Origin of the sequence: Alkalimarinus coralli, assembly GCF_023650515.1 — a bacterium.
In the GTDB taxonomy this organism is placed as follows: Bacteria; Pseudomonadota; Gammaproteobacteria; order Pseudomonadales; family Oleiphilaceae; genus Alkalimarinus; species Alkalimarinus coralli.
Genome location: NZ_CP096016.1, coordinates 1,831,646 through 1,889,316, shown reverse-complemented (window position 1 = coordinate 1,889,316; position 57,671 = coordinate 1,831,646). Strand labels below are relative to the sequence as shown.

Sequence of the window (57,671 nt, the reverse complement as noted above, 5' to 3'; positions counted from 1 at the left end):
AACGCTTTGCCTGTGCCGGGTATAAACTGCCATATACCCGACGCCCTGCCATGGGAGTACGCGAATGGATCAAAGGCACTTTCTACGACGGGGAGAAGAGCAAGCTCCAGCGGCATTCCTCTTTTTTCGGTTTCTTGTACGATGTAGTGCAGATATCGTGAAGAGCGCGCCGTTGTTCTATCTATGTAACGTTGGTGTTTCTTATACCAGTTTAACTGCATTTCAATGCGAGGGTTATTCAGGTCAAGGTCTAACTTGAACCCACTACGCATTCTTAACCAAAGATCCTGACTTCCTGATGCTGTATCCAGCGGGCTGTTTATTTCGGCCTCAACCAGTCGGTCTGCAAACCTGGTTGTTACTGGTGCACAGTCAACGTCGTAACATCCGCTGATGAGTAGCTCTTTAGTGTTGCGGTTGGCGTGAGTGCTTTGTTGGCTGGCTTCTTCACTCCCTTCTTCGGCAGCAATGACTATCTCTTCAGATTGAACGGCTGAGTCTTGCGACTCAAACAGAGAAAATATTGAGGAGAATGGCTTATCTGTGGACTCAGCTTGTGGCTCGTTGTGAGTATTACTCTCATTGTCCCCATTAGTAGGGGAAGTGGAGCATGCAGATATTGAACAGAACAGTAAGATAAAAAGTGAAATTCGAATCATTAAAACGCACAATCTGAGAAAAAGTCGGTACTTTAAGTCGTGCAAAAGCACTGCGTAGGCGAGAGAACTGCTAGTTGAATCGATAGCTCCCGACGATGGCAAAGTCTATTGACCTGTTCGTAATGGGTCAATAGCTTACACTGAGTAATTAATTATTTTTAATTTAACATACTCCTGACTCAGTGACAGGGTTTGTGAATTGATTGATCAATATTGCTAAAGAGGCCTTTGCAGGCTGTATTTGTAACAACGATCGTCGTGAAAAGTCTCTCAAAATGAGTCCTTCCATGATCGAAGTGCTGTGAATACTTCAAGTTCTGACAACATTTCTAAATTTGAGTGCCGCGATACAGATTCTTTAATCTCCGCTTTGTCACATCTAAGGAACGGGTTAATTTCAAGCTCTGTTTGAATGGATGTTGGCAAGGTAGGTAAGCCATTTACTCGCTTCTTCTGGCAGCTTTGGGCGTAGTCTTTGATTTTCTGGTTATGAGGCGCTACGGCTTCACTAAATGCCAAATTGGCTAGTGTATATTCGTGGGTGCAGTATACCTTTGTATCAGTTGGGTGTTTTGCAAGTGCTTTCAGTGACGTTAGCATTTGTTTGGGGGAGCCTTCAAATAGGCGCCCGCAGCCGCTTGAAAATAACGTGTCTCCACAGAACAGCCAAGGGCTTTTGTGTTGAGGGTCAGACGGCGAAAAGAAACTGATATGGTCAAGTGTATGCCCTGGCACTTCACTGACTCTAAATTGAGTGTTAAATATTGATATTTCATCACCCTGTGTGAGTGGGTTATTAATCTGCGAGATTTTGCTGTTCGCAGGCCCATACACATCTATAGCGGACGTTGCTGTTTTTGCCGCTTCTTTCAGCAGCGGGTCAATTCCATCAGTATGGTCATAGTGGTGATGAGTAACCAATATGCTATGAAGTGTCAGGTGATTGTCCTGCATGTATTTAACTACGGGCTTCGCATCGCCTGGGTCGACCACTACGCACTGCCTTGTTGCGGGGTTTTCAATACACCAGATGTAGTTGTCTGAGAATGCTTTGATGGGGTGTACTGTTAACATAAGTTTGTCCGTTTTAAAATTTGTGAAGAGGATTGCTTCCCACTCAAATAAGCTCAATCTTAATGGTTAAAGAATGGATTTTAAACCGTATAGGTTTATAGTAGCTCTACTATAATAAATAAGCTTATTAACTCTGCTCGTTTGAGATTACATTTGGTAATGGCGGAAGGGAGGTTATATGGGACGCAAACGGGGTGACTCTCAATGTGACTATGTTCATATACAGCAAACATTTGAACAATGGTTCCAGACGCCGCTCGGCCGGGTTCTTTTATCTGACCAGAGACGCAATATCGAACGCCTGATTGGACGAATGTTTGGGTATCAGCAGTTAGAAATGCTGGTTAGCCACCGGTTACCAATGGGTAATAGCAGTAGCCTTGGCCACACTATCATGGCTGTACCTCAATGGCAGCCAGATATGCCAGAAAATGTGCTGGTGACCGAAAGCCATGAGCTTGGTTTATGTCACGATAGTATTGATTTGGCTATTTTGCACCACACCTTGGATTTTGCTTCTTCACCTCATCAAGCATTGAGAGAAGTCTCAAGAGTTGTACGAGGAAGTGGACATATTCTTATCGTTGGCTTTAACCCGTTAAGTATGTGGGGAGTGCGGAAGCTGCTGTCGAGAAAAAAGAAAGCGCCTTGGAATGGGCGGTTTATTTCGGGTTATCGAATAGAAGACTGGTTAAATTTGCTTGATTTTGAAATATGCAGCACTCACTACCACTTCTTAAGGCCGCCGATTGAAAGCTACCGTTTTTTAGAGCGTTTTTCGTACATAGACCAGCTTGATAAAGGTGGGGTGCCTTTGGGCGCTTATTATATGGTTCTTGCGAAGAAACAGGTAGGTTGTTCGATTGCCAGACGTCCTGACTGGAAAAAAGCGAAAGTGATAGGGTTACCCGTTGCCAACCGAATGAAACCATAAATTGAGCCTGCTTCAAGCGAGGTTGCCAGTTATCGTTAAATGATTTAGTGTGCCTGTCCAATTTTGAGCGCATTAAGGTTGTTAACGTCAAATGGGGTTACAGCGCGACAAAGTGATAATTTATACCGACGGTGCATGTAAAGGGAACCCTGGGCCTGGAGGTTGGGGGGCTGCCTTGAAGTCGGGACAACACAAAAAACATATCTATGGTGGAGAACCCAATACGACGAACAACCGAATGGAGTTAATGGCGGCAATAAAGTCGCTTCAGTTACTTAACCGTCCATGTGACGTTGATATTTATACTGATTCTCAATATGTGCGTAAAGGAATCACCACATGGATACACGGGTGGAAAAAGAATGATTGGCGTACTTCGTCGAAAACGCCGGTTAAGAATGATGATTTATGGAAAGCGCTTGACGCAGAAGTGCAGCGCCATAAGCTGAATTGGCACTGGGTTAAAGGGCATAGCGGACACCCTGGGAACGAAATGGCAGATGCACTGGCGAACAAGGGTGTTAATGCCGTGCTCAAAAGCAATTAGGCATCAAACGCAGGCGTTGGGCAAAGGTCACGATAAGAACAGTTGAGGAAAGTTTGTCGCATGAGACAGGTAGTTCTAGATACAGAAACAACCGGCCTGGAGCCATCACAGGGTCACCGGATAATAGAAATCGGTTGTGTTGAGGTGATCGACCGGAAATTAACCGGGAATCACTATCACCAATATATTAACCCTCAACGAGAAGTTGAAAGTAGTGCAATTGAAGTCCATGGTATTACCAATGAATTCTTGGCCGATAAGCCAATCTTCAAAGATATAGCCGCAGAGTTCCTGGCGTTTATCAATGGGGCAGAGCTGGTGATACATAATGCGGCGTTTGATATTGGGTTTATCAACCATGAATTCTTGATGCTGCAAGATAGCCCTGGAAAAGTAGAACAGTATTGTGGGGTTCTCGATACACTTGCGTTAGCGAGGAAGAAGCACCCGGGGCAGCGCAATAGCTTGGATGCACTCTGCAAGCGCTATGGTATCGATAACAGCATGCGTGACCTGCACGGCGCATTGCTGGATTCTGAAATCCTGGCCGATGTTTATCTAATCATGACTGGGGGGCAGACGATGCTCTCACTGGGTGGAGATAATGCCTCTGAGGAAATTACAGGCGTACAGCGTTTGCCTTCAGACCGCCCAAGCCTGCAGATTTTGAGGGCATCTGCACAAGAGCTGGCGGATCACGAAAGTCGCCTGGATGCTATAGAAAAACAGTCTGGAAGCGCTATATGGAGGGCTCAGTAGCGTTTTCTTTCGATATATGCTTTTGGATCATATCTTTTCAGAGCGATTTGCAAGGGCCTGATTGCCTATTTCTCCCCCGTGCTCCTTTTCTTAATGTCTCAGATTTTAACACTATGTTTTGATGGGGGAAGGGTTCAGTCTGAAAGCCATCAATGTACTTAACCTTATCATGCTATCAGTGAACTGAAACCAGCTACGCTTGCCTGTTGGGTTAAGTGTTTCGTTTTAGTCTATCCTTAACAAAATAAACGGGGTGTTTCCCGCAGACATAAACGAAATAGGTAGGCTAAAAAGCAATTTATACAAAGTTACTAAAAGTAATGCTTTGATACAGTCAATTTCTTGTATCACATGAAAAATGTGTTATAAGTTAAAGTTAAATAAAAAATTATTAGTGATCCTCTAAGTTGTAAGGTACACGATTTACGAGGTTTACAGGCGCGGCAATAAAGCCAAAAGTGGGTGTCCAATTAAAATTAGGAATTGGTAGTGTATGACTGCAGCTTCAGTAGGGGCGAAGGCTAATTCGTTTGAACTCGTTCAGTCAGAGATCGAAACAACCGTTAAACAGGCCGAGAAAAACCTGGAGCGATTCCAGGAAAACAGAGAAAGCGGCGAAGATTTACAGAACTGTATAGACTTCCTTAACCAGCTTCGCGGCATATTCGTGCTTGTTGAAATTCAAGGCGGGGTTTTGTTGTGCCATGAAGCCGTCTCTCTTGCTAATGAAGTACCTGTGGGGGCAACTGACGACAAAAACAACTTGCTCACTTCACTCAATAACGCATTGTTTATTTTAAGGCGCTATATTGAATACTACCAGCAGCGGCGCGAAGACCATCCTGAATTACTCTTACCAATCATTAACGAGCTAAGAGTCGCAATTAAGAATAAGCCATTTCCAGATTCGCACTTTTTTGATGTAGATATGCAGCGCAAGGTAGACCATTGCGTTAATCTTGATATCGCTGACGCTTCTGAGATCACCGACTTTGATCTTCGGGCGAGACGCCTGAGGCATATGTATCAAGTAGCGTTGCTGGGTATTATTCGTGAACAAAATTTATCAGTTAGTACTAAGCTTCTGACTCGATCTGCACTAGGGTTATCCAAGTTATGTGGTAACTCTCCTTTGTCTGGTTTGTGGTGTTTGCTGGCAATCGCCGGGCAGGCAATTAATGATCGGCAAATGGAGGCGACCCAGTCTCGTAAGCGCCTATTGATGAGAATTGAACGCTACACGAAAGAGCTCGTGTATGTCGGAAAGGTGGTTACGTCAAAAACGGCACCAGATTCAATCATTAAAGAGTTGCTATACATCCTGTCACTCAGTGGTTCTAACAACCAGGAGGTGAGGGATATTTTACAGGCATACGATGTAAAACCACTGGCACTGGATGAGCAAAAGTTGGTCTCTCATCGAAAGAGACTGTTTGGCCCTGGTGTTGATGTATTGCGCTCATTGTCCGGTGCCCTGATTGAAGAAATATCTCAGCTTAAAGATAAGTTGGATATTATTGAACGGGGGATCGATCCCGACGTCACCGACTTTAGCGTTATATCTTCAGGTTTAGAGAAGCTTGCTAGCACCCTTGTAATGCTGGACTTAACCCAGTTAGCTGAACTGGCTACAAGTCAAAATGAAGCGCTTAAAACCTGGTCTGAAGGTGGAAAAACACCAACTGAAGAAGAGTTAATTGCCGTTGCGAATGCAGTATTGACTATTGAGCAGGCTATTAAGCGATTTGAAGAAACAGGGATAACGCCAGAGCTCGATAACAGTATTAAAGTTGAGCAGGGCGTTGAAAACAGCCCATACCTTTCTGAGGCGATGATTGTTGTAACAGATGAAGCCCAGTCGGGGATTACACTTACCAAAAGGGCGATTACAGCATTTGTTGAGTCCAACTGGGATAAGATGCACTTAGCCAATGTGAAAACAACGTTGAATGCCGTTCGCGGAAGTATGTTCATGGTGGGCGAAGAGCGGTTGGCTGCTGCGTTAGCTGCAAGCGCTGAGTGTATAGATAATGAGTTGCTCGAAAAGGATAGTCGACCAGAAGAGTCGGTATTAGACACGCTTGCTGATACTCTGACCTCACTCGAATACTATATTGAAACCATTAGTGGCAGAGAGTCTGTTAATACGGACTTATTATCCCTTGCTGAAGAAAGTCTGAAGTCCATCAACTATCCAGTTTCGTGAATGCGTAAAATAGGATAACGGTTATTCATCGTTACATTAATTGATTAGTGCAGTTATTCCTATGTTATACATCATTCTCAGTCTGTTGCTTGCCCTTATCGCCGTACTACTAACGGCTGTTGCTCTAAAGACCCTGCTGGGTCGTCGATGGATTATGGCGTGGTTGAGAGGAACCGCTTCACTGTTGGCGATTGCCTTTTCACTTGTACTTATTGCCATCGCATGGGACTTCTTATCCTATGGCGTTATTTCAGACGATCAAACGATTGCTACGGTGGCAGTTAAAGAGGTCGCCGATAAGGAATACCAAATTACTGTTGCGTTACCTGAAGGTGAGGAGGGCGAGTATTCAGTTAAAGGTGATCAGTGGCAGCTTGATGTACGAATGATTACCTGGAGTGGCCCGCTGGCAATGTTAGGCCTTGAGCCCGGATATCGCTTAGACCGGTTAAGTGGGCGATATATTTCGTTGGAGGATGAGCGTGCCGAAGCGAGAACAGTTTATGATATTAGCGGTGCAACATCTGTCGCAGATGTGTGGTCAGCGGTTAATAATAACGCTTGGTTACCTTGGGTTAAGGCTAAATATGGCAGTGCAACCTATCTGCCGATGAAGGATGGTGCGTTGTATGCGGTATTGCTGAACAATCAGGGGCCGTATGCAAAACCGTTGAATGAACCGGCCGAGTCAGCTGTTAATAATTGGCAATAGTTCTATATTCCGTAAACCATTGAGGGAGCGATTTGCTGCGTCGCGGAGGAAGTCGGTATTGTGTCTTAACGTAGCGGCAATAAAAAAGGCAGAGATATTCTGCCTTTTTTACTCTAATCTGCTAGAAGCTTAGCTGATGTCGAAAAGCTCACCTAGCTTGGTTGCCAGCATCATGTCACCTTCTGCACGAAGTTGACCTGCCATGAATGCTTGCATACCGTCAGTTTCGCCACTTACGATTCCCTGAAGTGTCTCACTGTTCATGATCAGCGTTACAGATGGATCGTTATGCTCACCAGGAATCAGCTCACATGTGCCGTCGTTGATAACCAAGTGGTAAGAATCGGCATCTTCGATTTCAAATTGGTATACTAGGTCTACCCCTGCTGCTGCATCGGCGTTAAAGTTGTCTTTTAATGTCTCGAAGATTTTTGCTACAGGCATTTGTATATCCTTCTGCGTGTTTAGATTAACTCACACTTTCTAATTTAGACTTTAGATATCATGTGATGTTACTGTATCTTTCTTAATTTATGAGTCGATAATTAATCGAGCAAAGTGAGGTTATGTGTAATTGATCAGTATGTCAATAGCCAATCGAACGCTTGTTTGAAAATAAATGAACGCCAAATCAATAAAGCTTGGTGGCGTGATAGTTTGTTTAAGAAGGCTTGTATTTGTTTTAAAAGCCCTCATATTCGAGCGTTGACTTAATGAATTTATAGCAAAGATCGTCCGGGAGCAGAAAATTGCCGAATGCTCTGTTGTTTTTGAGATTTACACTTAATATATCTAAAACTTATTAGTAAAGGGGAAGTTGCTTGGAATTTTTGGCGGAGTATGGCGTTTTTCTAGCTAAGGCAATAACGGTAGTGATTGCTGTTGTGTTGGCGGTTGCGGGTATTGTAGCAGTATCGGCGAAGGGTAAGCACGCTACTGAGGGCGTTATTGAAGTTAATAAGGTGAACAAGCGAATTTCGAACATGAAGGATGCGCTTGAGGGCGAAATATTAGACAAGGATGAAATAAAAGAAAAAGAGAAGGCCGCTAAGAAGGATAAAAAAAACCAGAGTAAAAGTTCCGCCAAAGGGGATAGTAAGCCAGCCAAGAGAATGTATGTCATCGACTTCGATGGCGATATTAAAGCGTCTGAAAATGAGACGCTCAGAAATTCGATTACTGCGGTGCTATCTGTTGCCGACCCCAAAAATGATGAGGTGGTGGTAAGGCTGGAGAGTGGCGGTGGTATGGTTCACTCTTACGGATTGGCGTCTGCTCAGTTGGATCGCATCAAAAATGCGAATATCCCTCTGACTGTTTGTGTCGATAAGGTGGCTGCCAGCGGTGGTTATATGATGGCGTGCGTAGCGGATAAAATCCTGGCGTCTCCTTTTGCGGTGCTTGGTTCAATAGGCGTGGTGGCCCAGCTGCCGAACTTTAATAAACTATTAAAGAAAAACAGTATTGATATAGAGCTTTTGACCGCGGGTGAGCATAAGCGAACGTTGACTATGTTTGGTGAAAACACTGATCAGGGTAGGGAAAAGTTTAAACACGACTTGGAAGATACTCATGAGCTGTTTAAGTCATTTGTCAGAGAGCACCGGCCGGTTGTGAATATTTCCGAGGTGGCCAACGGTGATGTTTGGTTTGGTAAGCGTGCGCTGGATGTAAATCTTGTTGATGAACTTAAAACATCTGATGAGTATATTTCTCAGGCCTGCGAATCGCTGGATGTATTTGAAGTAAAATATAAAGAGAAGAAATCCCTTCAGGAAAAGCTGGGGTTATCAATTGCTGCTGGTGTTGAACAGGCTATACAAAAGCTAATCAGTACTGCACAGCAGAGTCGCTTTATTTCGTAATATAATAGAGGTTTTAGATGCGGCTATCTGAAACCTCATTTCTCCTTCTGCTTTAGTCTCTTCTTAATTTATCGCTTACGGCAATTGGGCTTGGGAAGCGGAAAATAACCACATAAGAATTCAATATAAACGTAATTATCGCAGTTGCCTGTATCACATGGGATGCATTCGTTCCGATGATGGCGGTAGACGTTGCTAAAAAGGCAATAAGCAAAGAAAACTCGCTTATTTGCCCTAACCTGAATCCCACTTCCCAAGACTGGTCAGCAGGCTCCTTAATAAAGCCCAGTAAATAACGAAAAGCGATGGGTTTCACAATAAGCATGCAGATGGCGAGTATTGTGGACGCTAATATGACCTCTGAAAGAAGTCCCAAATTAAAACTAGCCCCTAGCGAAAAGAAAAACAATATAAGAAAAAAATCTCTAAGCGGTTTTAGGTGCACCGCTATGTATTGAGATATAGGGCTGGTAGCAATACTGATACCGCCGATAAACGCGCCGATTTCAAGTGACAAACCACAAAGTTCAGCTAGTTGTGCAATACCAAGGCACCAGCCGATGGCAAGAAGAAATATGTACTCATGAAATCGGTCAAAATGCTGAAGAAGCTTAACGATAATATATTTGACGGCTAGAAATGCTACCAGTACCAAGATTGGAAGCATAATTAGTGTTTGCAGGAATTGCTGCCAGGTGGACTCTGACTCTTTTCCGCCCAACATTAGTAGAACGATGATCGCAATTAAATCCTGAAGCAATAAAAGCCCTACAACAAGTTCACCGGTATGACGGTGATGAAGCACGGTTGTAGGCAATAATTTTATGCCAATGATTGTGCTTGAAAACATCATGGCTACGCCAATGACGATACTCTCTGTTTGGGAATAACCAAACAACTTTGCGATGATGTAGCCACAGGCTGCAAATATTATTGAGCTTCCAATCGCGACAACAGTGGCTTTCCTAAGCATGCGGGCAAGGTTGCTTGGCTGCATATCCAGCCCTAAAAGAAATAATAGAAAGATAATGCCTATCTCTGCTATTTCTGAGAGCAAGTGTGCATCAGTTACCAAGTGAAGCCCATAAGGCCCCAGGATGGCCCCCAGTGCAATATAGGCAACGAGCAAGGGTTGCCTGGTGTAAAGAACGACTGATGCCAGAACGGCGGCACCCGAAAATATCAGAAAGAAAGATGTGACTATAGACTGGCTATCCATAAAACTAATACATCCATTTACGACGGGTTTGTTGAAAACAAACAGAATGAGAAGTAGTTTTCCAGTTAATGGTACACCATTATTCTAGTATAGAATATGCAACTTGAGCTTTAGTAGCGCTAATGTGGTTGAATTTGTTTGAGTGAACTAACTTGTCTGATCATAAAATGCCCTTATTTGTTAGCCAATGTTCTTGGTGGTGTGGGGCGGAGGGAAAAGCGTTATCGAAACAGCAGGTTAAAAGGCTGAACTATAGCGTTGTCTTTTAACCTGCTGCTTAGGTAGGAGATTATCTTCTGCGGAACAATGGGGTGGGGTTGTCGCACCCGGCTTGGTAGCTATTGGAAAAGTCGCTTAGACCGCTAAGTGCTATCTCAATGTCCCTGTCAGCTCTTACTGCGAAAGCGTTAAATCCACAGCGCTTCATATAAAACAACTGATCTTGTAATACGTCGCCAATCGCTCTAAGCTCGCCCTGGTAGTTATACCGTTCACGCAGTAGTCGAGCGTAAGAGTAACCTCTACCGTCTGCAAACTTAGGGAAATTAATGGCTACTACTGGTAGTGCATCTACATCACATTCGAGTGGAGCAGGCTCTTCGTGGCTATCAAGCCATACGCCTACATTTTTTCGAGCAAGAAGAGCATCTCTATTTTCTAGCCAGTAATCCAGTGGAACGATGACTGACTGCTCAGGGAGAGTGCCTTGAAAGTCGCTTTCAACGATAATCCAGTTATCTTCGATAACCTGGTTGTCCTTAATGAGCTTTGGCATAAACACGCTCCTTAAATGGGGTCATTCCAATTCGGCGATATGTATCAAGGAACAACTCTTCGTCTGTTCTGTTTTCGACATATACGTTGATAATTTTCTCGACAATATCTGCCATTTCTTCCTGTGCAAAAGATGGCCCGAGAATCTTTCCAATTGACGCATCTTTTCCAGAGCAGCCTCCGAGGGATACCTGGTAGAACTCCTGGCCCTTTTTGTCGACGCCTAATATACCAATATTTCCAACATGGTGATGACCACAGGCATTCATGCAGCCAGAAATATTGAGCTCAAGCTCGCCAAGGTCATACAGGTAATCCAGGTCGTCAAAACGCTTTTGAATCTGTTCTGCTATGGGAATTGATTTGGCATTTGCGAGCGCACAGAAGTCTCCCCCTGGGCAGCAAATAATATCAGTCAACATGTTCAGGTTAGGGGTTGCAAAGCCGGCTGCTTGAGCCTTTTTCCATAGTTCAAACAAGTCGGACTGCTTAACATCCGCTAAAACAATATTTTGATCATGAGCGACTCGAACTTCGCCAAAGCTGTATTGATCTGCCATATCAGCAATTATCTCAAGCTTTTTGTCACTGACATCACCTGGCGGTATCCCTGTCTTCTTAAGCGTTAGTGTCACAATTGAGTAGCCGTCAACTTTGTGCTCGTTGGTGTTGCGTTTAACCCAGTTGGAAAATGCCTTATTGGAGGCCAGTTGCTCCTCAAATGAACCAAGCGAAACACTGTCTTCGTAATTTGGCGCAACAAAAAACTGTTTTACACGACCAATTTCGTCAGTTGTTAATTTAGCTTCACTGTCTTTAATGTGTTGCCACTCGTCTGCAACTTTCTTGGCAAACACCTCTGGTGTCAGCGCTTTTACCAATATCTTGATTCGAGCCTTGTACTTGTTGTCGCGTCGACCGTGTTGGTTGTATACGCGTACAATTGCCTCGAGATAGGTTAATAGGTCTTGCTCTTCCAGAAACTCGTTAATAACCGAGCCTATGAGCGGTGTACGGCCCAGGCCACCGCCAACAAATACTCTGAAACCGATTTCACCCTTTTCATTTTTAACAATCTCCAGCCCAATATCATGAACTTTAATCGCCGCGCGATCTTCTGATGGGCTTGCGTTGACTGCAATTTTGAATTTACGGGGGAGATAAGCAAACTCAGGGTGGAATGTTGACCATTGGCGAATAATTTCGCAGTACGGGCGAGGGTCGGTCACTTCATCTCGAATCACGCCAGAGAATTGGTCTGTAGTGGTGTTACGTATGCAGTTACCACTTGTCTGGATGGCATGCATTTCTACCGAGGACAACGCTTCCAGCATGTCTGGAACATCTTTTATTTCAGGCCAGTTAAACTGGACATTCTGGCGAGTGGTAAAGTGAACGTAGCCTTTGTCGTAGGTTCTTGATAAGTCAGCCAAGGTTCTAAGTTGAGCTGAAGATAGCATTCCATAGGGGATTGCCACTCGCAACATAGGCGCAAGGCGCTGCACATATAGCCCGTTCTGTAGTCGTAGAGCAAGATACTCGTCTTCAGAGAGGTCTCCAGAGAAAAAACGTTCAGTTTGTCCTCTGAACTGCTTTACTCGCTCAAGAACGATATTGCGATCGTAGTCGTCGTACTTGTACATTGTGATGATATAGCCTATTCAGTTACTGAGCAGAAATCCTTGTTGGCCATTTTGAGTTTAAAATGGCCAATTTTAAGAGGGTAAAGATACCAGTTTACCCTTATTCTTAAAATGATTATTTATTAATATATTAAGAATGAAAAAGAATAAAAGGTGGCCTGCCGATCAGGTTGAAAATCCCTGATGGCAGGTTTATAAGCGTTTATGCGAAGTGTGTTTATTAGTCAGCCTCATAGCCCAGGTTGGGTGATAACCAACGCTCAGTTTCTTTGAGTGACATGTTTTTGCGCTCGGCATATGAAGCAACTTGATCTCTGTTGACTCTACCGACTGCAAAATACTTGGATTCCGGGTGAGAGTAGTAGAACCCGCTGACAGATGCTGCAGGCATCATTGCAAAGTGCTCGGTAAGTTCAACGCCACTGTTGTTTGTTGCATCCAGAATTTTAAATAGTGAGCCTTTTTCTGTGTGCTCAGGGCAAGCAGGATAGCCTGGAGCAGGGCGTATGCCTTTGTAGCGTTCTTTAATCAGCTCTTGATTATCCAGTGATTCCTGTTGAGCGTAACCCCAGAACTCTTTTCTTACCCGTTCATGCATTCTTTCTGCAAAAGCTTCTGCAAGCCGGTCTGCGAGTGCTTTGACCATTATGCTGTTGTAGTCGTCCTGCTTATCCTCGTATTGTTTTGCGAGCTCTTCTGCGCCAAGGCCTGCAGTCACTACAAAACCGCCGATGTAATCTTTTTTGCCGCTTTCCTTTGGGGCTATAAAGTCGGCAAGTGAGTAGTTCGGTTTATCCGTCGCTTTGTCCGTTTGCTGTCTTAGGTGGTGCAGGGTTTGAAAGCACTTTGTTCGGGACTCATCTTCATATAGCTCAATTGAGTCAGAGTTGACGGTATTTGCGGGCCAAAAGCCGATCACTGCTCTAGCTGCAATAAGCTTCTCCTGAACCATCTTTTTAAGCATTGTCTGTGCGTCATTAAAGAGGCTAGTTGCTGCTTCACCTACTTTTTTATCGTTTAGTATTTTTGGGTACTTACCGGCCAAATCCCACGAAATAAAGAATGGTGTCCAGTCGATGTAGTCGATGAGCTCTTCAATAGGGTAGTCGACAAAGGTTTTCAGGCCGGTAAACGTAGGTACAGGTGGCTGATAGCTCTCCCAGTCAGTCCGGAAGCCGCGATTAATGGATTCCTTGTATGTTAATAACGGTGTTTTGGCCGCTCGGTTTTTCCTACGCTCTCGAACGCCTTCATACTCTTCTCGGATGCCGTTTACAAAGTCAGGCTTCATCGTGTCGCTTAGCAGGGATGTAGATACGGCAACACTTCGAGATGCATCAGAAACATAGATGGCGATGTCATTTTTGAATTGAGGTTCGATTTTAACCGCTGCATGCGCCTTTGATGTGGTTGCTCCACCAATCATCAGAGGTATCTCAAAACCTTCCCGCTGCATCTCTTTGGCTACATGCACCATTTCATCGAGTGATGGCGTTATTAGTCCGCTTAGGCCAATGATATCTACGTTTTCTTCTTTGGCGCGTTTAAGTATGGTTTCACAGGGCACCATTACGCCAAGGTCTATGACTTCAAAATTGTTGCATTGAAGTACCACGCCGACGATATTTTTTCCGATGTCATGAACATCGCCTTTGACTGTCGCCATCAGGATCTTACCTTTGGCTTGTGTCTTTTCACCTTTCTCTGCTTCTATGAATGGTAGTAGGTGGGCGACCGCTTGTTTCATTACGCGTGCGCTTTTAACGACTTGAGGAAGGAACATCTTACCTTCGCCAAATAAGTCGCCTACCACGTTCATTCCGTCCATGAGGGGGCCTTCGATAACGTCTATAGGCTTGGATGCCTCTAGTCTTGCAGCCTCGGTGTCTTCAACGATAAACGTCGTGATGCCTTTAACTAATGCATGTTCCAGTCGCTTGCTAACGGGGAGCTCTCGCCACGCGAGGTCTTCCTGTTGTTTTTGTGCTCCATCACCTCTGAAGTTATCGGCAATCTCCAGAAGTCGATCTGTGGAGTCATCCCGGCGGTTTAAAATAACATCTTCAACGCGCTCTTTTAATTCAGGGTCAATATCATCGTAAATAACAAGTTGGCCGGGGTTGACGATCCCCATATTCATGCCTGCTTTTATCGCGTGATATAGAAATACAGAGTGTATGGCTTCTCTAACTGCGTTGTTGCCTCTAAAAGAAAACGAAACGTTGCTGACGCCACCAGAGATACTGGCGTAAGGAAGGTTTTGCTTAATCCAGCGAGTTGCCTCGATGAAGTCAACTGCATAGTTGGAATGCTCTTCAATGCCCGTTGCTACCGCAAATATATTTGGGTCGAAGATGATATCCTGTGGAGGAAAACCAATGCCCGTCAATACTTCGTAGGATCGCTTGCAAATTTCAATTTTCCGCTCGAGAGTGTCAGCCTGACCCTCCTCATCAAATGCCATGACAACAGCGGCAGCGCCATACCTCATGCATGATTTTGCTTTTTCAATAAACTCTTCTTCACCCTCTTTTAAGCTTATAGAGTTTACGACTGATTTGCCCTGGATGCAGCGCAAGCCTTCTTCGATTACATCCCACTTTGACGAGTCAACCATTATTGGCACTCTTGAAATGTCTGGCTCTGAAGCGATGAGCTTAAGAAACTTATTCATTGCCTCTTTGGATTCGAGCATGCCCTCATCCATATTGATATCGATCACCTGAGCGCCATTTTCAACCTGCTGTCTTGCGACATCCAGCGCCTCTTCAAAATGTTCCTCTTTGATAAGTCGCAGGAACTTGGCAGAGCCCGTTACGTTGGTACGTTCACCGACATTGATAAAAAGGGAGTTCTCGTCAAAAGTGAATGCTTCGAGGCCTGATAGTTTAAGTGCGGGTTTAGCTTCAGGAATCTTATGAGGGCTGAAAGGTGCGACGGCGTCGGCAATAGCCTTAATGTGCTCAGGAGAGGAGCCGCAGCACCCGCCAATGAAGTTCACAAAACCATCTTCAGCAAAGGACTTAACGATTTCAGCCATTTCTTCGGGCGTTTGGTCGTACTCACCAAATTCGTTAGGTAGTCCTGCGTTGGGGTAGGCACTTATCAAGACGTTGGACTTGTTGGATAACTCTTCAACATATGGCCGAAGTGCATCAGCACCCAGTGCACAGTTAAGCCCCACACTGAGGGGGTTGGCATGAGAAACAGAGAGCCAGAATGCCTCCGCAGTCTGCCCTGACAATGTTCTACCGGAGGCATCTGTAATGGTGCCAGATATCATGATGGGCAGTGTTGTTCCGCTATCAATAAAGTATTGTTGCGTTGCGTAAATAGCTGCTTTTGAGTTAAGTGTGTCGAATATTGTCTCGATTATGATGATATCAACGCCACCCTCGCTAAGTGCTTTAACTGCAAGGTAGTAGTTGTCAACGAGTTCCTGAAAGGTAACGTTACGATAACCCGGGTTATTAACATCGGGGGAAATTGACGCCGTTCTGGATGTAGGGCCTACCGCTCCTGCAACAAAACGTGGTTTATTCGGGGTTTCCAACGTTTTTAAGTCTGCGACTTCCCGCGCTAGTTTGGCAGATTCAAAGTTAAGCTCGTAAACAAGCTCTTCCATGTTGTAATCGGCTTGGGACACCACTGTTGAATTAAACGTATTGGTACCCAGGATATCGGCACCCGCTTCCAGGTATTGATTGTGAATTTCTTTAATAATATCTGGTTGGGTGATACTCAGAAGATCGTTGTTACCCTTAACATCACAAGGGTGCTCTGCAAAGCGTTCACCACGGTAGTCCTGTTCTGATAGCTTATAGCCCTGGATCATGGTTCCCATTGCGCCATCTAGAATTAGAATACGGTCTTTCAGGGTTTCGTATAGCTGTTCAATTCTGTTTTGGCGATCAGTCATGGCTTAGGCTAACCTTCTGTGTTCATTATGTTGTAGTGGGTGTTAATGAATCTCGCGGCATTCAATAGCATTGCAGGCATTCAAAGAAACGGCGGCTACTATAGCAAATAGAATAGGGCTAGTCTTTATTGATGTGGCTGCGCACAGCTCATTTTATGCGATATATCACTAAAGGCAGGAGCACAGAAATAAAACCAACTAAAATACTAGGTCTTCTACAATGCAGAAATATACCGTAAAATAGTGGTAAATCAATTTTCGCAATATTAGTGGTGAATTAATGGTCACGGTTACAGAGTCTGCTCAAGATTATCTAAAAACGCTTCTTGATAAGCAGGATACTAGTGATATGGGTGTTAGAATGTTTGTAACTCAGCCAGGAACGAAAATGGCTGAAACCTGCTTGGCCTATTGTAAGCCTGATGAGATTGTTGTTGATGATGAAAAGATACAGCTCAAGAGTTTCGTGTTGTATCTGGAGCAAAAAAGTTTACCGTTTCTTGAGGATGCATTGGTCGACTACGCTGCTGATAAAATGGGAGGGCAGCTTACGATAAAGGCACCGAATGCAAAAGTGCCAAAAGTAAGTGATGACTCGCCGCTTGATGAAAGGGTTACGTACTATCTGGTGACAGAGATAAATCCTGGTTTGGCCGCGCACGGCGGGGATGTCTCGTTGGTGGAGATTGTTGAAGGTAATGTTGCTGTTCTAAAATTTGGTGGAGGCTGTCAGGGCTGCAGTGCTGTTAGCATCACGCTAAAAGAAGGTGTAGAAAAAACCTTAAAAGAGCGAATACCTGAGCTTGGTGGTGTGAGGGATGTTACCGATCATACAGTTACTGATAACGCCTATTTTCAGTAGTTTTCATTCTTTTTGATGCGAGTGCTCAATTAATTGCGCGTCGCCTTCCAAACGTTAAAAATAATGGGTTGATAGTAGGCTAGTAGGTCCATTATTTTGTGATCTATTGTACAAAAATAACCCTTATCATTCTGATTTTGTACAATAGAACAGTTATTGCGTTTAATTTCGTTTACAATCGGTAGCAAATTAATTCTGAATGTAGGCTAAATGGAACTGCAACTCTCACAACTCTTCGAAGATGCTGGCTGGATGACGTACGCCAGTCTTCCTTTTATGGCAGCGTTGATCGGTTGGGCAACCAATTGGTTAGCAATCAAAATGACTTTTTATCCACTCCACTTTCAAGGTGTGTCTCCTATATTAGGGTGGCAGGGGGTTATTCCTCGGAAAGCTGAAAAGATGGCGTCTGTTGTTGTTGAGCGAACTATCAACCGCTTCGGGAATATGGATGACGTATTCCGAAAACTGGAACCCGAAAAGATCACTAAGCATATTATCTCGCAAATAGAGCCGCGTATAGAGGAGTATATTGATGAGATTATGTATGAGCGCCAGGCGGTGCTTTGGGACAACCTTCCATATACGGTTAAAAGAAAAGTCTACCAGTGGGCACACAATCAGATACCCCGGCGTATAGAAGGGCTGGTCGCTGAGTTTGGCTCAGAGTTAAGTTCTCTTATTGATGTCAAAGAGTTGTTCGTTGAGGAGTTGAAGAAAAATCCGGGCTTAATGGTCCGCATATTTCAAGAAGTTGGGGGCAGGGAGTTCAGTTTTATTGTTAAGAGTGGCCTGCTTTTTGGATTGCTTTTTGGTTTAGTGCAAATTCCAATCTGGCTTCAGAATAGTGAGTTTTGGATGCTGCCTTTATTTGGCTTTGTTGTCGGTTTTGCAACGAATTGGTTAGCACTTAATGTTATTTTCAGGCCTTTGTACCCGCGCTCTTTTTTTGGGTTTAACGTGCAGGGTTTGTTCTTAAAGCGCCAAGATGAAGTGTCTGATGTCTGGAGCCGGTTGTTGGCGGAAGAGCTAATAACGGTAGAACGCGCAGCGCATACCATGGTGTTTGGTCGTCATGCTGATAGAACGAGAGCGATCATACAAAAACATATCAGGCCGATGCTGGATCAGGCCGGAATTCTGAAAGTCGTTGCCCAGCTGACTGTGGGGGCATCTGGCTATGTTGAACTTAAGCGCGCCTTGAATGATAAGGCAGTACAAGTATCGGTAGAGCCATTTCATGATGAATCCTTTAATAAAAGCCGTTCCGGTGTTGTTGCTGCCGTGATGTCGGATCGCATGAGAGCATTATCGCCAGCAGAGTTTCAGGATGTGCTTAGGCCAGCGTTTCAGGAAGAGGAGTTTCAGTTAATGCTCATAGGTGGGGTTTTGGGTGCTTTAACAGGGGTTGTGCAGTGGATGCTAATGTTTTCCTGAGGCGTTTGTCGTAATGGGGTATGAACAGGATGGGGTATGAGCAGCAAACTTCCCGAGTGCCTGCTCATACCCATGGTGCGTCTTAAATAAAGCGCTCTTTGTTTCGTTTTGCCCATTGTTGATTTGCTTGCAAAAAGGCTTCATGCTGGTCTTTTGCTCGCCCAGTGACTTTTAGAGCTATGGCCATTGTTCCAATGATGGCGCCCTCAGCATACTCATCTTGTTGATCGCCTCTCCATACGTTCTTCATGTAGTCAACTGACATCTGTTCTGCTTTGACGTGTCGTTTCTCAAACATTTTTGGCCAGACTTCTCTGCTTAGACCTTGGTCGCCGGACGATAGTAGTTCCAAAGCGTTGTCTGGGTTTCTTTCAATTTCTCCGCCTTCCCCCTTGATTACGGCTATGTTCTTGTAGCCCAGGAGTTGACCTGCTTCCTGGTGCATAGTGCTATAAGCGGGGTGAAAAATGCCTTGCAAGACGGTGTTGGCGTTTAGTGGGTTTATCAAGCGAGATAGAGAATGAACAGGAGAGCGAAGGCCCAATATTGGTCTCATGTTAATCATTTCGTTCATTCTTGGTAGCAGCGTGGCTAACGGCATATAGTAGAAGTTTGACTCACTGATTGTCTTGGCTGCTGAAGTCCAGTTTCCAGATACCGGTAGCCCAAGGTCAGTTAGTACGTCTTCGGTATACATGCGGTCTGCCGTATGGCCGCTGGCTCCGTGCATAAATACCTTCATGCCATGCTCCGCAAGGCAGAGGGCGGAAAACAGGTACCAAGAAGGGTGGCGGCGCTTACCAGCGTATGATGACCAGTCAAGATCGACTGAAAGATCGTCTGGTGCATCAATTTTAGTTTTTGCAGCTTTTACAAACCCGCTCAACTCTTCAGGCGATTCTTCTTTCACCCTTAACAGCATTAGAAATGCCCCAAGCTGTAAATCTTCGACTTTGTTATCGAGAATCATGGACATTGCAGAGAATGCTTCTTGCTCTGTTAGTGAGCGGCTTCCTTTCTTTCCTTTTCCCAGTATGCGAACGTATTCTGCAAAGGGATGTTCTTCATAAGGCTTAGCTTTATTTGTGGTCATAGGCTCTTTAGTAGTCTGGCGTATCTGTTGAATGGGGAATTTAGTGCGACGTTGCTCTCTTTATGTTGCACAACTATAAACAATTAGTTGGTTTCGGTAACCCGGCAATTTTACTTGCTAATTTTGCCGGGCTGCCGGGGAATAACTTTAATAAATGAATGCTGTTTCCTTTGCTGTCGCCCAGAGTCTCTTTCGCTGTTTTGACTAAAATGCGCATAGCAGGGGCGATATCATATTTCAAATAGAAGTCTCTTAGCAGGTATATTATTTCCCAATGTTCGGGCGTCAAGTCTATGCCCTCCTGCTGAGACAGTATTGTAGCTATCTCTGGTGTCCAGTCGTTAAGGTTCTTTAAAAAGCCTTCTTTATCAACGTCAATATCTATAGTCATTGTGCGTGCGATGCAGGTCTATGGTTAAAAGAGTGTGAGCAATGTTCGCTAGTACCAGCTTGTAGATTTGTCATGAGATGCTGTGAGTTCGACAAAGCCGTCATATGATACCAATTGAACCCCCTTGTGTGCTAATGCCAAGATTCCTCTTGCCTCCAGGTCTTCTTTCAGAGCATATATGGCTGTGGTTTCTGATTGCAGTGATGTGCTCAAGAGTAAGGGAATGGTGGAGGGTAGTGCATAATAGACGGCATCCTCAATTAATAGAACCGAATCCTGTTCTGAGATAAAGCGCGCGCATTGGGATGCAGGGAATGGGGTCTTTGGGGATTTGTTAAGAATGTGCAGCGTTTTCATAATGAGGGTCAAAAGTTGAGTGTTGAGCTTGAGTTAGCCAATAGGTCAGCTATTTGGCGGGTTGACACAACGGTTACAGGTAGGCAAAGGTTTTCTGGTTTCAGGTTGTATAGATCCAGACTGTTTTGATCGGCATAAACGTTTTCAATGCCATAGATCGGAAGAGCGGAAGCCGTTTTTGATATGTTTTTTTGCTTAATGGCTTCTGGGTGTTGGTCTTTTATCAATTGAAGTACGGCGTCGCCAGTAAATAGAACTTGAACATTTTGCTCAAATGCGGCGGCCGCGAGGCAGTAATCGATGGCCTCCCGAGCTAGGGTTCCGCCATAAGGGCTTTGCGAGAGAGTAACGAGTATCTGTTTTGCCTGGTTTTTTGAATTCATATAATTAGTCTACAAAAGGGCATGGCTTGCTAGCCCTAAGCTCCGAAAGTAATGATTCGGTCAGAGCGTTCAGTAGCTTCAACAAGTTGTCCCAAGCCTGACAGCTCGAAAGCCGGATGTAAGTTTGAGCAAGTCTTCTCGTGACGCTCTGCCTCAGACTGATCTAACACACCTCTCTTAATGCCGGCAGCAATGCAGACGACTAAATCTATATTGTGCTGTTTTTTCAGGGCTGCCCATTCATCAGGGAGTCTTGCCTCATCTTGAGCTGGGGTGGTTAGATCATTGGCGCACTGCACTCCGCCGTGATAAAAAAATACTCGAAAAATATCGTGCCCCCCTTTCAATAGCGAGCGGGCGAAATTAAGTGCAGTCGTAGCGCTAGCTGTTGAGTGTGGGTCTCCAAGAACTACTAATGAATATTCCATTTTTCGCCGCGTTGGTTTTATATGACAGGCTGATTAGGTGAAGTATAGCGAGGATGGGAGATAAATTATAGATGAAAGGCTCCGGCAACAGAGTGTTCCCGGAGCCTGCTGGTTAGATGCTGATTAGTCGTCGCCACTCAGCGAGGATAGAATACTTAGTAGGCTGACGAAGATATTGTAAATTGACACATAAAGGCCGATCGTTGCCATTACATAGTTCCTTTCGCCACCATGAATAATATTACCAGTCTCATAGAGGATTGCAGCAGAAGAAAACAACACAAAGCCACAGGATATTGCTAAATGCAGCCCCGAGATGTCGGTAAACAGCGAAAGCACCATTGCACCAATCAATACGACAAAGCCAGCCATTAAGAAACCGCTTAAAAAGCTAAAGTCTTTTTTGGTAACCAGGGCGTAGGCTGATAAGCCGAAAAATACCATTGCTGTAAGGCCAAGCGCATCAGTAACAATGCCCATTGCGCCGGCACCTGCGAACATTCCAATTAGGGGGCCTAACGTATAACCCATAAAGCCCGTTAGAGCGAATGTTGATACGATGCCCCAAGGGCTATTACGAAGTTTTGCAGTAAGGAAAAATAACCCATAAAAACCTGCAAGTATGATTAGGAAGTGTGGGCGAGGCATATTCATTGAAAAGAATGCGACCACAGCCGAGAAAGCTATGGTAAGCCCGAGCAGCATATAGGTGTTTTTCAAAACCGACGCTGCACTGCTATCCAGTGATGTGCCTGTTTGCGTTTGAGTGATCCCTTGAGGCTGGCCGCCAGGGAAACGATTATCCTGCATAAACTGCTCCATTAATTGGTCAAATTAACACACGGCAACAATGCTTGCCTTTATAGTTGTTATCATAATGTCGAAAGAGGGAAATACAAGCTTTGTTACTTAAAATTAATAGTGATTCTCATTACAGCAACTCAACGGGTATGCTGCATTAATATGTGGCGTGCTTGTGTTATTTTATTCCTTGTTAATTCAATGGAAATAACCGTTGACACTTTTTATAAATCAGGTAATATGCACCCCGCTGTCGAACAAGGCGGCCCCAAACGAGTGGTAAAAGCGCTGGTAGGGGTATAGCGGAGGGGTGGCAGAGTGGTTGAATGCACCGGTCTTGAAAACCGGCGTGGGTTCATAGCCCACCGAGAGTTCGAATCTCTCCTCCTCCGCCACTTTCGACAAGCGTCTATATACCTAATATCCATCCAGTCTAAATTTTCTCAACTATTATTCTCAAATAAAGTATTTCCTCAAATCGAGTGTTTTCTCAAATAAACCCCGTAAATTAACATCGCACTGAGCACTTAGAATTACCCGGCATGTTCTGTTTGCATGACGTTCAGCTGTTATTGTCTTGTAGTAATAACGTTCTTGGGTGGTTGCAAGGCCTGCAAGCTATATTCGTGGCTAAAAACTTCTCAAAGTTCGATGTTTTAGAATGTGACAAATTTTGTCTATATGTTATCTTTAAATATAACACACTCATTATAGGGAGAGGGTTGTGTCTGAAGTATCAAACGAAAAGTACAAGATAAGACCCGCGCACGATATTCTTTATGTTTCTTTGATTGGCTCTTGGTCGCCAGATGATACTTTGCGATTTTTGTCCGATTATAAGCGCCAGGTGAGCAAATACTTTGCCCAGGAGTGGGCTTGTGTTATGCAGTTGTCTGATCTGGAAATGCTAATTGAAGAAGATTTCCAAATTGAAACATTTAAGGCCTTGAATACGTGGAGCTTTATAAAAGGTATGGGGGCGATGGCCATTATTGTTGGTCATGACAATCGTGATCATTTACTTTTCCAATTTGAAGAGATTCTTAAAGGTAAGCTACCATTCCAAACGAGTGTTTTCAGAACCAACGAGGAAGCAGACTCCTGGCTGAGGCTGAGGGGCTTTAAGGCAAAGCTATTAACTGAAAAGTTTGGCGTTTTGCAGTTTGGGTCATAGAATTGAGTCTGACGGCTATTTGCTTCTATTCTAATGGTTACAGGTAATCCATTTATTCGCTCTAATGCTTCGGAATGGCACATTTTGTTTCGCAAGACATCGTATTTTATTATTTGAGGTGATGCTTGATTAAAGTGCTCGTGGTAGACGATCACGACTTGGTGAGGGCTGGTATTTCTCGCATGTTGTCTGATGAGTCTGGTATAGAGGTTGTTGGCGAGGCTTGCTCAGGAGAGGATGCAGTCGGGGTTATTAGAACTGTTCACCCTGATATTATTCTCATGGATCTAAAAATGCCCGGCATTGGGGGGCTTGAGGCTACCCGAAAAATCAAGCGCCTCGATGATGAAATCAAAGTGATTGTTGTTACTGCCTGTGCAGATGACCCTTACCCGGCAAGGGTAATGCAGTCTGGTGCTTCTGCCTATATTACCAAAGGCGCTGATATTGAAGAGATGATTCGGGCGATACGTGTTGTTAATTCAGGTCAGCGCTATATTAGTCCTGAAATAGCTCAGAAACTTGCCTTAAAACCCTTTGAAGAAACCGAAGAGGGGACTGTCTTTGATAAGCTTTCTGAGCGGGAGATGCAGATAGCAACGATGATTGTCAGTTGCATCAAGGTTCAGGATATTTCAGACAAGCTTTGCTTAAGCCCAAAAACCGTAAACAGTTATCGCTACAGGATCTTCGAAAAACTGGGCATAACCAGTGATGTTGAGTTGACTCTGCTTGCTGTTCGTCACGGTATACTTGATACAGAAAATATAGATTAGTGTCTTTCGATTCAGCACCCTTCCTCAAACAGCTTACGACTCGCCCCGGTGTATACAGAATGTACGACGCCGGTGGCGATATCTTATATGTTGGAAAAGCGCGTAACTTAAAAAATCGCCTTTCCAGTTATTTTCGCTCGACCGGGCTGCACGTTAAAACGAAAGCGTTGGTTAGCAAAATAGAGAATATAGAGATAACAGTCACGGATAGTGAAACAGAGGCATTGCTACTTGAGCAGAACCTCATTAAAGAGCTGAAACCGCCGTACAATATTCTATTGCGAGATGACAAATCCTACCCTTATATTTACCTTTCCAAGCACAAAGATTATCCATCATTAACGTTTAAACGAGCGAGAACAAAAAAAGAACAAGGTAAGTATTTTGGGCCGTACCCTAGCTCTGGTGCGGTTCGAGAAAGTCTGAATATTCTTCAGAAGATATTCAAGATCAGGCAGTGTGATGAAAGCTTTTTCAGAAATAGGGCGCGTCCTTGTTTACAGTACCAGATAAAGCGTTGCAGTGCGCCTTGCGTAAAGATGATATCCCCCGAAGATTACCAAAAGGATATGAAGCGTGCGGCTATGTTTTTGGAGGGCAAAAATCCTCAGGTTATCAGTGAGCTTGTTGATGCAATGAGTGAAGCGTCCCGGAATCTGGAGTTTGAAAAAGCAGCAGAAATCCGAGACCAAATTGACTTTCTGAGGCATGTTCAGGAGCAACAGTCTATTGAGTCCAGTGCCGGCAATATTGATGTGATTGGGTTAGCCATTAAAGCTGGGGCGGCTTGCCTGTCATTTATGTTTGTAAGAGGGGGGCGGGTGCTGGGGCACAAGAACTATTTCCCAAAGCTTGCATTGGAGCAAGGGGAGGCGTCGCTTCTTGGTAGTTTTTTGGCGCAGTTTTATCTAAGCAGTGCTCGCTCTAATGACTACCCACGTGAAATCATAGTGCCTTGTATCCCGGATGATGCTGACTTACTGTCGGAGGCGTTAAATGCTTCATTTGGTGTAAGTGTAAAAATTAATCATAATGTCAGGACGGATCGGGCAAAATGGAAGCAGTTAGCCCAGTCAAATGCCGAGATGAGCATCGCCAGCTTCTTATCGAAAAAAGAGAACGTTTTTCAGCGCGTTGAATCGCTAAGGGTAGGGCTTGAGTTGGAAGAAGTGCCCAAGCGGATTGAGTGCTTCGATATTAGTCATAGCTCCGGTGAGAAAACAGTCGCTTCATGTGTTGTATTTAATGATCAGGGGCCTTTTAAAGCAGATTATAGGACTTACAATATAGACGGAATTACTCCTGGCGATGACTATGCTGCAATGAAGCAAGCCTTAACAAGGCGCTATAAAAAGCTTAAGGCGGGAGAAGGAAAGTGGCCCGATATCGTTTTAATAGATGGGGGCAAAGGGCAGTTAGGTGTTGCCGTTAATGTTTTTGAGGAACTCCAATTGACCGGCATCCAGCTAGTTGGTGTGGCCAAAGGTGTAACCCGAAAAGCAGGCTTTGAAACGCTTATTTTGCCTGGAGAGGATGGCGATAAACTGCTTAACTTGCAGTCGGATTCTCCTGCATTACACCTTATTCAGCATATACGCGATGAGGCACACCGGTTTGCAATAACGGGTCACCGGCAGCGAAGGGATAAAGCGAGAAAAACATCAACATTAGAAAATATTGACGGAATAGGGCCAAAAAGGCGCCGAGAGTTGCTAAAATACTTCGGCGGACTACAAGAGGTAAAAAAGGCAAGTGCCGAAGAGATTGCCAAAGTGCCCGGAATATCGAAAACCATAGCAGTCATAATATATGACCACCTCCATTTAGATTGACGAGACGACGCTTTTTATTTATGACTTTGCCTAATATCTTAACTATATCCAGAATCATATTAATTCCGGTTTTTGTTCTTGCTTTTTACGTACCGAGTGAATCTCATCGAATCATTGCGACGGGCGTTTTCTTTCTGGCAGGTTTTACTGACTGGCTAGATGGCTACATTGCCAGAAAGATGAACCAGTCTACTCGCTTTGGCGCATTTCTCGACCCCGTGGCTGATAAGTTAATGGTTGCTGTTGCATTAACGATGATTGTTGAAGACTTTGACTCAATGTGGATTACCATTCCTGCCATTATCATTATCGGGCGTGAAATTGTTATCTCGGCATTGCGCGAATGGATGGCTGAAATGGGGAAGCGGGCCAGTGTCGCGGTATCTTACATTGGTAAGGTTAAAACCGGTGCGCAGATGTGGGCGATATTGCTAATGCTTTTTTCTCCACCGGGCGAAATGGTGGCAAATATAGGTGTTGGTCTATTGTATTTGGCTTCAGTGCTCACTATATGGTCAATGTTTATTTATTTAAAGGCGGCATGGCCTGATTTGACTGAAGAAATGTACAATTAATAGTCAATCACTTACTGTGCGATATTATCTTCATTTTGACGCTTGACACTAAACGTTATTCAAGTAATATATGCGCCACTTAAGCGGGAATAGCTCAGTTGGTAGAGCACAACCTTGCCAAGGTTGGGGTCGCGAGTTCGAATCTCGTTTCCCGCTCCAAATTTTAGAAACCCCGGCAATGCTGGGGTTTTTAGTTATACTACAATCTAGTTTCGCGTAGTAGATCAAAAGCAGCATAAAGGCGCGATAGCAAAGCGGTTATGCACTGGATTGCAAATCCACGTAGGCCGGTTCGACTCCGGCTCGCGCCTCCACATTTTAGAAGCCGAAGCTCATTCGGTTTACATAGCAAAAGCTAAAGCCTGGGTGGTGGAATTGGTAGACACCCGAGACTTAAAATCTCGTGTCCGTAAGGGCGTGCCGGTTCGACCCCGGCTCCAGGCACCATTTATCAAAATAATCTTCATATAACAAACCTCATATACCCTAAAGTGTAAGCATTTTTTCATTGCCTACTTGACTAAATTCGTTCTGATTTGTGCCACTTTTTCTTTTCTGCTGGGCTGCCTATCAATTGCTTTGATGTGTATCTGGCTAAGAAGCTATACTTTCTGTATCCAGGTTATTTTTGTCGTTAGACGAACAGGAGGCCTTAATTGAACGCAATGCAGGACTCTTTTGAAAATAGAGGTTTTCTACCGGCGTCAGATCCATTAACACACTTTAGTCCGGAAAGTGAATTTAGTGTTCTGGATGACATTGGGCGTGATTTACCCAGTAGGCTATTAGAGTCAGATTTTCGCCGATATGCCCAGTCGTTAACTATCCCTCAATGGCCTGATAATCTATCCCCCATAGAGCACCTCCCCGAACTTAGACTTTATTTTGTAAGAACATCGTTTCTTGCATCGGCTTATATTAATCAAGTTGGTCAACCCGCTATTTTTAGTTTACCTGCGAATATTGCTGTGCCTTTAACAAAGGTAGCGGAAGTCTTAGCGATACCGCCCATTTTAAATTATGCAGGGTACGCTCTTTACAATTGGAAACGTTTTGATCAAACCCGAGATATTGTCTTGGGAAATATCGATACCATCCAAAATTTTGTCCATTTATATGATGAGCACTGGTTTATTTTGGTTCATGTAGAGATAGAGTCGCAAGCGGCTGCCTTGTTGGCAGCAGTTGAACGTTTTGTTCAAGAGATTAGAGTGTCCGGAAAGCTGCCGGTTGAGGTGATAAATACTCAATTGAAAAAAATTGCTGACTGTTTGGTAGAGCAGTTGCGGGTATTGAAGCGCATTCCCGAAAGAATGTCTCCAGAGCTGTATTTTAAAACCTTTCGACCTTATATAAGGTTTTTTGAAAATGTCGAATATGAGGGAGTCGGGCGTCAGGCGATGAGTTATCGTGGAGAGACGGGGGCGCAGAGTTCAATTATGCCAGTGCTGGTACAGTTATTAAAAATTGACCATAAGCCGTCAGCACTAGTAGATCACTTACGTGAAATCCGCCAATACATGCCTCAAAGCCACAGGGATTTTATAACGAGCACTTCACTTTTACCTGACTTGAAGCCACTTGCGGCACCTGAACTGTTTGATCAGGTCTTAGAGCTGATGGCCCAGTTTAGGGAGGTGCATTTTGAATGGGCATCCGAATACATTAATAAGCACGTGAAAGATCCTAGGGGGACCGGAGGAACGCCATATATGCATTGGCTAAGGCAATTGATAGATGAAACCCGCGACCATAAAAATTTTAAGAAACGTTGAGCTTTCCCCTCTGGCTATATATTTTGAGACAACGGAAATCATATATGGCAAATTATCATCATATTATTTTGTATATAGCGCTAATCTTCTTAGGGGGAAGCCTGTTGGTTCCTGGGTTGATGTCTATCCTTTCTCCTATATGGGAAGGAACCCCCTTAACGATAGGGGTAGATGTTAGAAACCAAATGCGGGCTTTAAATGGGATGGTGACGGCGGTGGGGGCAATATCATTCTGGTGTTGTTTTAACCTCCAAGACAAGCGTCAACTGGTGCGGGCGTTAGGATTGATATTACTATTTGCCGGGTTGGCGAAAGTATATTCAATGCTTGTGGATGGCGTGCCTGGACTTTACTCAAGTATCTATTTAATTGCAGAATTTAGCTTGGCTTTTCTGTTTTTAGTATGGCCACCGAAAGGAGAGGCGCATACAGGCAGGCTTTAGAATCGTTACTCTGGCCCTAGCTATACAAGGCTATTAAAAGCTGATTGAAATATGCGCGTAAGAGAGCCAAATATGCTACAAATCTTTTTGGTTATTACAGCAGCACGCTATTTGCTTTTTCGACCTGATATACTCGACAAACTATAACCCATTCTACAAATTAGTTTAGACCAATTATGCTAAGCCTCTTTAAGTTTAAACCATTGATAGATACTTCCAGTGCTGACTGGATATTTGATGCCTATGAATGGGCTTTAACTCATTTTGATAGTGGTGAGTTTTTTACTCGCAGCAAGCTTGTACAGCCTACTAATCAGTATTTCGCTGGCAGCGTTGCCAGTATCCATGAAATGGCTGAAACGGTATTTAAACACACCGTTAACTATGCAGGCGTGGCTCATTGGCCTTTTCTGTTACAGTCGCCGGATGTTTATCAATACAAGCCGTCTGCACAACTATTTCAAGATGGCTGTGCTGATGTTCCGAGGAATTCGTCATCTCAAATAGCGCCAGTTATTGCGAACGCTGAACCTCTTTTTATAACCTATAACCCTCAGCAGACCCTTAAGCCAGAAGACCTTTCAGCCAGCTTTGCTCATCTTATTGCTCAGTATCTTGTTATACAGTCTCAGCAGTTTCCACCCGGAGGCGCTGACTACTTTGCTGAGGGTACCGAGGTATTGGCCATTTTTATGGGCTTCGGGGTGATGTTTGCCAATTCTGCTTATACTTTTCGTGGTGGGTGCGGAAGCTGTTACAACGGACAGTCTAATCGACAGGCGACCTTATCCGAGAGTGAAGTAATATTCTCAATGGCGCTCTATTGCAGACTGAAAAATATTTCAGGCACTATTGCTACCGGTCATTTGAAAAAGCACTTAAGAAGCAGTTATAAACGAGCACTAAGGCAGATTGATAGCCACCCGGAAAGGCTGGATGGGTTGCTAAAACTAAGGCATAAAGCGCGTGACTAAACATTTAAAATACCTGTCTGGATATCCTGAAACGATCGTGCTTCAGGCTGAGCGGCTGATTGATGAGGATAGGCTAGGGGCGTTTTTGCTGAAGAGATATCCGGAGTCTCACCACATTCGTACTGATAAAGCGCTCTATAGCTATGTGCTGGATATAAAAAATGACTACTTAAAAAAATCTCAGCCGTTAAGCAAGGTTGTTTACGATGACAAAATTAATGTGATTAATCATGCATTAGGCCTACATACTTTTGTGTCAAGAGTACAGGGGAGTAAGCTCAAGGCTAAGAATGAAATTAGAGTTGCATCCGTATTTAAGAACACACCAGAACCGTTTTTGAGAATGATCGCCGTTCATGAGTTGGCGCACTTAAAAGAGAAAGAGCACAACAAGGCTTTTTATAAGCTATGCAGGCATATGGAGCCGAGCTATCACCAGCTTGAGTTAGATATGAGGCTATATCTGACTCATATGGATCTTATCGGTCGGCTCTATTAGTGGGTGATTTTTTTAGCGCCACTGATAAGCGGCACCAATCCCTATCCCGAGACCGCTGCTGTTGTAAAAAGAGATATTAGAGTCTGTCTCTCCCCAAAAGCCAATGGCTAATAAGCTCCAGTTTTCCCAATTAAAGGGTTTTTGGTATTTGTATAAAGCAAAGAGTGAGTGTCGGTTGTTCTTTTCGCGCTTATCGAATATGGGGTTGTCTACGTCTGCCTCTAGTCGACCGTACAGGGCCGTCCCTGTTAAGAGGTGGCGAGCTTGCTGATATACGACTTGAAGCCTAACAGCGTACTCATCTGAACTATTGGCGTCACCCTTCGCTTCGGCGCGGGTATATAGCAGGCCTGGCTTTAGCATTAGGTTTGAGGTTATTGGCACTAGACGATCTACACTCAGACGCTGAAAGAAAACGTCTCTATGCAATAGTTGACGATCAGCATCAGTAAGGAAACTCAGGCTATTGCCGCTTAATTCATCCTCAATGTCGCTATCGGCGAATGCGTATTGCACATCAAACAGGCTTCCAGCAATGTTGCTCAGCTCTATGCGGCCGCCTTGTGCAACTTCTTCTGTCTCTTCTCGTTGCTGCCCGGTTACGTAAGGATCTTTCCACGTATCACCAATAATGGGAAGTTCGGGGAAATAGGCAACGGTAAGTTGTGAGTGGTCTTCGAACTGATGTGTTACACCTAACTCAATTTGTACTTCACCTTTAGCAACATTTTCTCTGCTATTACCCAGGAAAAACTGCGTTTTCAGGCTGTCCAGCGTATAGTCCAGTCGAGCAAGAGGGATAACGGTTGCCTGCTCTATTTCTTGACCGGAGTTGTTTAAGTCATCGGTTACTCTATTTTCACTATCAACGTTAAATTGGGACTGCGATTTTGAGTAGCCCGCTGCGATGGCAATGTCAGCTCCCCAGCCCGGTTGTGTTGCTAATGGACGAGCTGATAGTGTGTTGTGAGTTAACAGTAATCCTGTCGTGACTAAACCACAAAATAGACGTAAATGGCGGGTCGGCCTTGTCGATTGAGAAAGCTGCATGAAATTACCTATTGGCAGGTTAAGAATGTGTTGTACTTAAGTTGATAATAAAGACAGCAATATGAAAAAGCCAACCCAACATTAGATATTTGTGAAGAGACCTTTTCACTAATCTTCACTCGCTACCGGTGCGCCACGCGCACCAGTACCAGCAAGTAAATTATTGATAGGGGCTCTCCACGCCTCTATTAGTTTACATCTCCTAAGTAAACAAAGCCTGCGCTGTGATAGTGGAGGGCGCACACTGAACGATCTATAGAAGGAATTGCTAACGCTTAAAGCAATAGGCTTGAAACGGATAACAGCATAGAACTTATCTCAGCGAGTAACCTGACTTGAGTGTGTTTTATTCTCGTGGCCTTGTGTTGAGGGCGTTCAAAATTCTGTGCTGGCTGCAACCTCTTTAAGTTCAGCACGATTTGGCTTTATGCCTTGATTAAACCTCCATGCGTAAACTTCTTTTGGTATCATAAAGTTTGGCAGCTGCTGTCTCAGCAACCCTTGAAGCCGTCCCGTATTGAGTTGACGGTCGCTGTCAATAAACGCAACGGGAACGAACCCAAACTCTGGGTCTTTTTTGGCCACAACAATACACTGGTTGATACCCTCCAGTTGGTTGATAAAACATTCAATTTCTTCGGGCTGAATATTTTCACCACCGCTGATAAACTGACAGTCTTTTCGCCCCACTATCTTGAGCCTGCTATCGCTAAGTTCTGCTATGTCCTTTGTTGAAAACCACCCTTGATCATTCAACGGCAGTCTCAGCATTCCTTTGTCATAATATCCTTGAAATAGCGTAGGACCCCGAACAAGTATTTCACCATGGTTACTTAACGATAGTTCGCGGTACGGAAGAGTCGTGCCAAATCCATTTGGATCGTGGGTAAACACCTGAGAGGCCATTTCGGTTAGGCCATAGGTATGCCAGCAATTAATGTGCACTCTTTTGGCTTGATCTAACAGCGTATGATCAACGGGGCCACCACCTACCAACACATGTTTAAGCGTGGATGCCCCTGAATTTTGGTTGAGAAAGCGTTTTAGCTGAGTATTGACCATTGATGCATGTGTGATGCGGAATCTTGCGATATTGCTTGGTAGATCGTTGCCATCAGGTAGAACCATGGTAGCACCAGCCATTAAACAGCGGAAAATAATCGCTATACCACTGATATGGAATATGGGCAGCGATATCAAATTGCGGTCACCGGGCTTGAGCGGAACCAATGTATTGGCACCCAGGGCACTAAAATAATGCTGTTGGTAGCCAAATACGGCGGATCTAGGTGTGCCACTTGACCCTGACGTCAGTATGATGTTGCAGGGAGCGTCTGACGAATAGTATATCCTGTTGCCATCTTGTGCCGATGACCTAAACTCCAAATGGCACTTAATTGATGACTGCGTGATATGGTTGCCCTGATCACAATGTTCGCTATCAAGACAGATTAACCACTCTGAATCTAACTGAGTTCTAACCCTGCGTTTTAGAGCCTGAGGAAACTTATAATTGACAGGGCAGGCGACAGCACCAATACGTATAAGGGATAGTATAGATATAACTAATTCAATGCTTGAGGGAATTGCAATGATAACTCGACAGCTTTTGCGAATACCTTTCTGGATAAAAAACGCTGATAGCCTCTGTACTCGAGCTTCAAGCTCACAATATGTAAGCTGCTGATCCTGTGTGATAATCGCTACTTTATTTTTATATCGAATCGATGCCTGATCAAGCAGGCAGGGAAGCATCAGTAAGGGCTCCCGGTTCTCCGTAGCTCGCTTTTGTTTTGCTGTCACAGGCTTAGTATTCATAGTCAGCTACCTTAACCATTGCGGACTCAGGTGCGAGTGGCAGGTTAATTAACGTGGTAGGGAGGGATAAGGGCTCGATAAGATCATACTGATAGTTGCGATAGGTGTCCAAACCCGGTGGTGATTGAGGTGTGTAGCGCAGCGCGAGAGCGTACAGAAAGTTCAGTGTGAGACTGCTCTCGTAGGATGCGCTAATAACAGACTGGATGCCAAGGCGGTCTGCATCATTAATCAAATTGATAGACCTCTGTAGCCCAATTAGTGTTGGTTTTATCACCAGCGCGCCTAACCCCCGAATACGCTTAACCGGGAATGTCGACTGTTGTAGTTGTTCATCAAATGCAAAAGGTACGCTGATTTTTTTATGCCAATCGCTGTAGTCGTTGCTATTTGCCAGCGGCTCTTCAATAAAGGATATCTGTTTTAAGGGGATTTTCGAGAGAAAGTACTCGGCTTGATCGAGCGACCAGGACTGGTTGGCATCTAAGCGAATATCTTTGGTGCCGTTGAGCTCTTTTATAATTTGGTTGACGCTTACGATATCTTGTTCGAGGCTATGTCTACCGACTTTAATTTTGACGATAGGGTTCAACTCATAGCGCTTGGCGTCATAGGGCGCTTCATCAATCAGCCCCACTATTGATAGCGTACCTGGTTGTTGCGGAAGCGGACTGAATAGCTTTGTCAGCCCCATTTCTAAACCAAACTTAACAGAGGGGTATAATCGGTTGCTTAATCGATCTGTTAAGTGCGACTGTCGCGCGTTATTCGCAAGACCAATAAAACCTTCCGCAAGCAGACCCAGAAGTTGCGCCTGTGCTCCCATTAGTGATTCGTGACTAAAGCCGGGAAGAGGGCTCACTTCGCTCCATGCACTACCACCGTCATGGTGCCACTGGAGGATGAGCCCTGAACGCTCAGATTGTTGCCCATGAATGGTGATAATGGGTTTGTTTAACGGCAGAAGATAGCGCCAGACACTGATGCGTTGAATCATGGCTGGCGTTTAAACTTACCAAAATCAGGCGGCCTTTTCTCAAGATAGGCATCGCGGCCTTCTTGTCCTTCTTCCGTCATATAAAACATCATGGTCGCGTTTCCGGCAAGCTCCTGAAGCCCGGCCTGCCCATCAGTATCCGCGTTAAAAGCGGATTTCAGACAACGTAATGCAAGAGGCGAGTGCTGGAGTATTTGCAAGCACCAGTCTACAGTCTCTTTTTCCAGTTCCGGTAAAGGCACCACGTGATTAACCAACCCCATATCGAGTGCTTTATCGGCACTATATTGACGGCATAAAAACCATATTTCTCTGGCTTTTTTCTGGCCTACCACTCGGGCGAGATAGCTCGCTCCAAACCCGCCGTCAAAGGAGCCCACCTTCGGGCCTGTTTGCCCAAAAATAGCATTGTCAGCTGCGATCGTTAGGTCACAAACCAAGTGAAGTACGTGTCCTCCTCCAATTGCATATCCCGCCACCATTGCTACGACGGGTTTAGGGCATGATCGAATCGCTTTTTGAAGATCCAGCACGTTGAGGTGATGGGTGCCGTTGCTGTCTTTATAGCCTGCATCTCCACGAACCCTTTGATCGCCACCTGAGCAAAAGGCGAGATCACCCTCACCGGTAAAGATAATAACGCCTATCGTTTCATCGAACTTGGCGTCAGCTAAAGCGTGTTGAATTTCCATCACGGTTTGAGGGCGAAATGCGTTGCGCACTTCGGGCCGATTGATGGTTATTTTGGCAATGCCCTGCGCCTTATGATAGTAAATGTCTTCGTATGAGCCGGAATGGTCAAGCCAGTCGAGAGCTGGAATAACGCTTGAGTATGCTGGGTTGTTCATGAATACCTTCTTAAACCGTTCGTTGTTAGGTGGTCGCTGATTACATCTATGAAATGTTGTGGTTGGTCAATGTGACAGTTATGAGCAGCATTGCTAATAATTGCGTGTCGCAAGCTAGGGTTGATATTGTTTAACTGACGACCAATTTCTGTGAACTTGGCATCGTATTCTCCGCTTATATAGCATAGTGGTTTGCGCCATTGAGAAAGAAAGCGCCAATAGGGAGGTTGCAACCCCAGCCCAAATTCGGTGAGCGCTTTGGCTAACGGTATGGCTGACTGATTCAGATGTGCTTTTACCAGTGATCTCTGTTGGTCGGTGCCCTTGGTGCCAAATATGGGCTGCTGGTACCAGTCAGTCAAAACGGTTTCCAGAGGTTCGTATGCAAAGCGCTTCGCCCAGGCGTGATCCGAAAGGCCCCTTTCTTTTCGGCTCTCAACAGATTCTAAGCCAGGGTTTGCAGACTCAAGGCACAAGCTTATCACCTGGTTTGGTTTCTCATACGCCAGCCTCATGGCTAGTCGGCCGCCTAAAGAGTAACCCACTAAATGAAAGGGTTTACTGCTTGCTTGTATTATTCTTGTGTACATTCGCTCCAAACTATCTTCGGATGGCCAGTCGTTATGCTGTTCTTGCTGGTCTCCATGGCCTGGCAAGTCAACAGTAATACAATAGAAGGTTTCTCTTAGCGTCTCCACAACCTGCTGCCACTCTTCACGGTTCCCCAAAAAACCGTGGATAAAAACAACTGCGGGGTTGTTGCGATCTCCACGGCATGTAATGCCATTGCTGACTATGTCTTTTAAGTTGTCGCAGGCCGCACTATCAGTAGTTAGCATGGGAGATTCTCAACCTGCTGAATAATCTGTTTGATCTTTGATGTTGCTTGATCACTCGGAACCGCTATCTCAATGAGAGTGCAGTGGTTGTTATCTATCGCCTCTAGATAGCCGAGCTTGAATGACTCCAATGAGTTGGGTTTGACGTAGTTGATGGAAAACATCTGGCAGGCTGCTTCAAAGCTGAGCCCGTGAGGACAGCGAAAAAAAGCCTCTTTGAGGTCTTGTTGATTGTCTATTGGTAACAGGTTAAAAATAGATCCGCCATCGTTGTTGAGTACGATGATGACCAAGGGCGTTGCTATGTTGCGAGCCAGCGAGAGGGAGTTCAAATCATGCAATAGCGAGGTATCACCTATTAGCAGTGTTAGCCCGCGAGGGTGATTAAGTGCGCTTCCAATAGCCGTGGCCAAGACGCCATCGATCCCGCTTGCGCCTCGATTACTATATACCGGGTTACGGTTTGCTGGCGCGGCAAACATATCCATCAGCCTTATAGAGAGGCTATTGCCGACGAATAGGGCCGTTCCAGCAGGCAGGATACAGGAGAGTGTGCGTACTACTGATAGCTCACTAAAGCCGTCTGCCAGTTCTCGGTCTATCCAACAGTCCAGCTTTTTATTGAGCCTCGTTAATATATTTGAAGTGGAGCTGGAGCGGCCTTTGTAGGTCACTTGATTACAGTATTGCTCAATTGGCACCTTAACTTGCAATGCCTTATGGTGCGGGTCAAGTTTCTCGTGGAAGCGACTCACAATTTTATACTCGCCTTTGAAACGGCCGACCCACTGGTTAATACGTTTACTGGTAATTCGTCCGCCAAACTGAATAACCTGCTCGATTGCATTGAGAGGCTCAAATGACGCTTTCGAGGCCATGATGAGGTCTGCGTAATGGAAAATATGTGTGTCACCGTTAAGCCTTAACTGGCTGCTGATATCCGCAACAATAGGCCATCCTGTTGAGCGAGACAGAGCCAGTACTTCATCGCTTTCAGCTTTAGATATTGCGCCTGCGATAATCAATGTGTTGCTACTATGTTTAGGGAATTTAGCGATATCATAATCGACTGACCAGGTTGCGCTAGATAACTGCTCTGCTGCCTGTTTTCTCGCCATCTCATCATACGTGGCGATATAGTCTGAGTAGTCCTGCAAATCGCTGTCACCATACAGTGGCTCGCGAAAAGGGCAGTTAATGTGCACCGGGCCTGGGTCGATACCGCTGACTGCACCGACTGCATACTCCATACACTGGTTTATGCTTTTGACGAGTTGATAGAGTGGAAGGTCTCTAGCGGGCAGATCAAGCTGTTGAAAGTGGGCAACGTTGCCAGAAAATAGTTGTTGCTGGTTAATTGCCTGATTTGCACCACAGCCTAATAACTCTGGTGGTCTGTCGGCAGATAAAATGATCAGTGGTGTTTGTGTTTGATAGCTCTCTATAACCGCCGGGTGCAAGTTTGCGACTGCGGTGCCTGAGGTGGTAATTATCGCGACCGGTGTCTGTGTACTTTTGCTAATGCCTAGCGCATAAAACCCTAACCCACGTTCATCAAAATGAGTATGCAACTCAATATTTTTTTGATCGCTTTCCAGGTATTGCGATTTCAGTGCGGTTAATGCCAATGTTAGGGGGGCGCTTCTGGAGCCTGGCGCAATACAGAAGTGATAAACCCCACGGGTTATCAACGTGTTAACTATAAAATGTGCCCATAAATTGGTGATGTGCGTGATCTGTTGAATCATATATTTAGCAGGCCCAGTACTGTGCGAATCTTGGCGTCTAGTTCATCCCACTCGCTTTGTGGCTCAGACCCGGCAACAATGCCCACACCGGAGTAGCAGTATAGAGTCTTTTGACTAATCATCAGTGAACGAATGGATACACAAAGTTCGGTGCGTTGTTCCGACACCGTTCCGACTGCGCCCGCATACCAACCGCGAGCATGGTCTGATTGGCTGTTGATTAATGCCATTGCGTTACTAAGGGGAACACCGCAGACTGCGGGTGTTGGGTGAAGGGTGTTAACAATCTCAGGGTCGTCTATGCCGTGTTTTAGGTCCGCTTCAAACGAGCGGCTTAGATGTTGAATATTACTCAGTTTAAGCACCGATGAACTGGTCTGCGGTATAGATTGATTTGAAAAGCCGCTTAATACACTTTGGATATAGTCGACGACTAAACGATGTTCGTTCTGTATTTTGGGGTCAGACAGTAGTTCTCTTTCGTACGCCTGTTCTTCCTCAAGGGATTCGCCTCTGTTAACTGTTCCTGCTATTGCCTCAGTCCATATATGGTCGTGCTCCCTGATAAACAGGCGTTCGGGAGAGTTTCCGACAAATGTGCCCCGTTCAGATTGTAAGCTGAACTGATATCCTTGGCCGCTTGCGTGTTGCCACTTGCTAAGTAAAGCAGGGCCAGAAACAGGGGAAGAGAGCGTTATCTTTGTCTCTCTACTTAATACCACTTTTTCAACGTTTGCTGCATCTATCTGCTCTAGTGCATTAGATACGGTAATGTCCCATTGAACTTTATTCGGGGTGTGATGAATGGAGCGAACATGCAATGACGTCTGAGCGGCATCGTTTGAGAGTGAGAGAAACTTGAGGGCTTTTAAGTCTGCTATCAATTGCGCGCGAATAAAGCGGATAGACTCAGTGTTGTCAGGCACAATATTGACCGCTAACCAGTATCGACCTCTTCTGCATGAAACCTCAATGCGAGGGAGTATAAACTCGGCAAAAGGGTACTCTTGCCAATTCTTAGTCAGGCTCTGGTTATTAAACGCTATTCCGCCTAGAAATACTGCACGGCTGCCCTTTGTAAGCTGGTTAATCCGCTTAAACAAGGGTGATAGCTCAGTGCGACTGTTTGCGCTAAGGGTTAATGACGACCCAATAGCGGCCAATGAGAGACTGTTGGCCCGGTTTGACCAGTAGTTCTTAACTAAACCTTCATTTTGTTCAAGCCATGACAGCAATGATATCTCAGGAATCTCACATTCAATACGCGTAAGAATGCCGGGCTCAATAAAGGAGCGTTTTAGCTGCAAACAAAGCCTATCAATTGATCTGTCAAACAAACAATCAACAGGCGTTTTTGTTTTAGCCGGGTCTAGTAGGCGTAAGGTCATTTTTATGAGTTGCTAGCAGCAAAATCCATTTATCGTTACGGTTGAACAGTGGTTAGCGCACTTTAAAACAGGTTATAAGCATATAGCATAATAAATATATCTTCGATTATAAAAGCCATTTTACTCACTTAATATTGCAGTAAGTCATGCAAGCGACGCTTTTCGAAAAAAGTCTTTAAAGTGATCTATTAGCAAACGTAGCTTTTTGGAACTGGATGCGCCGGGAGGAAATACGCCATATATCTCAATATTGGGTAAATCGTAATCATCCAAAATGGTTTCAAGCGTTCCATTTGAGATTTTGGGCAAGGCATCGTACACCGGGATTCGGCCCAGGCCGTGACCACCTTCGACAAATGCAGTTCTGGCCGCGGCATTGTTGGTACTAATTGAGCCTTGGATTTTCACATCGTAGCTTCGAGAACCTTTACTCATCTTTAACGTGCCGGAAGTCAATTTGTATATTACCCAGGTGTGCCTATCAAGGTCTGATGGCGTTTTGGGCCTTCCATGTTTTTTTAAATAGGAAGGGGCACCACATAAACAGGTTTTAAGTGTAGACAGTTTGCTGGCCTGCAACCCTGAGTCGGGTAGAGGGGCGCCTCGTATTGCCAGGTCAATGCCTTCCTGAATGATGTTGACGACTTCATCTGTCAAGATCAGGTCTAATTCTATTTTTGGAAAGCGTGTCTTGAACTCGTTAAGCGCGGGTACGATGGTTTGCAAGCCAATATTGACAGGACAGGTGACTTTTAATGTGCCTTGAGGCTCACGTTTAAGGTTTTCTATTTGCTGGTTGGCAGCTTCGGCTTCGCTTGCGATAACCCTGCATCGTTTATAGTAATCATGCCCAGGTTCGGTGAGTTTGATACTTCGGGTTGACCGATTGAGGAGTGTTACCCCCAGCTGCGTTTCGAGCTTCTTTATATGATAGCTGACAACGGCCCTTGATAGTCCAATGTGTTTGGCCGCTGCAGATAGGCTTCCTTGTTCTACAACTTGGGCAAATACCACCATGCTTTTTAATTGTTCAAACGAAATATCCACGCAGGTATCTCCTCGATAAGCGCCAATTACGTTAACAGTTAGTCCTGCAAGAAATAATTGTATCAAAAAGTTAAACAATTATTTCAAATTCTTGTGCATTGTTAGAATCCTGTTTTATGCATAGACTAGTTTTCGTGAATACAAACTGAGTAATAGGAGATTATTATGGAATCCAAACAAGCTCGCATACTAATGGTGCTAACATCCCACGATCAGCTAGGTGATACGGGCGATAAAACCGGATTCTGGGTTGAGGAGTTTGCCGCCCCCTATTACGTATTTAAAGATGCGGGTGCCGAGGTGGTTGTAGTGACGCCTGCGGGAGGGAAAGCTCCGATTGATCCAAAGAGTGAGTCGGCTGATGCTCAAACTGAGGCAACAGAGAGATATTATAAAGATAGTGACGCACAAGCATTGATTCAAAACACTGCGAAATTATCGGCGGTAAGTATGGATGATTATGACGCGGTCTTTTACCCTGGAGGTCATGGCCCGTTGTGGGACTTAACAGATAACCAGGAGTCAATACGGCTAATAAGCGACTTTGTAAAAAGTAACAAACCCGTATCAGCGGTATGTCATGCCACAGCTGCATTTTTGAATGTTAAAGATGAAGGCGGCAGTTATCTGATTGACGGCATAGCGGTAACAGGATTTTCCAATTCAGAAGAAGCGGCGGTTGGGCTGACTGAAGTCGTGCCATTTCTTTTGGAAGATGAGTTAAAAAAACGGGGGGCTAACTACCAACGAGGTGATGACTGGAGCGCATTTGCGTTGCAAGATGGTCTGATTATTAGTGGCCAAAACCCGGCATCGTCGGCATTAGTCGCCGAAAAATTATTGGACAAGATAGCTAAGCGATAGCGATCAATCAAGGCGGACTTGATACGGCTTTATGCCACTCATGGCTTTATAAGGATACTGTTAGGAAATAACTATGTTAAATTTCACATTTCATAACCCAACTAAAATTTATTTTGGCGAAGGTCAACTGAGTTCCATTGCTAAGGAAATCCCTGCAAACGCAAGTGTACTTGTTACTTATGGCGGCGGGTCAATAAAAAGTAATGGCGTGTATGAACAGGTCTCTAAAGCACTTGAAGGCCATAAGTGGTGTGAGTTTTCAGGGATTGAGCCAAACCCGAATTACGATACGCTCATTAAAGCGTTAGACCTTATCAAAGAACACAAAGTAGATTTCTTGTTGGCCGTTGGCGGCGGTTCAGTTGTCGATGGTACGAAGTTTATTGCAGCTGCGGCTATGTATGAGACCGGTGACCCTTGGGATATCGTTGCAAAACAGGTAAAAATCACCAAAGCACTTCCTATTGGCGCTGTACTTACGTTGCCAGCAACGGGGTCGGAAACAAATACTGGAGCTGTGGTAACACGAGAGGGTAACAAACTACCTTTTGCAAGCCCTTTGGTCAGGCCTCTTTTTGCGGTGCTGGACCCTTCCGTCACCTTGTCACTGTCTGACCGGCAGATTAGCAACGGCGTTGTGGACGCGTTCGTTCATACAATGGAGCAGTATTTGACCTACTCGGTCGACGCAAAAGTGCAGGACAGAATTTCTGAAGGGTTGTTACTAACACTAATTGAAGAAGGGCCGAAGGCGCTCTCTGAAGAGTTAAAAAGTGACCTGAATGTACGGTCAAACATTATGTGGTCTGCAACACTGGCGTTGAATGGGCTAATCGGAGCAGGGGTTCCTCAAGACTGGGCAACCCATATGATTGGGCATGAGTTAACCGGCGCGTATGGTGTTGATCATGCTAGAACGTTGTCTATTGTATTGCCTGCTGTTATGAAGGTTCGAAGAGAGGCCAAAAAAGAGAAGCTTCTGCAGTATGCTGATCGTGTCTGGGGCATAAATGAGGGTAGCGAGAGCGAGCGGATTGATAACGCTATTGCTCAAACCGAATCATTTTTCCGCCAAATGAACGTTCCGACCCGGCTGTCTGATGTGGGGGTGGAAGGGACTGATCTGGAAAACATTGTCGCTAAGTTAACAGAACATGGAATGGTTGCACTGGGTGAGTATAAAGATATTACTCCAGAGGTCAGCCTTGAGATTCTTAAAGCCGCGCTATAGAAGGCGCACCACCATGCATGGCTTGTAAACCCGGTTGTGCATGGTGGCTTCGTCTATATTCAATTGGCAGGCATGGTGGAACTCAAGCTGTCTGAATTGTAGTGTAAAAAGTATATCAACGTCACAAAATATGTGATCAATATTTTATCTGCGATATAATTACTGATAGTGTACAAATGTACATTTATTCTGTTGGCTTAATATCTGTGTAAATGTGTTAGATAAAGCGTTTCTGATATGAGCCCCAATTGTGTTGTATGGCGGACTGAATTATGCTGGCTTTGCTTTTCTTGGTAATCGTTTCCGTAGGGTCATTTTTTTTAGGCTCGCTTGGAGTGTACCTTTATGATGAAAAGGTACCGCTCTACTTCATTCCGTTGATTCTGTTCTCATTTATTATTCTTATTCATGTTGTTATCTTCAGCTATATTTTTGCAATTGCGTGGTTTGCGCGATCACACCGACCCGAAGATATGCGTATTCAATTTAAAGAAACATTGCGCCTCGTGTTTGGTGAAATTTCCTTTTCTATGGTGTTGTACCTGTTCTTAACACCTTTGGCAGCATTTCAATGGTTAAAAGAGCATCTGCAAAGTAATAAAGGAAGTCATGATGATGTACCTGTTTTACTTGTACATGGTTTTTTCTGCAACTCAGCCTTCTGGGTGCCGATGAAGCGCTACTTAAGTAAAAGAGGGTTTACCCGTACGTATAGTGTGACATTGGACCCACCCTTGTTTGGCGATATAGAAAAATTCTCAAATAAACTTGCTAAAAGAGTTGAACAGATCTGCTCAGAGACAAAGACTGAAAAAGTCGTGATTGTTGCTCATAGCATGGGGGGGCTGGTTTCCCGCAACTATATATACAACAGGGGAGGTGATAAGCGTGTTGAAAAACTCATTACACTGGGTACACCTCATCATGGCACCACAATTGCCGATACCGTTTTCTTTTTGGGCCGACACCTCAGACAGATGAAGCGCTGGTCAAACAAATGGTTGGCCAACCTGAATCTGCATGAGGGGCAGACCGCATTGGTGCCAACGGTTTCAATATTTAGCTATCACGATAGCATAGTTTCACCACAAGACAGCCCGATACTAAAGCATGCGCGGAACATTCCTCTCAGAGGCGTAGGGCATCTCGAAATGCCTGTTTCGAAGGTGGTTCAAGAGCTGGTATATGAAGAGCTGGTTCCCGCCATTCACAAGCGTACCGAAATAGGCGAAGACGTTAGCCAGCTATGTCAAGGAAGCTGAGCGTTTAAAAGAACGGTGAGACAGGATAACTTGAATCAAGCGGTATTTTCGTTCGCGTTTTCAGGTTTTTCGATCCATTTTTTTAAGACTTCAAGCAACACATGGCGCTCGTAAGGTTTGGTGATATAGTCATCCATACCAGCGCTATAGCACTTCTCTCTGTCCCCGTGCATCACGTTAGCGGTAACCGCAATGATAGGAAGGCTTTCTTTTCTTAGCTCGGATCTTATGTACCTGGTTGCCTCGTACCCATCCATGATAGGCATATGGCAATCCATCAGTACGGCATCAAACGCGTGGGACTTTATTAGGTCTACGGCTTCCTGGCCATTGAAAGCAATCATGACTTGATAACCCAGCTTTGTAAGTATTGCCTTGGCAACCATTTGGTTGACCTGATTGTCTTCTACCAAGAGTATAGAGTGCCCCTGTGCTGTCACGGTATTACCAGTGCTACTTGACTGGGGGGCATTAGCTTCAAGCCCGATAGTCTTGAGTAATGTCTTTTCTAAATTAGCGCGACTATAAGGGGAGTGCAAATGAGCCCCGTAGAATATACGGTGCTGACTATCTTTGTTTGCTGCATAGTTTTTACCAGATATAAGTATCACTTGTTTAGACGAAACGGCATCACTTACCGTTTTTGATACTTCGGGTTCATCGATCAATACCAGTGTCTGCTTGGGGTTATCGATGGTGATATCTTGAGAACTAAGCGCCTTGGTATTTTGATACGTGATTACTTTTGTATCCAGCTCCCAGTAATGAAGCTGTTTTATCAGGTATGAGAATTGAGCATTATCCTCTTGGTATATTACTTCTAGGCTATAGGATTTCAGCTGTTTGTTTACTGCCGCCTGACTTGTGTTGATATCTATTTCAAGTGGGATTTTGGTAGTAAAACAACTTCCTTTACCTTCCACAGACTCGACTGTTAACTTTCCTTGCATATGTGTTACAAGTTGTCGGCAAAGAGCCAGGCCTAGGCCTGTGCCTCCATACTTTCGTGTCGTGTCAGAGTATGCCTGTGAGAATGGCGCAAATATTTTCTCCATTGCATCGGGGGATATGCCGATGCCAGTATCGATCACTTGAATAACAACATTCGCGTTCTCTTGGTATAGCTTAATTGTAACTATTCCGCTTTCAGTAAATTTAATGGCATTGCCCGTCAAATTGCTGACCACCTGTCTTATGCGGGTTGGGTCCCCATAAACAGCTTCCGGGAAGGCAGGGTCAATGTCGAGCGCCAGGTCGATGTGTTTGGCGTGGGCATTTTGTGCAAGTAAACTTGAGACCTCTTCTATGGTGTGCCTCAAGTCAAAACTGATGGTTTCGAGGGTTAGCTTTCCTGCTTCTACTTTCGATATATCGAGAATGTCATTTAAAAGGTCTAACAGGGACACGCCAGAATTGTAGGCAACATCGAGTTGTCGCTTTTGTCGGTCACTTAGTGGCTCTTCCATGGTTAAACTGATCATACCCAAGACGCCGTTAAACGGCGTTCTTATTTCATGGCTCATATTGGCAAGGAAGTCTGCGCGAGCGGTTGCTCTTCTGACCGCTTCTTCTTTCGCTACAACCAGTTCCTGATTACTTTTAATAAGTTGATCGTTTTTGTCTGAGAGTTCACGGGTTCTTGTCTCAACAATTTGCTCTAACTGCTCTGAATAGTTCTTAAGTCTTGATTCGGTTTTCCTAACCAGTTGAAGGCTTCGCTCGATAGTTTGTAGATGGTCGTTTGTGCTCTCTACAAGAATGCCGATTTCGTCATATTGGTGCCCTTTAGGAACAGGTAAACGAACCTTTTCGGGGGTTTCCGGGTCAACTTCACTAACGGAGTTGATTACCTTCAATAATGGCTTGGTTAGCATCAGGTAGAATACAAACAGAAGTAAGGCTGAAAGGGCCAGACTCTTGATAAAGCCGGATATTAAGGTAAATGCGGCCCGTTTCAGAAATGCAGTTCCAGCAGGGTAGGTATCAACAACGACATTCAGGTTCCCCAGGTCAACATCCGATAACTGCTGCACCGCCAGTCTTGTTGCGTAGTTACGTGTCGGGTCAAATAAAACATCGCTTAGCCATCGGTATGAAGAGTCTGTTAACTGCCGGTGCTTTCTTGCCAGTATGCGGTTATCAGTATCAATTATTTCTGCTTCGATAATCGACGGGTGTTTTAATAGACCATCAAGTAGCTCTTCTGCCAGGCGAGAGTCGATGTTATAAGCAATTTGAGACGCAGGTGTATGGCTGATGGTGATTAGAGCTTGAATGTCCTGGTCTAGTGCGTTTTTTTCATTTAGGTAATCCAACAGCACCTGGAACAAATTTAGAATCATGCCCAGCAGCAAAGCAACCAAGACTGTATTTCTGGCTAGCTTGAATGAAAGTCTGTTAGATAAGTTTATTTTCACTTAACACTTGATCCTATTGGCTTATTATCGTCCATGAGAGTCCTGCTATGTTGCCTCGACTCTGTTTGAATGCCGAGTAGGGGTTTAAATTTATTCTAAGTACAAATAGGTCGCTCAATTGATTGTAAATATGTGCAGAAAATATATCTAGGTGAACTAATCGTCATATGCGTTCTTTTTTTGCCAATCGTCGTCCTTGTCCAAATAATCGTCCCACTCTTTATTTAGCGACTCTTTTTCTGCTTCCGGGTTAACGGTGCCTTCCTTACCTTCTTTTTCAGCCGCCTCTTCGAGCTGTTTAATTTTAGCTTTATAGCCTGTCAGTGCTTTGATTGCGAGAGGGTTATCTTTAATACGCATCATTTCTGATATGGCATTATGATAGTTGTGAATTGCAACCCTTAGCTTCCCATTTTTTTGGGCCTCTTTTGCTTTTGTGATTGCAAGATCTGCCCGCACTTTTGATATTAGGTAGTTGATATAGGCAAGGTACTTATTGCTTGTTGATTTATCCAGTTTCTTGGTTGCTCTTTGCCGCTCTATAAATCGATAAAGGAGTTCGAGCAACTTACTGACTTCTTTAGACGTTGCTTCATCCTTAATGGGGACAGGTTTTGGTGTTTCTGTTGACTCCTGAACAGTCTTTAATGCTTGCTGATCATTTTTGATGTTTGACTGTATAGTAGGGTCGGGCTTGAGCGCCACTAATTCACTGAGGGTTTCGATACCCCGTTCAAGAATCATCACCCGCAGTTCCTTATTAAGGTACTGAGGAGGTATCTCGTTTATCAGCCGTTGAACTCTGCGATAGCGGTCTTGTAGCGCATTAGTCTTTCTGATTTTTTCTATCCGTGCTTTTTCGCGGGCTTGGCTAATAAACAGGAGCGAAATTGATCCCAATATAATAAGAATAATAATGATGGTGATAGCCGTGGCAGACATATTTTTAATCGTTTTCTCATATATGACAGTGTGTGTATGTCAGTATAGACTAATGTCTTGAAAAGACAGATGTTTACATTAAATATATGGAGTGCAGAAAGCATTCATAAATAGGCTTGACCTACAAAAAAACTGACGGTAGAATGCGCGCTTCCTTACTCGGTAAGACGTTCGGAAGATTGCGTCCCCATCGTCTAGAGGCCTAGGACACCGCCCTTTCACGGCGGTAACAGGGGTTCGACTCCCCTTGGGGACGCCACTTATTTTAAAAACCCGCATGATGTCTGTCATGCGGGTTTTTTAGTTTCTAAGTGTTAAAAAGTCATACTATGCAGCAATGAGACTGTCTGGGTGGTTCGCCTATCTATAGGATTTGTTGCTCGTTTCGTGTAAAATTCGCCCCCCTAACATATTGTATCGGAACTGAATGCACTATCGGTCTGGTAGCCGTATATGGGTTGTTTAAATTAAAGCAGCTATATATTGGTTCATTGCGAGTAGTTCAGATTGATAGTTTAAAACTGGTTTTAGTAAACCGTATAAGCAAATAATCGAGGCTTTGATAAATGACAGCACGTGTTCAAGTTGGTGGCCTACAGGTCGCAAAAGTTCTTTATGACTTTGTTAATGAAAAGGCTATTCCGGGAACTGGAGTTGATGCAGACAAATTTTGGTCAGAGTTTGACGCAATCGTTAAGGATCTTGCTCCAAAAAATAAAGCCTTGTTAGCCAAGCGTGATGAGCTTCAGGCAAAGATCGATGCATATCACCAGGAGCGTAAAGGCCAGCCACACAACGCAGCAGAGTATAAAGGATTTTTACAAGAGATCGGTTATTTGCTGCCAGAAGGTGAAGCGTTTGAAGCGACGACGCAGAATGTTGAGCCGGAAATCGCCGAAATGGCGGGTCCTCAGCTCGTTGTACCAGTAATGAATGCTCGCTTTGCGTTGAACGCTGCAAACGCACGCTGGGGTTCTTTGTATGACGGTCTATATGGCACCAATGCAATTCCTGAGGAAGATGGCGCGGAAAAAGGGCAGGGCTATAACCCCGTTCGTGGTAATAAAGTTATTGCCTATGCGCGTGACTTTCTTGATCAGGCTGCCCCGTTGGAAAGTGGATCACATAAAGACAGCACAAAGTATGCAGTTGTAGATGGCAAATTGGCGGTGACGCTCAATGATGGATCTACAGTAGGCTTGAAAGAAGAGGGTAAACTGCAAGGTTATACGGGTGATGCAGCAGCACCAACCGGAGTTCTTCTTAAAAATAATGGATTAAGGTTTGAGATTCAAATCGATGCGGATAGCCCAATCGGTAAAACGGATGCAGCAGGCGTTAAAGATGTATTGATGGAAGCTGCTTTAACAACCATTATGGATTGTGAAGACTCTGTCGCAGCAGTTGATGCTGAAGATAAGGTCGTTGTGTACAGTAACTGGCTCGGCTTAATGCAGGGTAACCTTGAAGAAGAAGTTACAAAGGGCGGAAAAACATTTACTCGCCGCATGAATGCCGACCGTGAGTATACTGGCTTAGACGGAAATGTATTTACAGTCAAAGGGCGCTCAATGCTGTTTGTCCGTAATGTCGGCCACTTAATGACTAACCCTGCGATTCTTGATAGCGAAGGAAATGAAGTGCCTGAAGGTATAATGGATGGCATGTTCACAACACTTATCGCTATTCATGACCTAAAAGGCAACTCGCCTGTTAAGAACTCTACGACAGGTTCGGTGAATATTGTTAAGCCAAAAATGCATGGGCCAGAAGAAGTGGCATTTGCCAATGAGTTGTTTGGCCGTGTTGAAGATGCACTCGAATTGCCACGATTCACCATGAAAATGGGGATAATGGACGAAGAGCGCCGTACCACTGTTAACCTTAAAGAGTGTATCCGTGCTGCTAAAGATCGCGTTGTCTTTATTAACACCGGGTTCCTGGATCGTACTGGCGATGAGATTCATACGTCAATGGAAGCTGGCGTTATTATTCCAAAGACTGTTATGAAGCAGCAGGAATGGATCAATGCCTACGAGGATTGGAACGTTGATACAGGTCTTGAAACAGGGCTTCAAGGGCGTGCTCAAATCGGCAAGGGCATGTGGCCGATCCCGGATGAGATGGGAATGATGATGGAGCAGAAGATTGCTCACCCTAAAGCAGGTGCTAACACTGCCTGGGTTCCTTCTCCAACTGCTGCTGCACTTCATGCGGTTCATTATCATCAGGTTGACGTGTTTAAGACTCAGGATGCGCTTAAGTCTCGAGAGCATGCGTCAGTCGATGCCATTTTGAATATTCCGGTTATGGAAGATCCAGGTGTGCTGACGGCTGAGGAAATCCAAAAAGAACTGGATAACAATGCTCAAGGTATTCTTGGTTATGTTGTTCGCTGGATTGACGCCGGTGTTGGTTGCTCTAAAGTGCCAGATATCAATGATGTAGGCTTAATGGAAGATCGCGCGACGTTGCGTATTTCATCTCAGCATATGGCCAACTGGTTAAGACATGGTGTGTGTTCAGAAGAGCAGGTAATGGAAACAATGAAGCGTATGGCGGGTGTTGTTGATCGTCAAAACGCGAATGATCCAAATTACATCAAGATGGCTGGAAACTTTGACGACAGCGTGGCGTTTCAGGCTGCTGTTGAGTTGGTGATTGAGGGTACTAAACAGCCAAATGGCTATACCGAACCCGTTCTTCACCGTCGCCGTATTGAGTTGAAGGCTAAATTAGCTGGTTAACCATTTTCAGCATCTGCTGTAAATGGTCTTGTAAAAAACCGCATCGATGATGCGGTTTTTTTATGTCACAACTTTAACTCTCGAAGCTCTGTTGAAGCCAGGCCATAGCTCCATAAGTTATCGAAAATTTCTGAAAGCTGTTTATTGCGCCCGGCACTATTGAAATTTGCAAAGCCCTCATAGATTGAATTCTCTTTCTGGTAGATGACGCCATAACGGTCAGCAAGAACCATTGCTGATTCGTCATAGGGATATGCTTTGTTGATTACTTTTAAATGAATGCTGCTGGGAAGGCGACGCATGAGCTCAATCAGCCGGTGGCTGCTGGCTACAAGAGGCCGTTCATCGACAATGAGGAGTTGAACTTCAGACCTTGAATTGGATCTGGCAAGTTCTGACAGGGCACCTCTTATCGGCTCGTTATCATATATCTCACGGTTTAAGTGGTGGCTTAATATTTTAACTTTGTGAGTGGCCTGGCACAGCATTGAGGCCGTTAACCGCTTTTGTTCTTCAGGGTTAGAAAACAGCTGTGTGCTCTGGTCTTCGCCAAGCCTAAGAAGCTTGTTGCCTGGTGCCTTTTCGTTATTATCCTGTGCTTCGAAACGCGTGCTTTTCTCGATCATTTTTATAACCGTAACGATAAAGATTAAGTTATGCCTCTTCCAAGTAAAGATGACCTCCATTAATTAATTCTAGTAGAAGATCAAATTGCTTTCCTGTCACTATTTTATCGGAAATTTCTTTAACAGGGATTTGGTTAGCGCCGCAGATGAGCTTGATCAAAGGCTCATCCGCTCGGCATAGTTGCTGTTCTACACCGTCATAGAATAATTTTATCTGACCGGATTTATCATTTGGCTGATAGTAGCTGAATCGAGAGCCCTCGTTCCAGCGTATGAATCCAGACTCAGACAAGTAGTCCCTCAACTCCTCTTTATCGAACGTTTCTTCCAGGGGTTCTACAATGTGCTCAGATTTGGGCTCAGTGCTGTATTGCCCAAACCAATCTGAAATAGAGTCTTCGTTTATGTAACTGGAAATAATGTTTTTGATGTCTGTTATGACGTCCGGGTTTATCTCACCTGAATTTGTTTGCAGTTTAAGATTAGGGTCATCGAGGTGATGCTCTTTGGTTATCATGCTGCAAACGTGGTCAGTGTAAGCGCTTAGTATTTGTTCATGACTTGGTGATCGCAGGCCAATGGAGAGGGTAATGCAGTCACCAAGTGAAACACCGTGATGCGCTATCTGGGGTGGGAGATAGAGCATGTCACCAGGTTCCAAAACCCAGTCATTCACGGTCTCAAACTCATGTAGTATTCTGAGAGGCGTGCCTTCAACTCTCCTTGAATTCTCATCGCAGTGCTGTCCGGTTAGCCATTGTCTCTTTCCCTGTGCTTGTAGAAGGAACACGTCATAGTAGTCATAATGAGGGCCAACGCTTCCATGTAAGGGGGCATAGCTGGCCATGATATCGTCGATGCGCCAGTTTGGAATAAAGCGAAACAGGTTTAGCAGGTCTGACACCTCAGGAACCACCGCATCAAGGCCTTGTACGAGTAATGTCCAGTGTGTTTCAGGAAGTTGCTTGAAGTCTGTTTCGTTAAATGGCCCATGCAATGGATGCCAAGGCTGTCCATTATGGTTTTCGATGACGATTCTGGACTCTGTGTCCGGTTCGCATGCCAGGCCTGCCAGTTCGTCAGGTGAGATAGGGCTATGAAATCCGGGGATTGCCTGGCGGATCAGAAGTGGTTTTTTTTGCCAGTACTCGTTTAAAAATTCCTCGGCGCTAATGCTGCCCAACACATTGATCATGAGGTTGCCTTCTAGGTCTTGGTTATGCCCGAAACCGACGAACACGGGTTTGGTAAGCTGCCGTTGGCGAGAGAGTAAGCTCTTTTGAATGCCAGAGCTTACTCGTTTGGATTGTTAACACTCAGTTAGAGGTGTGCTAGATGGCTTTAGCTTGTTCAATAGCGTTGCCGATATAGCTGGCAGGCGTAAGTTCTATTAGCTCATCTTTGGCTGACTGAGGAATTTCAAGTGAGTTGATAAACTCCTTGATTGTTTCCTGGTTCATCTCTTTGCCGCGGGTCAGTGCCTTTAATTTTTCATAGGGCTTTTCGATATTGTAACGGCGCATGACTGTTTGGATGGGTTCCGCCATCACTTCCCAGCACTCGTTGAGATCTTCAAGTAGCCTAATCGGGTTAATCTCAAGCTTTCCAAGTCCTTTGAGTGTAGATTGGTATGCAATAACGCTATGGGCTAAACCTACCCCCAGATTGCGCAGTACAGTAGAGTCTGTCAGGTCTCGTTGCCAGCGAGAAATAGGCAGCTTGCTTGCAAGATGATTAAGTACCGCATTAGCAATGCCAAGGTTCCCTTCGGAGTTTTCGAAGTCGATAGGGTTAACTTTGTGCGGCATTGTAGACGAGCCTACTTCACCCTCTACGGTTTTTTGCTTGAAGTAACCCACTGAAATATAGGCCCAAATATCACGATCCAGATCGATTAGAATGGTGTTGAATCTGGCAATTGCGTCGTACAGCTCGGCAATATAGTCATGCGGCTCTATCTGGGTGGTGTAAGGGTTAAAGGTTAAGCCCAGCGACTCTACAAATGTTTTTGCGTTTTGTTCCCAGTCAACGTCAGGGTAGGCTGACAGGTGGGCGTTGTAGTTGCCTACTGCGCCATTAATTTTCCCGAGAAATTCAACGGACTTTATCTGTGTAAGTTGTCGCTGGAGTCTGGCTACAACATTGGCCAGCTCTTTACCAGTTGTCGTTGGCGAGGCTGTCTGTCCGTGTGTTCTGGACAGCATGGGTTGTTCAGCAAACTCAATAGCGAGCGCTTTTAAGTCATCGATGACTTGCTCCATGTAAGGGATTACGCACTCGCTCATGCCATTTTTGAGAATTAAACCGTGAGATAGGTTGTTAATGTCTTCTGAGGTGCAGGCAAAGTGAACGAACTCAGAAATTGCAGCGAGTTGTGGGTGCTGCTCTTTGACGGCTTCGAACTTTTCTTTAATGAGGTACTCAACTGCTTTAACGTCGTGGTTGGTTGTACGCTCAATGGTTTTAACTCGTTCGGCATCTTCTAAAGAAAAGTTTGAAACGATATTGTCGAGAAAGCTGTTGGTGGCTTCGTCAAACGGTGAAACTTCAACAATCTCAGGGTGGTTTGCCAGTTGCTGGAGCCAGCGGATTTCAACTTCTACCCTGAATCTGATCAAACCGAATTCGCTGAATATGGAACGCAGGCTTTTTACTTTACTGCCATAACGGCCATCGATAGGGGAAACTGCGGTGAGAGAAGAAAGCTCCATTAAAAACTCGCTTATTTAAAGTGGTAATGAATTTGGGGCGCAATGATACTATAAATTGCGATATTGATGCTATAGATAGCCCGCTGTGGCCTTTAAGTACGCGCTGACAACCTTCTCGGGCTGGTTAGGATTATTGGTTGACTTGTGCCAGGCTGCAAGTGGTTACTGCTGTTCGCGGGTCAGGCGGTCAACAGATGCTTCAATGGCCTTTCTTTTTAACAGTAAATTCCATCTTCTGCCCCCGGTTTGCCGCCAGAGTATTGCTGAGCGTATGCCCGTAAGCAGGGTAGCGCGGATTAATGCAGCATTGTGTGACACTTTAAGAAAGTCGGGTTTTCCAGTGACTTGTATTCTCAGATTAAATGTACTGATTGTGTCTATGTACAGCGATGCCAGGTTGTGAATTACGTTTTCATGTAGAATAGAAAAGTGCTCGGCTTGGCCTTTTGCTTGGTCGATGCGCTTACCAATGATATTCAGCATTTCCGGTTTTTTACGTAATTTCCCCTCTAGGTGTATTAAACTAAGTGCATAGCGAATGACTTCGACGTTCTTTTGTCCCGCGTCTTTTTGCAATATTTGTTTGAGGGTATTCAGCCCGAGCACAATCCCATTTAAATCGCCATAGACTGACAGCGTTGTATCTGGGTCGGTAACAAACAGGCTGTTAATAGACGACTCTAATGCGGGTTTATCATATTTTGATGTTTGAGCAATCTGGTGAACGAGTGCAGCTGCTTGAAAAACTCCAGCAAGTGCGATGACTTGTTCATCGATAGTGTGGTTCAAAGTAAACCTCTTTTTTGTTATATATAAAACAGTAGCTTATGCGTTGTTTATAATGTTGATTCTATAATACTGCCTCCCAGGCACTTATCCCCATCATAGATCACAAGAGACTGTCCTGGCGTAATGGCTCTTTGTGGCTGATCAAAGGTAACCACAATTTCATTTGAATCTCCCAGGGTGACTGTGCAGGCCTGGTCGGGTTGTCTGTAGCGAGTTTTAGCTACGCACTTCAACGGAAGCCCTGGATGATCACTGTTAATCCATTCAATGCGCTGCGCAGTCAGTGCGGAGGAGAACAGTAAAGGGTGGTTCTTTCCTTGTACAACAAGTAATTCGTTCTTTTCCAGGTTTTTTTGGGCAACATACCAAGGGGCTTCTCCGTGGGATTGAAGACCTCCTATGCCTAGCCCTTGTCTTTGACCTATTGTGTGATACATAAGTCCCTGGTGCTGGCCTATGATTTCGCCGTCTTCGGTCACTATGTTTCCGGGTTGGGCAGGAAGATACTGTTGCAGGAAGTCTTTAAATTTTCGCTCCCCAATAAAGCATATTCCTGTACTGTCTTTTTTGTCATGGGTGATAAGGTCATGCTCAAGAGCGAGTCTTCTAACGTCTGGTTTCTCGAGCTCACCTACCGGGAACAGTGTTTTTTCAATTTTGTCTTCTGAAACCAGGTGCAGAAAATAGCTTTGATCTTTATTGCTATCGAGCCCTTTGAAGAGGCAGGCGTGACCATCGACGACTTTTTTTCGAACATAATGCCCAGTGGCTATATAGTCTGCGCCCAGTGTTAATGCATAATCGAGAAATGCCTTAAATTTAATCTCTTTATTGCACAAAATATCGGGGTTTGGGGTTCTGCCAGCTTTGTACTCAGCAAGAAAGTACTCAAATACTCTATCCCAATACTCAGCGGCAAAGCTTGCTGTATGCAGTTTGATCCCCAGTTTGTCGCTGACGGCCTGGGCATCTTCCAGATCTTGCATCGCGGTGCAGTAGTCAGTGCCATCGTCTTCATCCCAGTTCTTCATGAACAGGCCTTCAACTTGATAACCTTGCTGTTGTAGAAGAAGGGCTGATACTGACGAATCTACGCCGCCCGACATGCCGACGATAACTCTGGTATTTTCTGGGATACTCATACAGTCTATAGTTCAATTATTAAAAGGATCGAAAGTGAATAGGCAATTAACATGGGGGCTGAAGCCAAAAATACAAGCCTGGAACCTATTCTAACGATTGGGCTCTGTTTATGTTAGCTCTTTTAACAAAAAGCCTGGTTTTTAGACGGAGCGGGTGTTTCATATTTTTGCGGCTGGTGTTTCGTAGATTATAGAAAGAGGGTAGCGCCTGTTATCACGGAAATCATCGATGCAGCGTTTTACAAGTGGGCTCCTCAGTTGGTTTTCGATTGCGGTTACTTCATCATAGGTTAGCCAATGCTCTGATATTATGTCAGAGTCAAGCTCGTCAGAGACCTTCTGTATCGCCTTTGCAGAAAAACAAATCCGGTAATAAGTCACTCCGTTAGCCGGGGCTTTATATGTGTAAAGGCCAATGACAGACTCAAGTTCTACTTCCCAGCCGCTCTCTTCAAGCGTTTCCCTGATGGCTGCATCAAGTATTGATTCACCTTCCTCTACGTGGCCTGCAGGTTGGTTGAAGACTATCTCTCCATGGCTGCGCTCTTTTACAAGTAAAAACTTACTGTCCTTTTCTACAACAACAGCAACGGTTGCATGAGGTGTCCAAGTCATAATGGTCTCTTCAATATTTGTTAGTATGAGAGCTTTGCACGACTACTGCGCTTACAAATACAGCGTTAAAAAATGACTCAAAATGGTGCGCTCTCCTGGGTCGACCGGGACTTATAGACCATAAACTGCGCTTTTTCGTCATGTTTTGCCTTGTCTTTGATTCGCTCATAACGTCGTACAAAGCTCTCAGTATATTTTAACTAATTTTTCTTTTTTGATGGTTGATATGTGCGCTTATTCGGTCGCGGTGGGTGGTACTTTTGCTGAGTTTTTTTAGTTGTAGCGGGTATATTTATTTGCGTACTCGAGTGCTCGCCAGGCTTTAAGTGGTCAATAGTCCAGTCGCCAATACTATACCTAATGAGGCGCAAGGTAGGGTGGCCGATTGCGGCGGTCATTCGTCTAACCTGCCTGTTCTTTCCTTCAGTGATGGTTAATGATATCCATGAAGTCTGATCGTTTTTACGTTGCCTAATGGGAGGGACTCTTGCCCAGATATTTGGCTCTGGAATTAGTTTTGCCTTAGCGGGGGCCGTTTTACCGTCTTTCAGATCTACACCGCTTCTTAGTAAGGCAATACTCTCACAACTTGGCGTCCCTTCGACCTGCACCCAGTACGTTTTGGGAAGCTTCTGCTTTGGGTCTGTTATTCTATGCTGAAGAGAGCCATTGTCTGTAAGAAGCAGAAGGCCTTCTGAGTCATAGTCGAGTCGACCCGCTGGATATACGTTTTTAGTGTTTATGTAGTCGGCCAGGGTGGCACGGTTGTTGTCGTCAGTGAATTGCGACAAGACGTTAAACGGCTTGTTTAACAGTATGAGAAGGGCCATATTTTTGCGCTGCTGTAGATTATGTGTAGAGGGGCGGCTCAAATGTTTGATGTTATGAATCTTAGCACGGGCTATGCGTAAAATAAGTGCCTAAATAACTGAATGCCACCAATATAATTGAAAAGGCTGACTCTAGGGCGCGAGGGGCGGTTTAGCTAGAGGAATAACAAATAAGCCGCACTACAGCCTCCCGTATAACTGGGTGTGGGCAATCCACTACGTCTCGGGTAGTGGATTTATGGTTTCGGGGTGTTAAGCGGAAATTGCAATGCTGCCCGTATTGCCTTCACTATCTGTCGACGGTTTTTCAGCAGATGTCTCAGCGGCTTTTATCGGCGTCGGTTGTTGAACCTCCAGCGAAGAAATATTCACTGCGTGAATACCTTTACCTGCTACTTGTTTTTCGAAAACAACTTTTTGACCTGCTTTAAGTGTTTTATACCCTTCCATCTGGATTGATGAAAAGTGAGCAAAAAGGTCTTCGGTGCCTCCTTCCTCAATAATAAAACCATAGCCTTTTGAATTATTGAACCACTTAACTGTACCTACAGGCATAATCGACTCCCTTGTCTGATCTTTTATTGCCGGCACTGAATTTAATGCCTAATGTTATTTTTATTTATTTCAGAATGGTAAATTCCAGAAACAGTACTGTTACTTTTTACCATAATTGGCCGTTAGTCAAGGGCAGAATGGTAAGTTTTGGCGATTTGACTGTAGTATTTTTTACATTTGGACTATTAAGGTTCGGGCATAGGGTTTATATTTCTTATTTAGCCCCAAATACTAAAGAAGAGAATATTTAGAGCTCGGTGTATTGATGGGCCTTATCTGGGCTTTTTGTGGTGTTTCTATTAAGTGTCTTTTGAGCGCTTTTGAAAATGCAAATTCAGTAAAATTGTAAAAATTAACGTTGAGCTATGAGTACTTTTGAAAATAGTCTACTAATATTAAATCAAGAGGGTGATCATCAGCATGATCGAGAAGGGGGGCTGGCAGTAGCGCCAAGCAAACCTGCTCTTAGAAGGCCATCTATGTATAAAGTGGTCTTGCTGAATGATGACTACACACCAATGGACTTTGTGGTAGAAATACTGACAACGTTTTTTGGTATGAATGAAGAGAAGGCCACACAGGTAATGCTGGCCGTACACACACAAGGTAAAGCGGTATGTGGTGTGTTTACGCGAGATATAGCCGAGACAAAGGCTGCGCTGGTAAACCAGTACTCATCAGAGTGTGAGCACCCATTGTTGTGCGAAATAGAGAAAGTGGATTAAAGAGCTTGCTCAGTTTCCATAACCTCTACTAAAACATAATAATGGACACATAACTTGAGAATAATTAGCACTACTTGGGGTGAACGATGCTAAGCAAAGACCTCGAACTTACACTTAATACAGCATTTAGGAGTGCCAGAGAGAAGCGTCATGAGTTTATGACGGTTGAGCATTTGCTACTCGCGCTTCTGGATAACGATGACGCAATAAAAGTGCTTGGCGCTTGTGCTGCTGATTTATCTTTATTAAGAAACGAACTGGTTGAGTTTGTTGACTCTACGACGCCGCTGATTCCGACGAGTGATGACGATAGGGAAACTCAGCCGACTCTCGGTTTTCAGCGGGTGTTGCAGAGAGCTGTATTCCATG

At 44.6% G+C, this 57,671-nt stretch carries 52 protein-coding genes, 5 tRNA genes and 1 pseudogene (2 of these 58 running past the window's edge); 27 read left to right on the top strand and 31 right to left on the bottom strand.

Annotation, left to right across the window (positions count from 1 at the left end; translation table 11 throughout):
* Positions 1-659 carry the 5' portion of a LysM peptidoglycan-binding domain-containing protein gene (locus MY523_RS08405; protein ID WP_250658334.1) on the bottom strand. The gene continues 1,132 nt to the left of window position 1, outside the view, so 659 of the gene's 1,791 nt are visible here — the first part of the coding sequence; the start codon lies at positions 657-659; the stop codon falls past the left edge of the window.
* 270 nt (positions 660-929) lie between these two features.
* Positions 930-1,733, bottom strand: a complete 804-nt coding sequence (gloB, locus tag MY523_RS08400; RefSeq protein ID WP_250658333.1) for a hydroxyacylglutathione hydrolase — start codon at positions 1,731-1,733, stop codon at positions 930-932.
* Between the two features lie 178 nt (positions 1,734-1,911).
* Here gloB and MY523_RS08395 point away from each other — a divergent pair, with 178 nt between their 5' ends.
* The 5 genes from MY523_RS08395 (at position 1,912) to MY523_RS08375 (ending at position 6,891) form a co-directional block, all read left to right on the top strand.
* Positions 1,912-2,667 (top strand): class I SAM-dependent methyltransferase, encoded by a 756-nt coding sequence (locus MY523_RS08395; protein WP_250658332.1) that lies wholly within the window; start codon positions 1,912-1,914, stop codon positions 2,665-2,667.
* Between the two features lie 91 nt (positions 2,668-2,758).
* A complete protein-coding gene (gene rnhA, locus MY523_RS08390) occupies positions 2,759-3,214 on the top strand; it encodes a ribonuclease HI (RefSeq protein WP_250658331.1) in 456 nt (151 codons plus the stop codon).
* A gap of 60 nt (positions 3,215-3,274) precedes the next feature.
* Complete coding sequence (dnaQ, locus tag MY523_RS08385; RefSeq protein WP_250658330.1) at positions 3,275-3,973, top strand: DNA polymerase III subunit epsilon; 699 nt, start codon at positions 3,275-3,277, stop codon at positions 3,971-3,973.
* 493 nt (positions 3,974-4,466) lie between these two features.
* On the top strand, positions 4,467-6,179 hold the full coding sequence (locus MY523_RS08380) for a FimL-related protein (RefSeq protein ID WP_250658329.1): 1,713 nt from the start codon (positions 4,467-4,469) through the stop codon (positions 6,177-6,179).
* A gap of 61 nt (positions 6,180-6,240) precedes the next feature.
* Positions 6,241-6,891, top strand: coding sequence for a hypothetical protein (locus MY523_RS08375; RefSeq protein WP_250658328.1), 651 nt, complete (start codon positions 6,241-6,243; stop codon positions 6,889-6,891).
* A gap of 129 nt (positions 6,892-7,020) precedes the next feature.
* Here the strand turns inward: MY523_RS08375 and MY523_RS08370 are convergent, their stop codons facing one another.
* On the bottom strand, positions 7,021-7,335 hold the full coding sequence (locus MY523_RS08370; protein ID WP_250658327.1) for an SCP2 sterol-binding domain-containing protein: 315 nt from the start codon (positions 7,333-7,335) through the stop codon (positions 7,021-7,023).
* A 377-nt stretch (positions 7,336-7,712) separates the two neighbouring features.
* Between MY523_RS08370 and sohB the strand changes: the two genes are divergently transcribed.
* Positions 7,713-8,756 carry a protease SohB gene (gene sohB, locus MY523_RS08365; RefSeq protein WP_250658326.1) on the top strand — a complete coding sequence of 348 codons (1,044 nt, stop codon included), beginning with the start codon at positions 7,713-7,715 and terminating at the stop codon, positions 8,754-8,756.
* A 52-nt stretch (positions 8,757-8,808) separates the two neighbouring features.
* Here the strand turns inward: sohB and MY523_RS08360 are convergent, their stop codons facing one another.
* The 4 genes from MY523_RS08360 to metH all read right to left on the bottom strand — a co-directional run bounded on the left by MY523_RS08360 (position 8,809) and on the right by metH (position 16,311).
* Positions 8,809-9,975 (bottom strand): cation:proton antiporter domain-containing protein, encoded by a 1,167-nt coding sequence (locus MY523_RS08360; protein WP_250658325.1) that lies wholly within the window; start codon positions 9,973-9,975, stop codon positions 8,809-8,811.
* Between the two features lie 289 nt (positions 9,976-10,264).
* The gene (locus MY523_RS08355; RefSeq protein ID WP_250658324.1) at positions 10,265-10,750 is read right to left on the bottom strand and encodes a DUF934 domain-containing protein; all 486 of its coding nucleotides are present in this window, start codon (positions 10,748-10,750) and stop codon (positions 10,265-10,267) included.
* A complete protein-coding gene (locus MY523_RS08350; RefSeq protein ID WP_250658323.1) occupies positions 10,734-12,392 on the bottom strand; it encodes a nitrite/sulfite reductase in 1,659 nt (552 codons plus the stop codon). Before MY523_RS08350 ends, MY523_RS08355 begins: the two co-directional genes overlap by 17 nt.
* Before the next feature lie 220 nt (positions 12,393-12,612).
* Entirely contained in the window at positions 12,613-16,311 is a 3,699-nt protein-coding gene (metH, locus tag MY523_RS08345) for a methionine synthase (protein WP_250658322.1), read from the bottom strand.
* A gap of 280 nt (positions 16,312-16,591) precedes the next feature.
* On the opposite strand from metH, the gene nfuA reads away from it, so the two are divergent.
* Both nfuA and MY523_RS08335 read left to right on the top strand, forming a co-directional pair.
* The gene (gene nfuA, locus MY523_RS08340; protein WP_250658321.1) at positions 16,592-17,173 is read left to right on the top strand and encodes a Fe-S biogenesis protein NfuA; all 582 of its coding nucleotides are present in this window, start codon (positions 16,592-16,594) and stop codon (positions 17,171-17,173) included.
* A 210-nt stretch (positions 17,174-17,383) separates the two neighbouring features.
* On the top strand, positions 17,384-18,610 hold the full coding sequence (locus MY523_RS08335) for a DUF445 domain-containing protein (protein WP_250658320.1): 1,227 nt from the start codon (positions 17,384-17,386) through the stop codon (positions 18,608-18,610).
* Positions 18,611-18,692: 82 nt separating this feature from the next.
* On the opposite strand, the gene MY523_RS08330 is transcribed toward MY523_RS08335, so the two are convergent.
* From MY523_RS08330 to MY523_RS08305, 6 genes are all read right to left on the bottom strand, one after another.
* Positions 18,693-19,703, bottom strand: coding sequence for a glycosyl transferase family protein (locus MY523_RS08330; RefSeq protein WP_250658319.1), 1,011 nt, complete (start codon positions 19,701-19,703; stop codon positions 18,693-18,695).
* 73 nt (positions 19,704-19,776) lie between these two features.
* Complete coding sequence (locus tag MY523_RS08325) at positions 19,777-20,094, bottom strand: TusE/DsrC/DsvC family sulfur relay protein (RefSeq protein WP_250658318.1); 318 nt, start codon at positions 20,092-20,094, stop codon at positions 19,777-19,779.
* Positions 20,095-20,142: 48 nt separating this feature from the next.
* The gene (tusB, locus tag MY523_RS08320) at positions 20,143-20,451 is read right to left on the bottom strand and encodes a sulfurtransferase complex subunit TusB (protein WP_250658317.1); all 309 of its coding nucleotides are present in this window, start codon (positions 20,449-20,451) and stop codon (positions 20,143-20,145) included.
* A gap of 8 nt (positions 20,452-20,459) precedes the next feature.
* Positions 20,460-20,834, bottom strand: coding sequence for a sulfurtransferase complex subunit TusC (tusC, locus tag MY523_RS08315; RefSeq protein WP_250658316.1), 375 nt, complete (start codon positions 20,832-20,834; stop codon positions 20,460-20,462).
* 35 nt (positions 20,835-20,869) lie between these two features.
* Positions 20,870-21,262: a sulfurtransferase complex subunit TusD gene (gene tusD, locus MY523_RS08310; protein WP_250658315.1), complete on the bottom strand. Its 393-nt coding sequence runs from the start codon at positions 21,260-21,262 to the stop codon at positions 20,870-20,872.
* Positions 21,263-21,385: 123 nt separating this feature from the next.
* On the bottom strand, positions 21,386-22,072 hold the full coding sequence (locus MY523_RS08305) for a Bax inhibitor-1/YccA family protein (RefSeq protein WP_256470522.1): 687 nt from the start codon (positions 22,070-22,072) through the stop codon (positions 21,386-21,388).
* Between the two features lie 295 nt (positions 22,073-22,367).
* Here MY523_RS08305 and MY523_RS08300 point away from each other — a divergent pair.
* From MY523_RS08300 to MY523_RS08245, 12 genes are all read left to right on the top strand, one after another.
* Positions 22,368-22,458 (top strand) — tRNA-Ser (locus tag MY523_RS08300).
* A 329-nt stretch (positions 22,459-22,787) separates the two neighbouring features.
* Positions 22,788-23,237 carry a hypothetical protein gene (locus MY523_RS08295; protein ID WP_250658314.1) on the top strand — a complete coding sequence of 150 codons (450 nt, stop codon included), beginning with the start codon at positions 22,788-22,790 and terminating at the stop codon, positions 23,235-23,237.
* 125 nt (positions 23,238-23,362) lie between these two features.
* A complete protein-coding gene (gene uvrY, locus MY523_RS08290) occupies positions 23,363-24,013 on the top strand; it encodes a UvrY/SirA/GacA family response regulator transcription factor (protein WP_250658313.1) in 651 nt (216 codons plus the stop codon).
* Complete coding sequence (gene uvrC, locus MY523_RS08285; RefSeq protein ID WP_256470521.1) at positions 24,013-25,845, top strand: excinuclease ABC subunit UvrC; 1,833 nt, start codon at positions 24,013-24,015, stop codon at positions 25,843-25,845. Before uvrY ends, uvrC begins: the two co-directional genes overlap by 1 nt.
* A gap of 20 nt (positions 25,846-25,865) precedes the next feature.
* Entirely contained in the window at positions 25,866-26,420 is a 555-nt protein-coding gene (gene pgsA / locus MY523_RS08280) for a CDP-diacylglycerol--glycerol-3-phosphate 3-phosphatidyltransferase (protein WP_250658311.1), read from the top strand.
* An 83-nt stretch (positions 26,421-26,503) separates the two neighbouring features.
* Positions 26,504-26,579: transfer RNA gene (locus MY523_RS08275), tRNA-Gly, on the top strand.
* 81 nt (positions 26,580-26,660) lie between these two features.
* A tRNA-Cys gene (locus MY523_RS08270) sits at positions 26,661-26,734 on the top strand.
* A gap of 46 nt (positions 26,735-26,780) precedes the next feature.
* Positions 26,781-26,867, top strand: a tRNA-Leu gene (locus MY523_RS08265).
* A 218-nt stretch (positions 26,868-27,085) separates the two neighbouring features.
* Positions 27,086-28,195, top strand: a complete 1,110-nt coding sequence (locus MY523_RS08260) for a PrnB family protein (RefSeq protein ID WP_250658793.1) — start codon at positions 27,086-27,088, stop codon at positions 28,193-28,195.
* Positions 28,196-28,239: 44 nt separating this feature from the next.
* A complete protein-coding gene (locus MY523_RS08255; protein WP_250658310.1) occupies positions 28,240-28,638 on the top strand; it encodes a DUF4345 domain-containing protein in 399 nt (132 codons plus the stop codon).
* 176 nt (positions 28,639-28,814) lie between these two features.
* Entirely contained in the window at positions 28,815-29,612 is a 798-nt protein-coding gene (locus MY523_RS08250; protein WP_250658309.1) for a hypothetical protein, read from the top strand.
* Entirely contained in the window at positions 29,605-30,111 is a 507-nt protein-coding gene (locus tag MY523_RS08245; RefSeq protein WP_250658308.1) for a YgjP-like metallopeptidase domain-containing protein, read from the top strand. The genes MY523_RS08250 and MY523_RS08245 overlap by 8 nt, the downstream gene beginning before the upstream one ends.
* Positions 30,112-30,123: 12 nt before the next feature.
* Here the strand turns inward: MY523_RS08245 and MY523_RS08240 are convergent, their stop codons facing one another.
* The 8 genes from MY523_RS08240 to MY523_RS08205 form a co-directional block, all read right to left on the bottom strand.
* Positions 30,124-31,161 (bottom strand): DUF2860 family protein, encoded by a 1,038-nt coding sequence (locus tag MY523_RS08240; protein WP_250658307.1) that lies wholly within the window; start codon positions 31,159-31,161, stop codon positions 30,124-30,126.
* A gap of 375 nt (positions 31,162-31,536) precedes the next feature.
* Positions 31,537-32,979 carry an o-succinylbenzoate--CoA ligase gene (gene menE, locus MY523_RS08235; RefSeq protein WP_250658306.1) on the bottom strand — a complete coding sequence of 481 codons (1,443 nt, stop codon included), beginning with the start codon at positions 32,977-32,979 and terminating at the stop codon, positions 31,537-31,539.
* The gene (menC, locus tag MY523_RS08230; RefSeq protein ID WP_250658305.1) at positions 32,969-33,976 is read right to left on the bottom strand and encodes an o-succinylbenzoate synthase; all 1,008 of its coding nucleotides are present in this window, start codon (positions 33,974-33,976) and stop codon (positions 32,969-32,971) included. Before menC ends, menE begins: the two co-directional genes overlap by 11 nt.
* Complete coding sequence (gene menB / locus MY523_RS08225; RefSeq protein WP_250658304.1) at positions 33,973-34,824, bottom strand: 1,4-dihydroxy-2-naphthoyl-CoA synthase; 852 nt, start codon at positions 34,822-34,824, stop codon at positions 33,973-33,975. The genes menC and menB overlap by 4 nt, the downstream gene beginning before the upstream one ends.
* Complete coding sequence (gene menH / locus MY523_RS08220; protein WP_250658303.1) at positions 34,821-35,663, bottom strand: 2-succinyl-6-hydroxy-2,4-cyclohexadiene-1-carboxylate synthase; 843 nt, start codon at positions 35,661-35,663, stop codon at positions 34,821-34,823. The genes menB and menH overlap by 4 nt, the downstream gene beginning before the upstream one ends.
* Positions 35,657-37,411: a 2-succinyl-5-enolpyruvyl-6-hydroxy-3-cyclohexene-1-carboxylic-acid synthase gene (gene menD, locus MY523_RS08215; protein WP_250658302.1), complete on the bottom strand. Its 1,755-nt coding sequence runs from the start codon at positions 37,409-37,411 to the stop codon at positions 35,657-35,659. The genes menH and menD overlap by 7 nt, the downstream gene beginning before the upstream one ends.
* Positions 37,408-38,799, bottom strand: coding sequence for an isochorismate synthase (locus tag MY523_RS08210; RefSeq protein ID WP_250658301.1), 1,392 nt, complete (start codon positions 38,797-38,799; stop codon positions 37,408-37,410). Before MY523_RS08210 ends, menD begins: the two co-directional genes overlap by 4 nt.
* 144 nt (positions 38,800-38,943) lie before the next feature.
* Positions 38,944-39,846, bottom strand: a complete 903-nt coding sequence (locus MY523_RS08205; protein WP_250658300.1) for a LysR family transcriptional regulator — start codon at positions 39,844-39,846, stop codon at positions 38,944-38,946.
* 165 nt (positions 39,847-40,011) lie between these two features.
* On the opposite strand from MY523_RS08205, the gene MY523_RS08200 reads away from it, so the two are divergent.
* The 3 genes from MY523_RS08200 (at position 40,012) to MY523_RS08190 (ending at position 43,203) form a co-directional block, all read left to right on the top strand.
* Complete coding sequence (locus MY523_RS08200) at positions 40,012-40,710, top strand: type 1 glutamine amidotransferase domain-containing protein (RefSeq protein WP_250658299.1); 699 nt, start codon at positions 40,012-40,014, stop codon at positions 40,708-40,710.
* A 73-nt stretch (positions 40,711-40,783) separates the two neighbouring features.
* Positions 40,784-41,941: an iron-containing alcohol dehydrogenase gene (locus tag MY523_RS08195; protein WP_250658298.1), complete on the top strand. Its 1,158-nt coding sequence runs from the start codon at positions 40,784-40,786 to the stop codon at positions 41,939-41,941.
* Positions 41,942-42,213: 272 nt separating this feature from the next.
* Positions 42,214-43,203: a lipase family alpha/beta hydrolase gene (locus tag MY523_RS08190; RefSeq protein ID WP_250658297.1), complete on the top strand. Its 990-nt coding sequence runs from the start codon at positions 42,214-42,216 to the stop codon at positions 43,201-43,203.
* A gap of 35 nt (positions 43,204-43,238) precedes the next feature.
* Here MY523_RS08190 and MY523_RS08185 read toward each other — a convergent pair whose 3' ends face one another.
* Both MY523_RS08185 and MY523_RS08180 read right to left on the bottom strand, forming a co-directional pair.
* A complete protein-coding gene (locus tag MY523_RS08185) occupies positions 43,239-45,620 on the bottom strand; it encodes an ATP-binding protein (protein ID WP_250658296.1) in 2,382 nt (793 codons plus the stop codon).
* Positions 45,621-45,776: 156 nt separating this feature from the next.
* Positions 45,777-46,562: a hypothetical protein gene (locus MY523_RS08180; RefSeq protein WP_250658295.1), complete on the bottom strand. Its 786-nt coding sequence runs from the start codon at positions 46,560-46,562 to the stop codon at positions 45,777-45,779.
* A 183-nt stretch (positions 46,563-46,745) separates the two neighbouring features.
* Here MY523_RS08180 and MY523_RS08175 point away from each other — a divergent pair.
* Positions 46,746-46,821 (top strand) — tRNA-Glu (locus MY523_RS08175).
* Between the two features lie 307 nt (positions 46,822-47,128).
* Positions 47,129-49,309 carry a malate synthase G gene (locus tag MY523_RS08170; protein WP_250658294.1) on the top strand — a complete coding sequence of 727 codons (2,181 nt, stop codon included), beginning with the start codon at positions 47,129-47,131 and terminating at the stop codon, positions 49,307-49,309.
* 65 nt (positions 49,310-49,374) lie between these two features.
* Here MY523_RS08170 and MY523_RS08165 read toward each other — a convergent pair whose 3' ends face one another.
* The 8 genes and pseudogenes from MY523_RS08165 to MY523_RS08130 form a co-directional block, all read right to left on the bottom strand.
* Positions 49,375-49,935, bottom strand: coding sequence for a DUF7931 domain-containing protein (locus tag MY523_RS08165; protein WP_250658293.1), 561 nt, complete (start codon positions 49,933-49,935; stop codon positions 49,375-49,377).
* A gap of 28 nt (positions 49,936-49,963) precedes the next feature.
* Positions 49,964-51,130: a cupin domain-containing protein gene (locus tag MY523_RS08160; RefSeq protein ID WP_250658292.1), complete on the bottom strand. Its 1,167-nt coding sequence runs from the start codon at positions 51,128-51,130 to the stop codon at positions 49,964-49,966.
* Between the two features lie 136 nt (positions 51,131-51,266).
* The gene (gene purB, locus MY523_RS08155; protein WP_250658291.1) at positions 51,267-52,646 is read right to left on the bottom strand and encodes an adenylosuccinate lyase; all 1,380 of its coding nucleotides are present in this window, start codon (positions 52,644-52,646) and stop codon (positions 51,267-51,269) included.
* A gap of 162 nt (positions 52,647-52,808) precedes the next feature.
* Positions 52,809-53,435 carry a high frequency lysogenization protein HflD gene (gene hflD, locus MY523_RS08150; RefSeq protein ID WP_250658290.1) on the bottom strand — a complete coding sequence of 209 codons (627 nt, stop codon included), beginning with the start codon at positions 53,433-53,435 and terminating at the stop codon, positions 52,809-52,811.
* Between the two features lie 47 nt (positions 53,436-53,482).
* Positions 53,483-54,577: a tRNA 2-thiouridine(34) synthase MnmA gene (gene mnmA / locus MY523_RS08145; RefSeq protein ID WP_250658289.1), complete on the bottom strand. Its 1,095-nt coding sequence runs from the start codon at positions 54,575-54,577 to the stop codon at positions 53,483-53,485.
* 159 nt (positions 54,578-54,736) lie between these two features.
* Entirely contained in the window at positions 54,737-55,192 is a 456-nt protein-coding gene (locus tag MY523_RS08140; RefSeq protein WP_250658288.1) for an NUDIX hydrolase, read from the bottom strand.
* A 200-nt stretch (positions 55,193-55,392) separates the two neighbouring features.
* Positions 55,393-56,022, bottom strand: a complete 630-nt coding sequence (locus tag MY523_RS08135; protein ID WP_250658287.1) for a pseudouridine synthase — start codon at positions 56,020-56,022, stop codon at positions 55,393-55,395.
* Between the two features lie 351 nt (positions 56,023-56,373).
* Positions 56,374-56,577: pseudogene (locus MY523_RS08130) on the bottom strand (cold shock domain-containing protein); the annotation flags it as partial.
* Between the two features lie 365 nt (positions 56,578-56,942).
* Between MY523_RS08130 and clpS the strand changes: the two are divergent.
* Together clpS and clpA are read left to right on the top strand one after the other, a co-directional pair.
* Positions 56,943-57,302, top strand: coding sequence for an ATP-dependent Clp protease adapter ClpS (gene clpS / locus MY523_RS08125; protein WP_250658286.1), 360 nt, complete (start codon positions 56,943-56,945; stop codon positions 57,300-57,302).
* Positions 57,303-57,388: 86 nt separating this feature from the next.
* Positions 57,389-57,671, top strand: the start of a protein-coding gene (gene clpA / locus MY523_RS08120) for an ATP-dependent Clp protease ATP-binding subunit ClpA (RefSeq protein WP_250658285.1). The gene runs 1,988 nt beyond the window's last position; the window shows 283 of its 2,271 coding nt (coding positions 1-283); the start codon lies at positions 57,389-57,391; its stop codon lies beyond the right edge, outside the window.

What these genes read in the sequence shown, in the direction of transcription:
- gloB (WP_250658333.1), bottom strand. Translation starts at nt 1,733, where the DNA reads ATGTTAACAGTACACCCCATCAAAGCATTCTCAGACAACTACATCTGG.
- MY523_RS08395 (WP_250658332.1), top strand. Translation starts at nt 1,912, where the DNA reads ATGGGACGCAAACGGGGTGACTCTCAATGTGACTATGTTCATATACAG.
- rnhA (WP_250658331.1), top strand. Translation starts at nt 2,759, where the DNA reads ATGGGGTTACAGCGCGACAAAGTGATAATTTATACCGACGGTGCATGT.
- dnaQ (WP_250658330.1), top strand. Translation starts at nt 3,275, where the DNA reads ATGAGACAGGTAGTTCTAGATACAGAAACAACCGGCCTGGAGCCATCA.
- MY523_RS08380 (WP_250658329.1), top strand. Translation starts at nt 4,467, where the DNA reads ATGACTGCAGCTTCAGTAGGGGCGAAGGCTAATTCGTTTGAACTCGTT.
- MY523_RS08375 (WP_250658328.1), top strand. Translation starts at nt 6,241, where the DNA reads ATGTTATACATCATTCTCAGTCTGTTGCTTGCCCTTATCGCCGTACTA.
- MY523_RS08370 (WP_250658327.1), bottom strand. Translation starts at nt 7,335, where the DNA reads ATGCCTGTAGCAAAAATCTTCGAGACATTAAAAGACAACTTTAACGCC.
- MY523_RS08360 (WP_250658325.1), bottom strand. Translation starts at nt 9,975, where the DNA reads ATGGATAGCCAGTCTATAGTCACATCTTTCTTTCTGATATTTTCGGGT.
- MY523_RS08355 (WP_250658324.1), bottom strand. Translation starts at nt 10,750, where the DNA reads ATGCCAAAGCTCATTAAGGACAACCAGGTTATCGAAGATAACTGGATT.
- MY523_RS08350 (WP_250658323.1), bottom strand. Translation starts at nt 12,392, where the DNA reads ATGTACAAGTACGACGACTACGATCGCAATATCGTTCTTGAGCGAGTA.
- metH (WP_250658322.1), bottom strand. Translation starts at nt 16,311, where the DNA reads ATGACTGATCGCCAAAACAGAATTGAACAGCTATACGAAACCCTGAAA.
- nfuA (WP_250658321.1), top strand. Translation starts at nt 16,592, where the DNA reads ATGGTCACGGTTACAGAGTCTGCTCAAGATTATCTAAAAACGCTTCTT.
- MY523_RS08335 (WP_250658320.1), top strand. Translation starts at nt 17,384, where the DNA reads ATGGAACTGCAACTCTCACAACTCTTCGAAGATGCTGGCTGGATGACG.
- MY523_RS08330 (WP_250658319.1), bottom strand. Translation starts at nt 19,703, where the DNA reads ATGACCACAAATAAAGCTAAGCCTTATGAAGAACATCCCTTTGCAGAA.
- MY523_RS08325 (WP_250658318.1), bottom strand. Translation starts at nt 20,094, where the DNA reads ATGACTATAGATATTGACGTTGATAAAGAAGGCTTTTTAAAGAACCTT.
- tusB (WP_250658317.1), bottom strand. Translation starts at nt 20,451, where the DNA reads ATGAAAACGCTGCACATTCTTAACAAATCCCCAAAGACCCCATTCCCT.
- tusC (WP_250658316.1), bottom strand. Translation starts at nt 20,834, where the DNA reads ATGAATTCAAAAAACCAGGCAAAACAGATACTCGTTACTCTCTCGCAA.
- tusD (WP_250658315.1), bottom strand. Translation starts at nt 21,262, where the DNA reads ATGGAATATTCATTAGTAGTTCTTGGAGACCCACACTCAACAGCTAGC.
- MY523_RS08305 (WP_256470522.1), bottom strand. Translation starts at nt 22,072, where the DNA reads ATGCAGGATAATCGTTTCCCTGGCGGCCAGCCTCAAGGGATCACTCAA.
- pgsA (WP_250658311.1), top strand. Translation starts at nt 25,866, where the DNA reads ATGACTTTGCCTAATATCTTAACTATATCCAGAATCATATTAATTCCG.
- MY523_RS08260 (WP_250658793.1), top strand. Translation starts at nt 27,086, where the DNA reads ATGCAGGACTCTTTTGAAAATAGAGGTTTTCTACCGGCGTCAGATCCA.
- MY523_RS08255 (WP_250658310.1), top strand. Translation starts at nt 28,240, where the DNA reads ATGGCAAATTATCATCATATTATTTTGTATATAGCGCTAATCTTCTTA.
- MY523_RS08250 (WP_250658309.1), top strand. Translation starts at nt 28,815, where the DNA reads ATGCTAAGCCTCTTTAAGTTTAAACCATTGATAGATACTTCCAGTGCT.
- MY523_RS08240 (WP_250658307.1), bottom strand. Translation starts at nt 31,161, where the DNA reads ATGCAGCTTTCTCAATCGACAAGGCCGACCCGCCATTTACGTCTATTT.
- menE (WP_250658306.1), bottom strand. Translation starts at nt 32,979, where the DNA reads ATGAATACTAAGCCTGTGACAGCAAAACAAAAGCGAGCTACGGAGAAC.
- menC (WP_250658305.1), bottom strand. Translation starts at nt 33,976, where the DNA reads ATGATTCAACGCATCAGTGTCTGGCGCTATCTTCTGCCGTTAAACAAA.
- menB (WP_250658304.1), bottom strand. Translation starts at nt 34,824, where the DNA reads ATGAACAACCCAGCATACTCAAGCGTTATTCCAGCTCTCGACTGGCTT.
- menH (WP_250658303.1), bottom strand. Translation starts at nt 35,663, where the DNA reads ATGCTAACTACTGATAGTGCGGCCTGCGACAACTTAAAAGACATAGTC.
- menD (WP_250658302.1), bottom strand. Translation starts at nt 37,411, where the DNA reads ATGATTCAACAGATCACGCACATCACCAATTTATGGGCACATTTTATA.
- MY523_RS08210 (WP_250658301.1), bottom strand. Translation starts at nt 38,799, where the DNA reads ATGACCTTACGCCTACTAGACCCGGCTAAAACAAAAACGCCTGTTGAT.
- MY523_RS08200 (WP_250658299.1), top strand. Translation starts at nt 40,012, where the DNA reads ATGGAATCCAAACAAGCTCGCATACTAATGGTGCTAACATCCCACGAT.
- MY523_RS08195 (WP_250658298.1), top strand. Translation starts at nt 40,784, where the DNA reads ATGTTAAATTTCACATTTCATAACCCAACTAAAATTTATTTTGGCGAA.
- MY523_RS08190 (WP_250658297.1), top strand. Translation starts at nt 42,214, where the DNA reads ATGCTGGCTTTGCTTTTCTTGGTAATCGTTTCCGTAGGGTCATTTTTT.
- MY523_RS08180 (WP_250658295.1), bottom strand. Translation starts at nt 46,562, where the DNA reads ATGTCTGCCACGGCTATCACCATCATTATTATTCTTATTATATTGGGA.
- MY523_RS08170 (WP_250658294.1), top strand. Translation starts at nt 47,129, where the DNA reads ATGACAGCACGTGTTCAAGTTGGTGGCCTACAGGTCGCAAAAGTTCTT.
- MY523_RS08165 (WP_250658293.1), bottom strand. Translation starts at nt 49,935, where the DNA reads ATGATCGAGAAAAGCACGCGTTTCGAAGCACAGGATAATAACGAAAAG.
- MY523_RS08160 (WP_250658292.1), bottom strand. Translation starts at nt 51,130, where the DNA reads ATGATCAATGTGTTGGGCAGCATTAGCGCCGAGGAATTTTTAAACGAG.
- purB (WP_250658291.1), bottom strand. Translation starts at nt 52,646, where the DNA reads ATGGAGCTTTCTTCTCTCACCGCAGTTTCCCCTATCGATGGCCGTTAT.
- mnmA (WP_250658289.1), bottom strand. Translation starts at nt 54,577, where the DNA reads ATGAGTATCCCAGAAAATACCAGAGTTATCGTCGGCATGTCGGGCGGC.
- MY523_RS08140 (WP_250658288.1), bottom strand. Translation starts at nt 55,192, where the DNA reads ATGACTTGGACACCTCATGCAACCGTTGCTGTTGTTGTAGAAAAGGAC.
- MY523_RS08135 (WP_250658287.1), bottom strand. Translation starts at nt 56,022, where the DNA reads ATGGCCCTTCTCATACTGTTAAACAAGCCGTTTAACGTCTTGTCGCAA.
- clpS (WP_250658286.1), top strand. Translation starts at nt 56,943, where the DNA reads ATGAGTACTTTTGAAAATAGTCTACTAATATTAAATCAAGAGGGTGAT.